Source organism: Desulfococcus sp., from assembly GCF_041737845.1.
In the GTDB taxonomy this organism is placed as follows: Bacteria; Desulfobacterota; Desulfobacteria; order Desulfobacterales; family Desulfococcaceae; genus Desulfococcus.
Genome location: NZ_JBGSQX010000174.1, coordinates 1 through 42751 on the forward strand (window position 1 = coordinate 1; position 42751 = coordinate 42751).

General features: G+C 60.4%; 38 protein-coding genes and 1 pseudogene. 23 read left to right on the top strand and 16 right to left on the bottom strand.

Features of this window, described 5'->3' with window-relative positions; translation table 11 throughout:
- Positions 1-219 (bottom strand): hypothetical protein (locus ACEW8N_RS21200; RefSeq protein ID WP_373501868.1); only part of this gene is annotated, 219 nt, incomplete at its 3' end.
- Between the two features lie 188 nt (positions 220-407).
- Between ACEW8N_RS21200 and ACEW8N_RS21205 the strand changes: the two genes are divergently transcribed.
- Positions 408-1028 carry a PEP-CTERM sorting domain-containing protein gene (locus tag ACEW8N_RS21205; RefSeq protein ID WP_373501869.1) on the top strand — a complete coding sequence of 207 codons (621 nt, stop codon included), beginning with the start codon at positions 408-410 and terminating at the stop codon, positions 1026-1028.
- Here ACEW8N_RS21205 and ACEW8N_RS21210 read toward each other — a convergent pair.
- Positions 980-1180: a hypothetical protein gene (locus ACEW8N_RS21210; protein WP_373501870.1), complete on the bottom strand. Its 201-nt coding sequence runs from the start codon at positions 1178-1180 to the stop codon at positions 980-982. The genes ACEW8N_RS21205 and ACEW8N_RS21210 overlap by 49 nt on opposite strands.
- Positions 1181-1452: 272 nt before the next feature.
- Here ACEW8N_RS21210 and ACEW8N_RS21215 point away from each other — a divergent pair, with 272 nt between their 5' ends.
- The 17 genes from ACEW8N_RS21215 to ACEW8N_RS21295 all read left to right on the top strand — a co-directional run bounded on the left by ACEW8N_RS21215 (position 1453) and on the right by ACEW8N_RS21295 (position 18973).
- Positions 1453-3207: a radical SAM protein gene (locus ACEW8N_RS21215; protein ID WP_373501871.1), complete on the top strand. Its 1755-nt coding sequence runs from the start codon at positions 1453-1455 to the stop codon at positions 3205-3207.
- A 212-nt stretch (positions 3208-3419) separates the two neighbouring features.
- Positions 3420-4478 (top strand): Hpt domain-containing protein, encoded by a 1059-nt coding sequence (locus ACEW8N_RS21220; protein WP_373501872.1) that lies wholly within the window; start codon positions 3420-3422, stop codon positions 4476-4478.
- Positions 4475-5515 carry an HD domain-containing phosphohydrolase gene (locus tag ACEW8N_RS21225; protein WP_373501873.1) on the top strand — a complete coding sequence of 347 codons (1041 nt, stop codon included), beginning with the start codon at positions 4475-4477 and terminating at the stop codon, positions 5513-5515. The genes ACEW8N_RS21220 and ACEW8N_RS21225 overlap by 4 nt, the downstream gene beginning before the upstream one ends.
- A 489-nt stretch (positions 5516-6004) precedes the next feature.
- A complete protein-coding gene (locus ACEW8N_RS21230; RefSeq protein ID WP_373501874.1) occupies positions 6005-7702 on the top strand; it encodes an FAD-dependent oxidoreductase in 1698 nt (565 codons plus the stop codon).
- 208 nt (positions 7703-7910) lie between these two features.
- Positions 7911-8390, top strand: a complete 480-nt coding sequence (locus ACEW8N_RS21235; RefSeq protein WP_373501875.1) for a hypothetical protein — start codon at positions 7911-7913, stop codon at positions 8388-8390.
- A gap of 112 nt (positions 8391-8502) precedes the next feature.
- Entirely contained in the window at positions 8503-9264 is a 762-nt protein-coding gene (locus ACEW8N_RS21240) for a hypothetical protein (RefSeq protein ID WP_373501876.1), read from the top strand.
- A complete protein-coding gene (locus tag ACEW8N_RS21245) occupies positions 9261-9722 on the top strand; it encodes a DnaJ domain-containing protein (RefSeq protein ID WP_373501877.1) in 462 nt (153 codons plus the stop codon). The genes ACEW8N_RS21240 and ACEW8N_RS21245 overlap by 4 nt, the downstream gene beginning before the upstream one ends.
- A gap of 117 nt (positions 9723-9839) precedes the next feature.
- On the top strand, positions 9840-10433 hold the full coding sequence (locus ACEW8N_RS21250; protein WP_373501878.1) for a flavodoxin family protein: 594 nt from the start codon (positions 9840-9842) through the stop codon (positions 10431-10433).
- Positions 10411-11346 carry an ABC transporter ATP-binding protein gene (locus ACEW8N_RS21255; protein ID WP_373501879.1) on the top strand — a complete coding sequence of 312 codons (936 nt, stop codon included), beginning with the start codon at positions 10411-10413 and terminating at the stop codon, positions 11344-11346. The genes ACEW8N_RS21250 and ACEW8N_RS21255 overlap by 23 nt, the downstream gene beginning before the upstream one ends.
- Positions 11347-11348: 2 nt before the next feature.
- Complete coding sequence (locus ACEW8N_RS21260) at positions 11349-12395, top strand: ABC transporter permease (RefSeq protein WP_373501880.1); 1047 nt, start codon at positions 11349-11351, stop codon at positions 12393-12395.
- A gap of 73 nt (positions 12396-12468) precedes the next feature.
- Entirely contained in the window at positions 12469-12804 is a 336-nt protein-coding gene (locus ACEW8N_RS21265) for a cupin domain-containing protein (protein ID WP_373501881.1), read from the top strand.
- 69 nt (positions 12805-12873) lie between these two features.
- Entirely contained in the window at positions 12874-13068 is a 195-nt protein-coding gene (locus tag ACEW8N_RS21270; RefSeq protein ID WP_373501882.1) for a ferredoxin, read from the top strand.
- A 137-nt stretch (positions 13069-13205) separates the two neighbouring features.
- Entirely contained in the window at positions 13206-14408 is a 1203-nt protein-coding gene (gene rocD, locus ACEW8N_RS21275) for an ornithine--oxo-acid transaminase (RefSeq protein ID WP_373501883.1), read from the top strand.
- Positions 14409-14624: 216 nt separating this feature from the next.
- Entirely contained in the window at positions 14625-15626 is a 1002-nt protein-coding gene (gene argF, locus ACEW8N_RS21280; RefSeq protein ID WP_373501884.1) for an ornithine carbamoyltransferase, read from the top strand.
- A 54-nt stretch (positions 15627-15680) separates the two neighbouring features.
- A complete protein-coding gene (pyrB, locus tag ACEW8N_RS21285) occupies positions 15681-16622 on the top strand; it encodes an aspartate carbamoyltransferase (RefSeq protein WP_373501885.1) in 942 nt (313 codons plus the stop codon).
- 44 nt (positions 16623-16666) lie between these two features.
- Positions 16667-17983, top strand: a complete 1317-nt coding sequence (locus ACEW8N_RS21290; RefSeq protein WP_373501886.1) for a cyclic 2,3-diphosphoglycerate synthase — start codon at positions 16667-16669, stop codon at positions 17981-17983.
- A 48-nt stretch (positions 17984-18031) separates the two neighbouring features.
- The gene (locus ACEW8N_RS21295; RefSeq protein WP_373501887.1) at positions 18032-18973 is read left to right on the top strand and encodes a carbamate kinase; all 942 of its coding nucleotides are present in this window, start codon (positions 18032-18034) and stop codon (positions 18971-18973) included.
- A 294-nt stretch (positions 18974-19267) separates the two neighbouring features.
- Here ACEW8N_RS21295 and ACEW8N_RS21300 read toward each other — a convergent pair whose 3' ends face one another.
- From ACEW8N_RS21300 to ACEW8N_RS21345, 10 genes and pseudogenes are all read right to left on the bottom strand, one after another.
- Entirely contained in the window at positions 19268-20416 is a 1149-nt protein-coding gene (locus tag ACEW8N_RS21300) for a YhcG family protein (protein ID WP_373501888.1), read from the bottom strand.
- Complete coding sequence (locus ACEW8N_RS21305; RefSeq protein ID WP_373501889.1) at positions 20413-21879, bottom strand: N-6 DNA methylase; 1467 nt, start codon at positions 21877-21879, stop codon at positions 20413-20415. The genes ACEW8N_RS21300 and ACEW8N_RS21305 overlap by 4 nt, the downstream gene beginning before the upstream one ends.
- 177 nt (positions 21880-22056) lie before the next feature.
- Entirely contained in the window at positions 22057-22344 is a 288-nt protein-coding gene (locus ACEW8N_RS21310; protein WP_373501890.1) for a GIY-YIG nuclease family protein, read from the bottom strand.
- 96 nt (positions 22345-22440) lie between these two features.
- Positions 22441-24824, bottom strand: a pseudogene (gene hsdR / locus ACEW8N_RS21315) (EcoAI/FtnUII family type I restriction enzme subunit R).
- Positions 24824-25033 (bottom strand): helix-turn-helix domain-containing protein, encoded by a 210-nt coding sequence (locus ACEW8N_RS21320; protein WP_373501891.1) that lies wholly within the window; start codon positions 25031-25033, stop codon positions 24824-24826. The pseudogene hsdR and the gene ACEW8N_RS21320 overlap by 1 nt, the downstream one beginning before the upstream one ends.
- 127 nt (positions 25034-25160) lie before the next feature.
- Entirely contained in the window at positions 25161-25847 is a 687-nt protein-coding gene (locus ACEW8N_RS21325) for a metal-dependent hydrolase (RefSeq protein WP_373501892.1), read from the bottom strand.
- A gap of 14 nt (positions 25848-25861) precedes the next feature.
- Positions 25862-26047, bottom strand: a complete 186-nt coding sequence (locus ACEW8N_RS21330) for a hypothetical protein (RefSeq protein WP_373501893.1) — start codon at positions 26045-26047, stop codon at positions 25862-25864.
- 11 nt (positions 26048-26058) lie between these two features.
- On the bottom strand, positions 26059-26958 hold the full coding sequence (gene map, locus ACEW8N_RS21335) for a type I methionyl aminopeptidase (RefSeq protein WP_373501894.1): 900 nt from the start codon (positions 26956-26958) through the stop codon (positions 26059-26061).
- Positions 26955-29642 carry a calcium-translocating P-type ATPase, PMCA-type gene (locus ACEW8N_RS21340; protein WP_373501895.1) on the bottom strand — a complete coding sequence of 896 codons (2688 nt, stop codon included), beginning with the start codon at positions 29640-29642 and terminating at the stop codon, positions 26955-26957. Before ACEW8N_RS21340 ends, map begins: the two co-directional genes overlap by 4 nt.
- Before the next feature lie 129 nt (positions 29643-29771).
- On the bottom strand, positions 29772-30281 hold the full coding sequence (locus ACEW8N_RS21345) for a phosphatidylglycerophosphatase A (RefSeq protein WP_373501896.1): 510 nt from the start codon (positions 30279-30281) through the stop codon (positions 29772-29774).
- Positions 30282-30752: 471 nt separating this feature from the next.
- On the opposite strand from ACEW8N_RS21345, the gene ACEW8N_RS21350 reads away from it, so the two are divergent.
- Both ACEW8N_RS21350 and clpB read left to right on the top strand, forming a co-directional pair.
- Positions 30753-31757, top strand: a complete 1005-nt coding sequence (locus ACEW8N_RS21350; RefSeq protein ID WP_373501897.1) for a sigma-54-dependent transcriptional regulator — start codon at positions 30753-30755, stop codon at positions 31755-31757.
- A gap of 132 nt (positions 31758-31889) precedes the next feature.
- Positions 31890-34496, top strand: a complete 2607-nt coding sequence (gene clpB / locus ACEW8N_RS21355) for an ATP-dependent chaperone ClpB (RefSeq protein WP_373501898.1) — start codon at positions 31890-31892, stop codon at positions 34494-34496.
- A gap of 85 nt (positions 34497-34581) precedes the next feature.
- Here clpB and ACEW8N_RS21360 read toward each other — a convergent pair whose 3' ends face one another.
- The 3 genes from ACEW8N_RS21360 to ACEW8N_RS21370 all read right to left on the bottom strand — a co-directional run bounded on the left by ACEW8N_RS21360 (position 34582) and on the right by ACEW8N_RS21370 (position 36761).
- Positions 34582-35091, bottom strand: a complete 510-nt coding sequence (locus tag ACEW8N_RS21360; RefSeq protein WP_373501899.1) for a transcriptional repressor — start codon at positions 35089-35091, stop codon at positions 34582-34584.
- A 191-nt stretch (positions 35092-35282) separates the two neighbouring features.
- Positions 35283-36467 (bottom strand): citrate/2-methylcitrate synthase, encoded by a 1185-nt coding sequence (locus ACEW8N_RS21365; protein WP_373501900.1) that lies wholly within the window; start codon positions 36465-36467, stop codon positions 35283-35285.
- 75 nt (positions 36468-36542) lie between these two features.
- Positions 36543-36761 carry a hypothetical protein gene (locus tag ACEW8N_RS21370; RefSeq protein ID WP_373501901.1) on the bottom strand — a complete coding sequence of 73 codons (219 nt, stop codon included), beginning with the start codon at positions 36759-36761 and terminating at the stop codon, positions 36543-36545.
- A gap of 375 nt (positions 36762-37136) precedes the next feature.
- Here ACEW8N_RS21370 and ACEW8N_RS21375 point away from each other — a divergent pair, with 375 nt between their 5' ends.
- The 3 genes from ACEW8N_RS21375 to ACEW8N_RS21385 are packed head-to-tail and all read left to right on the top strand — an operon-like array spanning position 37137 to position 42256.
- A complete protein-coding gene (locus ACEW8N_RS21375; protein WP_373501902.1) occupies positions 37137-38267 on the top strand; it encodes a glutamate synthase in 1131 nt (376 codons plus the stop codon).
- Entirely contained in the window at positions 38231-39865 is a 1635-nt protein-coding gene (locus ACEW8N_RS21380) for a glutamate synthase-related protein (RefSeq protein ID WP_373501903.1), read from the top strand. The genes ACEW8N_RS21375 and ACEW8N_RS21380 overlap by 37 nt, the downstream gene beginning before the upstream one ends.
- 60 nt (positions 39866-39925) lie before the next feature.
- Entirely contained in the window at positions 39926-42256 is a 2331-nt protein-coding gene (locus tag ACEW8N_RS21385) for an FAD-dependent oxidoreductase (protein ID WP_373501904.1), read from the top strand.
- A 45-nt stretch (positions 42257-42301) separates the two neighbouring features.
- Here ACEW8N_RS21385 and ACEW8N_RS21390 read toward each other — a convergent pair.
- A partial coding sequence (locus ACEW8N_RS21390) for a TrmO family methyltransferase (RefSeq protein WP_373501905.1) occupies positions 42302-42751 on the bottom strand: 450 nt, incomplete at its 5' end.

Here is a 42751-nt window from a genome sequence, read left to right on the forward strand (position 1 = left end):
GATCCCGAGGACCTTGCCCAGTTGGGCACAGGTCACGGAGGTATTTTGCGTTAAAATCCCTTGCGCCAGTCGAAGGCCGTAACGATCACCCTCCCTGCATGAAAATATCGGACCGGATGCAGTGTAGAATTGAATCTCTCCATCGTGTCGATACAACGCCACATGATCGTTGATGATCTGAGCACCCTCAGGGAAAAATGGAATGCAACTTTGAAGCATCTTCGAGCCTCCATATTGTTGCACTCTAAATTGCCATATATTTCTTCCCTGGTCAAGTAAATTCAATCGTTTATTTGCTTGGGGTCAAGAGCTCTGAAATTGGCATATCGGCTGCGGTCTTGATTCTTACCCTTTGCGGCATGGCCTACGCTTTACCCAGCGTGGAATTCACCTATCTGGAGACAAAGTTGCTCGAAACAGATCTTTGGAGATATGACTATACCCTCAAAAACACGTCAGATCCGATACTGGATGAGGGTTTTGACATTTATGAGGTTTTTTTCGAATATGATTTTAACTCATCATTCAGCGTGTTATCGCTTCCTGCTGACTGGGATCTGACTTATGGATCAGGATTCGGTACTGGCATTTCATTAGTGGCTGGACCTTCGCCTTTTGGATCGGATATCGCACCGGGACAGTCATTAAGCGGCTTCAGTTTTCTCTTCGACTATCAGGCTGGCGCGCTTCCCTTCGAGGTCACTTTCGCCAATCCAGAAGATGTCGATAACCCGGTGATAATGGCAGGCAACAGTGCTCCCGGCACAATACCCGTGCCTGAGCCATCAACGATGATATCTTTGCTATTGGGGCTTACGGGTGTTTTTGTGGTAAGACGGTATGCAAATATGACTTCCTCAAACTTTTTCTGCTCAACAGAAGGAATGGGCGGATTTATAAATTTCCGCCCATTCTGGTTTGTTGGTTTTAAGCCGCAGCAGCCTTTTTCACCCACGGCATCTGATTCGACGCCAGCCATCTATCCCCCGGCACCGCATTCCCCATCCAGGGGATGGCTGAAAAAGTAGATGGCCAGCCCCATGATGGGCAGGGCGATGAACAGGCCCAGGACCGGCAGGACGGTCACGCCCATGATGAGGAATATAAAGGCGATCAGCGCAAACACGATGCCGATGATGACATGCTGGCTTCTCTCGTAAAAACACTTCAGGTTCTTCATGATTCACCTCCAGAAATGCGGGATGGATTGGCTCCCGAATTGATCCGTTTTATTTTTTCAGAACTTTCTTGTCTTTGAATCTAACGCGAAATCCGAAAAAGTCAATTTGGGAGCACCGGGAGGCCGCCGGCCAAAACCACCCTTGAAAGACCGGGCGCAGGGGTGATATTACCTTCCTCGACTCGACTTTCGATTTTCGTGCCGCAGCCCAAAGCAAGGGGATGTCCGGCCTCTCTACAAACCTGCGAAAAGATCAAACTCAGGCACCCATATTGAAAATCCTGCTCATCTACCCCTACTGCCTCGAAAAGCGCCGCCATGAGGAGGACGCCGGCGTCGTGCCCATGGGGCTCTACTATATCGGGGCCCTGCTCCGGGAGAACGGATACGACGTGGAGATCCTCAATCTCCACGGGATGGACGACCAGCCGGATAAAATCCGGGAGATCCTGCGGGAGCGCGCCCCCCGCCTCATCGGGTTTTCCATCCTGAACGCCAACCGGTGGGGCGCCGTCGAGATCGCCCGGATCGCCAAGGCGATCGATCCGGGGGTGACGACCGTGGTGGGGGGCGTCGGGGCGACCTTTCTGTGGGAGCACCTGCTCACCCATTTCCCGGAGATGGACCTCGCGGTCGTGGGCGAGGGGGAATACCCGTTCCTGAACCTCGTCCGGGGCGTGGAAGCGGCTGAAAAAGACCTCCGGGAGGACGATCTTCCCCGGATCATCGGGGATATCCAGGGGATCGCCTTCCGCCTTGGCGGCAAACCGATCCAGACCGAGGCGCCGGCGCCCATCGCCGACCTCGATTGCCTGCCCAACCCCGCACGATATTTCACCTACCGGCACCTCTCCCTGACGCGGGGCTGCCCCGGCCGGTGCACCTTCTGCGGTTCGCCGCGGCTGTGGCACCGGAAGGTCCGGTTCCACTCGCCGGGCTACTTCGTGGACCAGATGTCCCTGCTCCACGAACGGGGCGTCACCTTCTTCTATGTCTCCGACGACACCTTCACCCTGAACAAGGAGCGGGCCATCGCCGTCTGCCGGGAGATCCTCCGGAGGGGCATGGGGATTTCATGGGCCGCCATCTCCCGGGTGGACACCGTGGACGAGGAGCTCCTCCTGTGGATGCGGAAGGCCGGGTGCGTCCAGATCAGCTACGGCGTGGAGAGCGGCTCCGAGCGGATTCGGCGTCTGCTCAACAAGAAGATCACCCGGGAGCAGATCCAGCGGGCCTGCGCCCTGACCACGGCCTGCGGCATCATGGCCCGGGCCTATTTCATCTACGGCTGCCCCGGCGAGACTTGGGAGACCCTCCGGGAAACCATGGACCTGATCGGCGAGATCCAGCCCCTGGCGGCCATCTTCTACATCCTGGACATCCTGCCGGGAACGGCCCTTTACGAGGATTTCAAACGCCGCCACAACCTGACCGACGACATCTGGCTCAAGCGCATCGAGGACATCCCCTACTACACCCGGGACCCGGCCCTGCCCGAGGAGCTGATCCTGGCCTTCGGACGGACGCTGCGGACCCATTTCCACGAAAATCTCCCGGGCTTCGTCGATGCGATCCGGCTCAAGGACGACCCCGAACTGTATCCCTTCCACGCCGATTTTCTCTCCCGGCTGGCCATGACCTTCACCCACGGGGACTACGCCGGAAACGATGCGATCCCCGATCCCCAGGGGGTCGCGGAACGGCTCTACCACCGGGCACTTACCTATCATCCGGACCACCGGGCCTTCCTGGGGCTGGGAATTCTCCGTCAGCAGCAGCGCCGATTTTCGGAATCTGCGGAGATCCTTCATCAGGGCGTCCGGCATTTTCCCGCAAGCGAGGAACTGCACCTGTGCCTGGCCGTCAATTACATGAACCTGGGCCAGTTTGACCGCGCGGCGGGGTCCCTCCTGAAATTCCCCCGGAGCCGACAGACGGCCTTCTACCTCGCCCAATGCTATCATGCCATGGGGGACGCCGAAAACGAGCGAATCTACCAGGAAAAACACCAGGCGCTTCCTGAATGATCCCGGCGCCAAAAATGCCGTTCCCCGCCCGTTCTGTGAAGAGATACCTTGAATTTTCGTCGAGGAAAAGGCCATGGGAGTGAGGACCGAATCCTGCCGGGGCGGCCTTTCTCCGGCACCTCTTCGCGATCCATGGGGGTACCAAAATCGCAGCGTCAGGGACCATGCCCGATGCAGCGTCGTTTCTTAAACAATGAGCCCAAGAGCCGTTCATGCGCCATACACACTGTTTTCCCGGCCTGACCGCAAGAAGAATCCGCCGCAGCCGGACAGAACGCCATTGCGGCAGACGGATCGAAGGCGACAGCGCCCTTCGCATCCGCCTGAGACGCCTTCGCCGGGAGATCCGGGCGTATGCCAACGAGAACCGTCGGTTGAAGGAAGTCCTCGAGCCCCCCCGCCCGGCCGCGGCCGCCGGCGGAGCCCTGCTGCAATTCCCGTCGGATGACACGGCGGTCCGGCCTTCGGGAGGCAGTGACGGGGAGGCCGAAGGCTATGGCTCCCCGGGCGGCCTCATGGCATCCCGCGCCGGCGGGCAAGACCGCGGGGGCCGCTTCCCCGACCCCCTCCCGGGGATCGACATGGAAAGCGCCCTTTCGGCGCTCTGCGTCTCCCCCGACATCTTTGCGAACATCCTCGTCCTGTTTTACAAGAACAACCGGAACCTCATGGGGAGAATCAACAGAGCTTATGATGGGAAAGACTGGCGGACCCTGAAGCAGTTGGCCCACGCCATCAAGGGGAGCGCCGCCAACATCCGGGCGATGGCCCTCTCCGAATCGGCTCAGGCGCTCGAAAACGCCGGCCGCCGAGCCGCCATCGACCCTTCTTCGCCGGAGCCGCCGGAATCCCTCCTTCAATGCCTGGCGGCGGATTTGGCGCAGGTCCTGGATGCCATCGGGTCCGCAACCGGAATCGCTTCCCCCCCGTCTCCTCCGAAAGAGCGCCCGCACGAGCGCGGCCCAGGGCTATACGCCCCCATCGACCGGTTCCTGGCAGGCCGCCTTTTCGGGGAGATCTTCCATGCCCTTGACCTTGCCGTCCCCGAGGAGATCCGGAGGCACCTGGAGAAAATCCGGCCCCTGCTCCGTCCCGTGGACATGGAAAAAATCGAGGACGGCATCTGTCGGTATGACTATGAAGAGGTTCAGGAGCATATCAAAACGATCGCCGATGAGATGAACATTTCGCTGAACGAGGCGTCCGCCCATATGAACTCTTTCGAAAGCCAGGCCTCGCGGCTGCAAGACCCAAGGAGGGGAGCATCATGATTTCGCCGCAACAGGATAAGCCCTTGGTATTGATCGTCGACGACAATCCGACCAACATCGACATCCTCGTCACCGCGCTCCAGGAGGATTACCGCCTGGGCATCTCGAAAAGCGGGGCCAGGGCCAGGGCCTACGCAGAGAAGCATCACCCCCTTCTCATCCTGCTCGATATCATGATGCCGAACATGAACGGGTACGAAGTCTGCCGCCTCCTCAAGGACTCGCCGGAAACAGCCGATATCGCGGTGATCTTTATTACGGCCCTCCACGAAACCGCCAGCAAGACCAAGGGGCTCGACATCGGGGCGGTCGACTACATCACAAAGCCCTTCAACACGGCCGAGGTCAAGGCGAGGGTGCGGACCCACGTCGAACTGAGGCGGATACAGGAGGAACTGAACGATCAGAACCGCATCCTGAAACGGAAGGTCGAGGAAAAAACGGCGCTGACCCAGAAGATCCTCCGCCTGACGATCCAGAGCATGTCGCAGATGGCGGAAAGCCGGGACCCCTATACCGCAGGCCATCAGCAGCGCGTCTCCCAACTGGCCTGCGCCATCGCCCAGAAGATGGCCATGACCGCGGAGGATATCGACACGATCCGCGTGGCGGGCCTTCTCCACGACATCGGCAAATTCCGGATCCCCAGCGACATCCTGAACCGGCCCGGGAAAATCCTCAGCGTCGAATACGAATTCCTCAAGATTCACCCGCAGGTCGCCTATGACCTGCTGAAAGACATTCCCTTCCCCGGCCCGGTGTCCGAAATCGTCTATCAGCACCATGAAAAGCTGGACGGTTCTGGATATCCCCGGGGGCTGACCCGGAGCGGAATTCTTCCCGAGGCCAGAATCCTGACCGTGGCGGACGTCATCGAGGCCATGAGTTCCCATCGCCCCTACCGCCCCGCCCTGGGCACGGATATCGCCCTTGCCGAGATCGTGAAGCACAAGGGGGACCATTTCGACCCGGACGTGGTCGAAGGCTGCCTGGCCGTCTTTCGCGAGGACCACTTCCAGTTCCACGACCGCTCCTGAAATGGTTCATCTCCCTTTCCGGTGCGGGCGCACCTGCATCCCTCTTTTTTGCGGAACCGTCAATGGTTAATGCCTGTTAAAACCAAAAGATTAACAGTATTAACACATTTTCGGTCGATCTGCCGGCGCCAATTCCGGGCAGCCGTTCCGCCCGCCTGCTGAAATCCCTTGATCCTTGGCGGTCGCGGAGGATTTCGGATGATTCCACAAGCCAAAGATCAACCCGGCATATCTTTTGCTATGAGTGTCTTCGAATTGTCCGAGTTCATCCATATAAACCGGTTCGCTTGCCCGAAGCGCCCCGCACGGAATGGGATCATAAAACGGGGTCCAGCCCGCATCATCCCGATTCTCCGGGGGGCGCATTCCCCGTTCGCCCTGCTGAAGATCAGCCCGATCCTCGGGAAAGCGGCGGCGGGCGGCATGACCATGACCGGCCGAACAATACAGCCGAAACAAAACAAGACTGCCCAAGAAAGGACGCACCAGATGACATCCCCGGTAAACATCCTTGTGATCGGCGGCGTCGCCACCGGACCCAAAACCGCCGCCCGCCTGAAACGAATCATGCCCCAAGCCCGCGTGACCATGCTCGACAAGGACAGCATCGTCTCCTACGGCGCCTGCGGACTGCCCTACTACGTCGAAGGCGTCTTCGACAACATCAACACCCTCATGGAAACCCCGGTCGGCGTAACCCGAACCCCTGTTTTCTTCGACAAGGTCAAGGGATTCTCCGTAAAAACGCGCACCGAAGCCCTCTCCATCGACCGGAAAAACAAACAGGTCCGGGTCCGGAACCTCGACTCCGGCGAGGAGAGCGACCTGCCCTACGACAAGCTGGTGATCGCCACCGGCGGGTATCCTTTCCGGCCGCCCATTCCCGGGGTGGACCTGAAAAACGTCTGGTTCATGACCCATCCCGACGACGCCCGCACCCTGGTTGAGGAGATCGAGGCCCAGGGCCTCAAGAAAGCGGTTTTGGTCGGCGCGGGCTTTATCGGCATCGAAATGGCCGAGGCGCTCAAACACCGGGGCCTCGACGTCACGGTGGTGGAGATGGTGGACCAGATCATGCCCGGCATCCTGGACAAGGATGTGGCGACCTTTGCCGCCAAGCACCTGCGCGCCAAGGGCGTCAATCTCGTGCTCAGCGAACGGGTCACGGCCATCGGGGGCGAAACCCGGGCCGTATCCGTCAAAACCGACCGCCGGGAAATCCCGGCCGATCTCGTGGTCATCGCCGTCGGCACCCGGCCCAACGACCGCCTGGCCCGGTCGGCCGATCTCGACTGCATGGCCCGGGGCGGCATCCTCATCAATGAATACTGCCAGACCAGCGACCCGAACATCTATGCGGGCGGCGACTGCGTGGTCAACCGCTATGCGGGAAAAATCGCCGGGAGCCGTCTCTTCGTCGCCCTGGGGTCCACGGCCAACAAGCACGGCCGGATCATCGCCAACCACATCGCGGGAAAGGCGACCCCGTTTGCCGGCATCACCTGCACCGGCATCGTCAGGGCCTTTGACTTCACCCTGGGGCGGACCGGCCTCAGCGAGCAGCAGGCCCGCAACCTGAACCTGGAGATCGAGACCGCCACCTGGGCCGGGCCCGACATGCCCCACTACATGCCCGGCAGCGGTCCGTTCATCATCAAAATGATCGCCTCGAAACGGGACCGCAGGCTCCTGGGGGTCCAGGTGGCCGGAATGGGCAACGGCGCCAAACGGATCGATGCCGCGGCCGCCCTCATCCTCATGGGCGGCACCCTTGACGACGTGAGCGACGTCGATTTCGGATATGCGCCGCCCTACAGCCCGCCCATCGACCCCCTGGCCACCTGCGCCCATATTCTCACCAACAAGCTGGACGGCCTGGCCAAGGGGATCTCGGCCTTCGAGGCCAAGCCCATCATGGACCGGGGCGACGCCCTGCTCCTCGACGTGCGCACGCCCCAGGAGTTCGCGGCCATGCAGTTGCCCTACGATGTGGTCCACATTCCCCTGGGCGCCCTCCGGGAAAAAGCCGCCGGGCTGCCCCGGGACAAGGAGATCCTGGCATTCTGCAAGGTCAGCATGCGGGGGTACGAGGCGCAGCTCATCCTGAACGCCGCCGGTTTCGACCGGGTCCGGTTCATTGAAGGGGGCATCGTCGGATGGCCCTTTGAGGTCAAGATGCTCTCCTGATCCCGCGTCGTCCATGGCGCCGGCATCCCTAATGGTGTCGGCGCCTTCCCCGGCCCCAACCGCCGATCTCCGGAGGCCCTGCCCTTTTTTCTCCTTGTATATTTTCCCCCGGCATGGTATCTGGAAACGATTTTTATCAGTATTGCAATATGGTGGATTCGTTATAATATCAAATTGTAAGACGACGGTTTGAAAGGAGATGGGGGAAATGGCACAGAGCAACAAGATCATACCATTGACATTGGTCATCCTGTTGGGAATCCTGGTTCAGGTGTTGTTCGTCTTCGCGGATATGCAGGAAACGCCGGCCAAGGCGGCCGTCGCGTTCACGGAAGCCTATTACGGATTCAACAAGGAGGAACTGGCGGATCGACTCTGTGAAAGCCAGAAGGTCGTGAATGATGTGAACGTCGTCGACCAGTACATCCACGAAGCCGCCCGGAATGCCGAAGCCCGAGGCTACAGTCTGGGGATCTACGTCAAGAACAGCCTCTATCATGCGGAAACCGAGACCCTTGAAGAATCCTTCGACAAGGCCAGGGTCCGCCTGACCGCCGAACGCAAATCCGGCCTCAGGACCTTCTTCTCGAAGGAGGATGTCCATGAGGTGGACGCGACCTTCGATCTCGTCAGAGAAGGCGGGAAATGGAAGGTCTGCACCGATCTTCTCTCCTTCGGCGACGCCTGATCCCGTGCCGTCATCCGATCGATGAGCCTTTAATTTCAAAGGGGGCGGTCCATCCGCCCCGCCATTTCGTGTTCAGGCCGATGTGAATTTGCGCCCGTCAGAAGACATAGGTTTGCTTTACCGACGCATTCGCGGGTGCGCCCGACAGATCGCAGCCCGATTCCCCGCCCCGGAGTTTTACACCGTCTTCCCCTTGGAGCATGCGTTTTCCCAGCGCTTCTTTGAGTTCGACCCCGTTGTCCAGGCCATGCGCCGCGTCGCCGTCCAGGAGTTGAACGATGATTTCGGGCACGGACTCCCCCACGCCGACAAGGTCAGCCTGGATGCCGGGACGCTCCTCATCATCGAATGCCGCCATGCCGGCTGCCGCCTCGACCGCATCCGAAGCTGGCTGAGGCTGGCCCACTGCGCCGGACTCCTCCACGACATCCGACGGAAAGAGCCCGATCATGCGGTTGCGGGGTTTGAATACGCCCGGAACCTGCTCGGCCCCAGCGGCCTGTTCACGCCGTCCGACGTCGATGCCGTCTGCGGGGCCATCTTGAACCATGAGGCGTTCAAGAAGGTGTCGCCCATCCGGGGCCTGAAAGGGTGCGTGATATCGAAATGTCTGTATGATGCCGACAAGTTCCGCTGGGGATGCGACAATTTTACCGACACCGTCTGGAATATGGTCTCCTACCTGCGGATGCCGTTTCGGGATTTTTTTGCCAGATACCCCGCAGGCCTTGCCAAGATCGCCAAAATCAAGGAGACCTTCCGGACGGACGCGGGGAAAAGCTACGGCCCCGGTGTCATCGATACGGGCCTTTCCATCGGCAGAATCCTCTACGAAATCCTGAAACAGGATTTCAGGCAGTGGATCGATCCATGAAACTCATCGGCATCATTATCGCATTGATCTACACCCTGTTTCCCGCCGATGTCCTGCCCGATATGATCCCGGTCCTGGGGTGGCTGGATGACGCGGCCCTGTGGGTCCTTTTCTTCTGGTACTTTTTCATGCGCCTCCGGGAAACGGAAGGGCCGCCGTCAGAAGACCCCGACAGCCGGCAGGAAGGCCCGGGACAATCGCGCGGCGGCACCGGCGGGGAGGGCGATCCGGAGGGATTCCGCAAGCAAGCCGGCGGAGGGGCTTCAAAAGATCCCTACACTGTTCTGGGGATTGAACGGGGCGCCCCGCCTGAAGCCGTCAAGAAGGCTTACCGTGAGCTGGCCGCAAAATATCATCCGGACAAATTTGCCCACCTGGGGGAAGACTTTCAGAAAACAGCCGAAAAACGGTTCAAGGAAATCCACGAGGCCTACCGCACCCTCATGCCCAGGAACTGAGACCGTGATCCGCCCTCGAATTCATGGGGCCTCCGGGACCTGAAGGCGGGGATGTCGCGCCGAACGTCCAACAGCGATAACGAGGCCCGGCCTCATTGCCGGGAAGGAATCACAACGATGCCCAAGATAGTCGCCATTTACGGAAGCCCCAGAAGAAAAGGGAACACCTCGACACTTCTGGAACAGGCTGTCAGGGGCGCCCGGGACGAAGGCGCCGATGTCCGGGAGTTCGTGCTGCGGGACCTCAAGATGTCGCCCTGCCTTGAAATCTATCAATGCAAGACAACCGGACGATGCGCCATCCAAGACGATTTTCAGATCCTTCACGATGAAATGCTTGCAGCAGACGGACTGATCCTGGCGTCCCCGATCTTTTTCTACACGGTCAGCGCCCACACCAAAATCCTCATGGACCGCTGTCAGTCCTGCTGGGTCAAAAAATACTGGATCGACAAGGTCCCCTTCGGCAAGCGACCCCTGAAGCGCAAAGGACTCTTCATTTCCGTGGGTGCGACCCGGGGAAAGAGGCTCTTTGACGGCGCCCTGTTGACCGTCCGGTATTTCTTCGACGCACTCGACATGGGCCTCTGGCGCGCCCTTCTCTATCGCAGCATCGACTTTGAAGGCGACATCCTGAAACACCCCGAATACATGGAAGAGGCCTACCGCGCCGGCCGGGAGTTTACCAGTGCATTCCCCTCCCCGGCATAATATCCTTTCGATGGCGCCGTCAGCCGCCATGACGTCCATCCTCGAGGTCAGGGAACTCGTCAAAACCTTTGGCGACCTCAAGGCCGTCGGCGGGGTCAGCTTCTCCATACGGCAGGGGATCTGCTTCGGGCTGCTGGGACCCAACGGCGCCGGGAAAACCACCACCATCGAGGTGATCGAGGACATTATCCCTCAGACGGAAGGGGAAATCCTCTACAAAGGGAAACCCCGATCGCCGGAATACAGTGCGCAGATCGGCATCCAGTTCCAGCACACGGCCCTCCTCGATTTCCTGACGGTGCGGGAGATCCTGGCCACGTTCCGGTCCTTCTACAGCGTCCGAGCCGATATCGACGCGCTCTCGAAGCTCTGCCAGTTGGGGGACATCCTCGAACAATACAACAACCGGATATCCGGCGGTCAGAAGCAGCGGATGCTCCTGGCCCTGGCCCTGATCAACGATCCGGAGCTGGTTTTCCTCGACGAACCGTCCACCGGGCTGGACCCCCAGGCACGGCGCAACCTCTGGGATATCGTCCTGGACATCAAAAAGAGCGGCAGGACCGTTATCCTGACCACCCACAACATGGAGGAGGCGCAGCACCTCTGCGATGAGGTCGCCATCATGGACCACGGCAGGATCATCGCCCAGGGCCCCCCCGACGGCCTGATCAAACACCACTGCCGGGGCACCACCGTGGTGCTGCCCCGGGGCAGCCTCAGGCGCCCTCCGGAGGGCCTCTCCCATCCGTGGCGCGCCGCGGGCGACAGCATCGTCGTCGAAACCGAGGATATCAATGACTGCCTCAAAAACCTGATGGCCCTTGAGGTCGACCTGAACGACGTCCTGATCCATTCCCCCAACCTCGAGGACGTCTTTCTCAAGCTGACCGGCCGAAAACTGAGGGATTGACGATGAGCATCCACCGCATCTGGGTCATGTTCAAGGCCAGGAACGCCGAATTTTTCAGGGACCGGGCCGCCTTCGGGTGGAATTTTCTCTTTCCCTTCCTCATGGTGGGGGGGTTCGGGCTCATCTTCGGCGACGATACCCGCGGCGAGTACAAGATCGGCATCTTTCCCTACCCGACCGAGACGGTCGTCATGGAAACCGCCCCCATACCGGAAGGGCTCAAAGCCGTCCGCATGCTGCAGTTCGTTGGCTTCCGGGATTTCTCCAGGGGCATCGGCCCCCTCAGGCACCACAAGATCGATCTCCTGGTGGAGATCGACTCACCCGCCCCCAGGTACTGGGTGACCGACAGCCCGAAAGGGGATGTGGCGGAAAAGATCTTCACCAGCGCCATGCTGCCTCCCGAATGCCGCGATCCCGGCCGGAGAGAGGAGATCCGGGGAACCCCGATCCGCTATATCGACTGGCTCTTTCCGGGCATCCTGGCCATGAACATGATGTTCAGCGCCCTCTGGGGGGTGGGCTTCGTCATTGTTCGATACCGGAAAAACGGGGTGCTCAAACGGCTCAAGGCGACGCCGCTCACCCCTTTTGAGTATCTCACGGCACAGATGCTGTCCAGGATCTTTCTTCTCACCTTCACCCTGGTGATCATGTGGGTCGGATGCGACCTCTTCTTTGACTTTAACGTGCAGGGATCTTATATTAATCTGGTAATCACGTTCTTTATCGGCGGGCTGAGCCTCTGCGCAATGGGGCTTGTCGTGGCAGCCCGGGGGACCAGCGAGGAGTTTGCCAGCGGGGTCGTCAATTTCATCGGCTGGCCCATGATGTTTCTGTCGGAGGTCTGGTTTTCCCTGGAAGGCGCCCCCCGGTGGCTGAAGTTTACGGCGGAGGCATTTCCCCTCACCCATATGCTGAGGGCGGTCCGGGGCGTCATGAACGACGGCGCAGGGCTTTCGGACGTGGGGACGGAGTTGGCCATTCTTTCGGCCATGACCCTGATCTTCCTCGTCTTGGGATCCTGGATGTTCTCGTGGAATGAATGACGTCCTCCGGCCCTGCAAAATGCGGTGCCATGACAGCCCCGAAAGCCCGAGGGATCACCCATCAGGAGACACCATGAACGACTCGACAACCATTTCCAAAGGCACGCCCTTCCATCTTGAAAGCAGCGTGGCCTATGCCATCGGTTCGGTGGTGAGCAAAACCCTGCTCAAGAAAACCGCCGGGAATATCACCCTCTTTTCCTTTGACGCGGGACAAGGCCTGAGCGAGCATACCGCCCCCTTTGACGCGGTGGTCCATATCCTCGACGGAGAAGCCGATATCACCATCGGCGGAAAAACATCCACCGTCGCCGCCGGCGAGATGCTGATCATGCCGGCCAATGTGGCCCATGCGCTTCATGCCCAAAAGCGATTCAAGATGCTGTTGATCATGATCCGCAGCGAGTAGGCCCGGCCTCGATCCACAACAAGCAGCCGTGATTTATGATCACGCTGAATCCTAAAAGGAGCAAAACCCATGGGAAGAAAAGTCATCATCGATACGGAAGAGTGCATCGGCTGCGAAAGCTGTGTTGAACTGTGCCCGGAGATTTTCGAATTTGACGAAGGGCTGGAGAAAGCCGTGGTCATCTCGGCCGACAGCTACGACCCGGCGTGCGTGGAGGAGGCCATCGAGACCTGTCCGGTGGAATGTATCCATTGGGAGGAATGACGGCCTCAGCCCCGTAAAAATACCCACGCCCCCTGGACCGCTCCGGAGGAGACGCCGTCAGGCGCATTGTTTGTGCCCGGGATTATAGCTTGCAGGCAGCGGCGCTGACGCGCTGCAGCGAACAGCAGAGGTGATTCATGGACGCAACAGAACTCATTGCACTCGAACAGAAGCTGGGCGCCCACAATTACAAGCCCCTCGACGTGGTTCTTCGGCGGGGGGAAGGGGTGTGGGTCTGGGATGTGGACGGAAGGCGATACCTGGACTGCCTTTCCGCCTACTCGGCGGTCAACCAGGGCCATTGCCACCCCGGGATCTTCAAAGCCATGGTCGAGCAGGCCGCCCGTCTGACCCTCACCTCCAGGGCATTCCGGAATGACCAGTTGGGGCTGTTCTACCAGGAGATCTGCGGGCTGACCCGCAGCCACAAGGTGCTCCCCATGAACAGCGGCGCCGAAGCCGTGGAAACCGTCATCAAGACGGTCCGGAAATGGGGATACAAAATCAAGGGGGTGCCCGAGAACCAGGCCGAAATCATCGTCTGCCGCAACAATTTTCACGGCAGGACCATCACCATCATCAGCTTCAGCACCGACGACAGCTCCCGGGAGGGATTCGGCCCCTTTACGCCGGGGTTCCGGGTGATTCCCTTCGGCGACGCCGCGGCCCTCGAGGCGGCCGTTACCCCGAACACCGTGGGGTTTCTGGTGGAGCCGATCCAGGGGGAGGCCGGCGTCATCATTCCGCCCGACGGCTATCTGAAGGCGGCAAGGGAACTCTGCCGAAACCACAACATCGTCCTGATCCTGGATGAAATCCAGACCGGCCTGGGGCGGACAGGAAAGCTGCTGGCCGAGGAGCACGAAGGCATCGAGGCCGATCTGACCCTGGTGGGGAAGGCCCTGTCCGGCGGCTTCTATCCGATCTCGGCCGTCCTCTCCAACAGCGAGGTTCTGGGGGTGCTTCAGCCCGGGGAGCACGGCAGCACCTTCGGAGGCAACCCGCTGGCCTGCGCAGTTGCAAGGGCGGCCCTCAAAGTTCTCATCGAGGAGGGCATGATTGAAAACGCCGCCGCGGTGGGCGCCTATTTTCTCGAGGGCCTGCGGCAGATTCAAAGCCCCGTCATCAAAGAGGTCCGCGGCAGGGGCCTCATGATCGGCCTCGAATTCCACCCCGAGGCCGGCGGCGCCCGCCCTTACTGCTACCGGTTGAAGGACAAAGGTATTCTGTGCAAGGAAACCCACGATCACACCATCCGGTTTGCCCCGCCGCTGGTGATCACCCGGGAGACCGTTGATTGGGCGCTCGACATCATCCAATCGGTCATTTCCGAATCCTGACGCCTCCGTCAGAGATCGATTTTTTTCAGACATCGCCACGCATAGGTGTTGAACTATATCCCGCCATCAGGTAAAAAACACCCAGGATTCGGAGGATGCCGACTTCCGGCGCCATGGGGCCCGTTCATACCCCCGCCGCGAAAACAGCCTCCCCAGGCAATCCTCAAGGCGGCAAAACACCACGACAACCACGCTTTTCAGGCAGGGAGACGCGCCATGGCATTCAACCTGAGGAACAGGCATTTCCTGACACTGCTCGATTTTACCCCGGAGGAGATCGGGTTTCTGATCACCCTCGCGGCCGACCTGAAAAAAGCCAAGTACGCCGGCATCGAAGCGCCCAGGCTTTCGGGCAAAAACATCGCTTTGATCTTCGAAAAAGCCTCCACCCGGACCCGGTGCGCGTTTGAAACCGCCGCCCACGACCAGGGCGCCCATGTGACCTATCTGGGGCCGTCCGGTTCACAGATGGGGACCAAGGAGTCGATGAAGGACACGGCCCGGGTCCTCGGCAGAATGTACGACGGCATCCAGTACCGGGGGTTCGCCCAGGAGACGATCGAGATCCTGGCCAGATTCGCGGGGGTGCCGGTCTGGAACGGCCTCACCGACGCGTTTCACCCCACCCAGGTGCTGGCCGATCTCCTGACCATGACGGAGCACTGCGACCGCCCCCTCCGGCGGATGTCCCTGGCTTACCTGGGGGACGCCCGGAACAACATGGGCAACTCCCTCCTGGTGGGGGCCGCCAAGATGGGCATGGATTTCCGGGCCGTCGCGCCCGAGTCCCTCCAGCCAAGACCGTCGCTGGTCAAAAAGGCCCTGGACATCGCACGGGAGACCGGCGGCGCCATATCGATCACCGACCAGGTCGACGCAGGGGTCAGGGGCTGCGATTTCCTTTACACGGACGTCTGGGTCTCCATGGGGGAGGCGGATGAGGTCTGGAAGGATCGGATCGCCCTTCTGAAGCCTTACCAGGTCAACGCCGCCGTCATGGCCATGACCGGAAACCCCGACACAAAATTCCTCCACTGCCTTCCTGCCTTTCACAACCGGGAAACCGCAGTCGGCGAGGAAATTTACCGGAAGTTCGGGCTTCCGGCCATGGAGGTGACCGACGACGTCTTCGAATCCGGGGCCTCCATCGTCTTTGACCAGGCGGAAAACCGGGTCCACACCATCAAGGCGGTGATGGTGGCGACCCTGGGCGCATGACGGCCGCCCGAAGCCGATATCCACCCCTTGGACAGGAATCACACAGGAGAGTGCATGGCCAGGTTTCCATTGAAGCATGTGTATGAAGCCCAGCAGTTCGATCGCGGCCTGCTGGACACGGTATTTGAGGTGGCGGACGACATGAGGCGGGACATGTCCGAGGGCGGCAGGCGCTTCGGCCGGGCTTTGGCCAACAAGATCATGGCATCCCTCTTCTACGAGCCCTCGACCCGGACGCGGTTCTCCTTCGAGGCCGCCATGCTGCGGCTGGGCGGCAGCATCATCACCACGGAAAACGCCCGGGAGTTCTCCAGCGCCGCCAAGGGGGAGAGCCTCTACGACTCGACCCGGATCATCAACGGATACGCCGACATCATCGTCATGCGTCACCATGAGGCCGGCAGCGCCGAAAAGGCGGCCCAGGTCTCGACAGCCCCGGTCATCAACGCCGGCGACGGCGCGGGCCAGCACCCGACCCAGGCCCTGCTCGACCTCTATACCATCCAGTCCCACTTCCATGAGATCAACAACCTCAAGGTCGCCATGGTGGGCGACCTGAAGTACGGCCGCACCGTCCGGTCCCTCTCCTATCTCCTGACCAAATACTCGGGCATCCAGATCATCTTCGTATCGCCGTCCGTCTGCCGGATGGAATCGGATATCAAGAATTATCTGGACAAGGCCGGGGTTTCCTGGGAGGAGGAGACCGACCTCGACACCGTGCTGCCCCTTGTCGACTGCGTCTACATGACTCGGATCCAGCGCGAGCGCTTCATTGTCCCGGAAGACTATGACGCAGCCGCCGGGAAGTATATCCTCACCATAGGCAAGGTGCTCCGGATGAAACCCGACGCGATCATCATGCACCCCCTCCCGCGGCTGAACGAGATCTCCCAGGAGGTGGACGACGATCCCCGGGCCCACTATTTCAAGCAGGCCCAAAACGGCCTCTACATCCGCATGGCCCTCCTCCATCTGCTTTTGACCGCGGATTGAAAAAGCCCTCCGGATCACGAAAAACGCCCGAAAGGATACGGAAAATGGTGGAAAAAGTCATCATCATGGGCGCCGCGGGGCGTGACTTTCACAACTTCAACGTCTACTTCAGAGACAACCACCGCTACCAGGTCGTCGGCTTCACCGCCACCCAGATTCCCAACATCGACGGCCGATGCTATCCTGCGGCGCTGTCGGGAACCCTTTACCCCGAGGGGATCCCCATCTATCCGGACCGGGAGCTTGCCGATCTGATCCGGCGGCACGGCGCAGACCTCGTGGCCTTCTCCTACAGCGACGTCCCCCACACCGAGGTCATGCACAAGGCCTCCATCGTCACCGCCGCCGGCGCGGATTTCATCATCATCGGTGCACCCTACACCATGCTCCAGTCCACCCGCCCGATCGTCTCGGTCTGCGCCGTCCGGACCGGGTGCGGCAAGTCCCAGACCAGCAGGCAGGTCCTCCGCATCCTGCGGGAGATGGGCAAGCGGGCGGTGTCGGTGCGCCACCCCATGCCCTACGGCGACCTGGCCGAGCAGGCGGTCCAGCGCTTCGCGTCCCACGCGGATTTGGACCGCCACCGCTGCACCATCGAAGAGCGGGAGGAGTACGAGCCGGTGGTCGACATGGGCGTCGTGATCTATGCGGGGATTGACTACGAAAAAATCCTGAGGCAGGCCGAGACCGAGGCCGACGTCATCGTCTGGGACGGGGGCAACAACGACACCCCGTTCTACAAACCCGACGTCCACATCGTGGTCTTCGATCCCCACCGGGCCGGCCACGAGACCCTGTACCACCCCGGCGAAACCAACATGCTCATGGCCGACATCGCCATCATCAACAAGGTGGACAGCGCCGAGCCCGAAAAGGTCGAACAGGTGCGGCGGACCATCGAGCGGCACAATCCGTCCGCTGCGATCATTTTGGCCGATTCGGCGGTCATCCCCGAAGATCCGGACGCCATCCGGGGCAAACAGGTCCTGGTGGTGGAGGACGGCCCCACCCTGACCCACGGGGAGATGAGCTTCGGCGCCGGCGTCATCGCCGCCCGGCGCTTCGGCGCGAAAGGAATGGTCGACCCCCGGCCGTTCCTCGAAGGCTCCCTCGTGAAGACCTTCGAAGACTACCCCGGGATCGGCACCCTCCTGCCGGCCATGGGGTACAGCGCGGCCCAGGTCAGGGACCTGGAAGCCACCATCAACCGCACCCCGTGCGACCTCGTTCTGTCGGCCACCCCCATCGACCTGGCACGGATCATCACGGTAAGGCATCCCATTCAGCGAATCCGCTACGAATATCAGGACAACAGCCGGCCGACCCTGGCCGAGGTGCTGCGGGCGCGGCTGCCGGCTTGACATCCCGCGGCGGGGCTTAATCAGCGGTGCCATATTAAAGGAGCCATGATGGCGGACAAGCGAAACGAAAAACCCATCCTGCTGATCGCCCTGGGGGGCAACGCCCTGATCAAAAAGGGACAGGAGGGGACCATTTCAGAGCAGTTCGATAACCTGCGGGTCCCCGTCCGCCAGATCGCGCGCCTCTCCACCCGGTACCGCATCATCATCACCCACGGCAACGGACCGCAGGTCGGCAACCTCCTCCTGCAGCAGGAGTGCTGTGAAACGGTGCCCAAACTGCCGCTGGAGATCCTGGTCGCCCAGACCGAGGGGCAGATCGGCTATATGATCGAATCAACCCTCGACACCGAGCTCATGGCCCTGGGCATCGACTGGCGCCCCCTGGTCAGCCTGCTCACCTACGTCGTGGTGGACCGGGACGACCCGGCCTTCCGAAACCCCACCAAGCCCATCGGCCCGGCATTCCCCAGGGAAAAAGCCCGCACCCTCCCCTACCCCGTCATGGAAACGGCCAAAGGATACCGCCGCGTCGTGGCCTCTCCCAACCCGGTGACCATCGTCGAGCGGCGAGAGATCCAGCGGCTCATCGACATGGACTTCATCGTCATCTGCTGCGGGGGCGGCGGCATCCCCGTCATCCGGGAGGGCCGGGCCTTCAGCGGCGTGGACGCGGTCATCGACAAGGACCTGGCCAGCGTCCGGCTGGCCTGCGAGGTGGGGGCCGACATCTTCATGATTGCCACGGACGTCGACGGCGCCATGATCCATTTCGGGACGGAAAAAGCCAGGCTCCTGAACCGCCTGACGGCGGCGGAAGCCTCGGCCCATATGGCGGCGGGCCACTTCCCGGAGGGGTCCATGGGCCCCAAGATGACCGCCGCCGTGGAATTTATCCGGGCGGGCGGGCGGCGGGCCGTCATCACCTCCGTCGAAAAGATCGAACCTGCGGTGGACGACCTCTCGGTGGGGACACAGTTTGCGGGGTGAGGTTGAGAGCCAATGGCTGCTTGGTCGGTACTTATTCGCTGAAGCCGGGGATGCTGCTGCATTTTTATGGCGTCGATGGTTTGTGCAAGCGCCGCTTGCACAAATTGAGGGAAAAACGGTGCTGTCTGGAATTGCTTGGTCAATTGTCCAACAAGCTGTTGGATAAATTTCCGTTGTGAGTCTGGATACCCTGCGCGGGTATGACGAATATTTATATCCCTTCGCGTCTTCGCGCCTTCGCGTGAGGCCATTTCTTTCCTTCGTGTCTTCGTGCCTTCGTGTGAGACCTGCCCGTTATTCATCGCCGCCCTCCGGGTTGCCGAATTCTGCTTCAAGCTCCTCTATCGACGGCAGACTCGATTTCAGATTATCCGGCAGCGCGCGGGTGAGCTGGTATTGCGAAACACCCATGGGTTTGTGAATATCGCTCAGCGCATACTCCACCACGACGCGATCCCGTGTTTTGCACAGCAAAATCCCAATCGTCGGCTCATCCCGATCCCCGCGCAACTGCTCATCCACCGCCTTCAGATAAAAATTGAGTTTACCGGCATACTCCGGCTCAAACTCGCCGGTCTTGAGTTCAATGACGACATAGCAATGAAGTTTCGTGTGATAAAACAGCAGGTCGAGGAAGAAATCCCGCTCACCCACCTGCAACTCTTTTTGGCGTCCGACATAGGCGAAACCGGCACCCAGCTCTAAAAGGAATTTGGTGATATGGTCGGTCAGTGCCTTTTCCAGATCCCGTTCGTTGTAATCCGCCGTCATTGTCAGGAAGTCGAAGTTATACGGATCTTTAATCAACTGTTGCGCCAGGTCCGACTGCGGGGCGGGGAGCGTCTCCGCAAAATTGGTGACGGCCTTTCCCTCGCGCTCATACAGACCGCTCTCAATCTGGTGGATCAAGACATTACGGCTCCAATTGTGTTCGATGGTTTTGTTCACATAGAAAAGTGCCTCGGTGACATTTTTGCATTTGGAGATAATCTCCCGGTTGTGTCCCCAAGGGATTTGAACCAATTTGGCCACAGCTTGTGGCCATTTTAATTGCAGAGATAGTTGCTCCACTTTTATCGGTTCTTCCGAAGCTGGCAATTGCGAAGCAACCTGTTGCGCAATTTGGCCACAGCTTGTGGCCAAATCAGCAACACCCTCAGCGTAAAAGAGATACCATTGGCGAATCGATCTGATATTGCGATATGAAAACCCCTTCATGTCCGGAAATTCCGCCATCAGGTCGGCGCTCAACTGCTTCAGGAACCCGCTGCCCCATTGGGCCGACTTCTGGCGCTCCACAATGTCCGCGCCCAGATCCCAATAGAAGGTCAGCAGGGCGGTATTCACCTGCACCGCCGCCTTCACCTGCGCCTGCCGCAACCGCTGCTTGATATCCTTCAGCCAGTCGCGATATTCCACCGCTGTCAAATGGGCATCGCTCATGCCTTCCCCCCCAGACAGGCCATCAGCTCGGCCTTGAGCACCCGCTGCGCCGCTTCGAGCTGGTGGACGATCTGCTGGTACTCGGCCATCAGCTCCTCGGGGTTGCGGTGGTTGACCTCCACCTCGTGCGGGTTCTTGCAGTCCAGGTTGTAGTTGCGCTCGGCCAGCTCCTTGGCCGAGACCTTCCAGGCCTGCTCGGTAATCTTGCGGCCTTTGCGCTCGGCTCCGCCCCACCACCCTTTTTCGAGGTCGAACTCGGCGATGGTCAGGGGCTTGGAGCGGGAGTAGGACTTGTAGCCGTCCGGATAGGGGTGCGCGAAGAACCAGACATCCCTGGTCGGGCCGCCCTTTTCGAAGAAGAGCATATTGGTGGCGATGCTGGTGTAGGGGGCAAAGACACCCTTGGGCAGGCGGACGATGGTGTGGAGGTTGAACTCTTCGAGCAGTTCGCGTTTGAGGTTGGTCTTGACGCCTTCGCCGAACAGGAAGCCATCGGGCAGCACCACGGCGGCCTTGCCTGTGTCGTGCTTGAGCCGGTGCATGATGAGTGCCATGAAGAGGTCGGCAGTCTCGCGGGTCTGATACTTGCGCGGAAAGTTGTTCTCGATGCCGTCCTCTTCCATGCCGCCGAAAGGCGGATTGGTGATAATCAGATCCACCCGGTCGCGGGGGCCGTAGTCCTTGAGGGGACGACTCAGGGTGTTGTCGTGCCTGATGTTGGTCGGAACGTCGATGCCGTGGAGCATCATGTTGGTCATGGCCAGCATGTAGGGCAGCGGTTTTTTTTCCACGCCGTGGATACTCTCCTGCACCAGTTTGCGGTCGTCGGCGGTCTTGACCTGCTGCTTCAGGTGCTCGATGGCGCAGGTGAGAAAGCCGCCGGTGCCGCAGGCCGGGTCGATGAGGGTCTGGCCGAGCCGGGGGTCGAGCATATCGACCATGAACCGGGTGACGGCGCGGGGGGTGTAGTATTCACCGGCGTTGCCGGCCGATTGCAGGTCGGCAAGGATCTTTTCGTAGATGTCGTTGAACAGATGGCGGTCGCCGGATTTGTTGAAGTCCACATCCGCCTCGATGGTGTTGATCACCTGACGCAACAGAGTGCCGGACTTCATGTAGTTATAGGCGTCCTCGAACACCGAGCCAACCACCTTGCCTTGCGGCGAGACACCGGCGGCCGTGGCCAGTTTCTTGAGCGCCGGGAAGAGGTCCTTGTTGACGAAGTCGATCAGCTCTTCGCCGGTCATCCCTTCGGGGTTTTTGGCCCAGTTGGACCAGCGGAAGCGGCTGGGCAGCGGCGATTTGTAGCCGGATACGGTAAGCTGCCACTCCTGTTCCTTGTCGTCGAAGATCTTCAGGAAAAGCAGCCAGACCATCTGGCTGATGCGCTGAGCGTCGCCATCGACGCCGACATCCTTGCGCATGATATCCTGGATGGCTTTGATGAGGGTGGTCAGGGACATGGTTGTTGATCTCCAGTTCTTCTATCTTGTCCTTCCCGCGTAGGCGGGAATCCAGTGGTTATATCCTGGGTCCCCGCCTACGTGGGGACGACGCAAAATTTGTTATTCCCGTTTACTACTTTCTGTCATTCCCGCATGCCTGCCCTCGTGTAGAGGGGGGGCGGGAATCCAGAAAATTCAAATCAAGGTTTCGTACAAATCGTTCCAATCAGGGTTCTGCTCTTCAATCAGTCGCAATTTCCAGGCACGGTTCCATTTCTTGATCTGCTTTTCGCGGGTAATCGCGGAATTCATGTCTTCATGCTGTTCGAAGTACAGCAGGCGGTGTATGCCATATTTTTTTGTGAAGCCTTCTATCAGATCGTTTTTGTGTTCCCACACCCGTTTGATCAGGTCACTGGTTACCCCGGTGTACAGAGTGCCATTTCTCTGGCTTGCGAGGATGTAGACGCAGGGTTGCTTCACTTCACCCTCCTGAATTCCCGCCTGCGCGGGAATGACGGTCTGGGAGGTAAAGCGCCTCCTCTACATCTCTTCGTTTCTTCACGTGAGACCACTCCATTACCCGGCATACAGCGCTTTCTCCAACTCATACACAGCCTGCTGATACTGATCCAGTCCACCAAAGCCGCGGATGATTTCCATCGGCGTCCCGAATTCGGTAAAGGGGGCAATGGTGAGGATCTGCGTCTCTTCGATATGGGCCACACCTTCATCGGCGTACTTGTCGAGCAGGGCTTCCAGCACCCGGCGGGCCTGCTCTCCGTATTGGGTGAAGTAGTTACGCTTTTTCACCTGCTCTGCCCGCTCCTTGGGGTGAGGGGCGGCACATCCCAAGCGACATGGCAGACCAGATCGAAGGGGTCGAATTCTTTACCGGATTGCCGCCCGATCTCATCGGCAAGGGCATCGAAGAACACCCTTTGTTCGGAGAGTTCGTCGATGATGGCCTGCTTCTTGTCGGTGCGGTTCCAGCTGCGGAGAAAATCGTCGAGGGAGGCGTATTCCCTGGCCAGGGCCTTGCGGGTGTAATCCTTGAGGGATTCGGTGATCAGTTTGCCGTTGGCATCGAAATACTGGACGCGCTCGGCGGCCACCTTGACCTCGACATTGGCCACTACGTAACGGCGAACGCCGCCGCCTTCCTCTTCCGGGCCGGGTTCGGCGACGCCGGTCCACTCCTGGTCTTCTCCGGGTTCCGGGTAGGTGACGCTACCGCAACTTTCGGCTTCGTCTGAGACGTCCGGCGGCACAGGTGATTCATCCCCCCTGGGTTCGTAGATCTGCACCGGATCACCGTCGAAATCAGGGTCGGCAAACAGCTCGGTGGCCTTTTTGAAATCGATGATGGTGAAGTAATACTTGCCGTAGTCTTCGTTGATGCGGGTGCCACGCCCGATGAGCTGCTTGAACTCGGTCATGGACTGAATGCGCTGGTCGAGCACGATCAGTTTGCAGGTCTGCGCATCCACGCCGGTGGTCATCAACTTGGAGGTGGTGGCAATGACCGGGTATTTACTCTCTGGAAAAATGAAGTTGTCGAGCTCGGCCTTGCCTTCCTCGTTATCGCCGGTGATGCGCATGACGTATTTGCTGTTTTGCGCCACCAGGTCGGCGTTTTCATTGACCAAGGACTGGCGCATACGCTCGGCATGGTCGATGTTTTCACAGAAGACAATTGCCTTGTCGAAGCGGTTGGTCTGCCTAAGGAACTCGGTGATCTTTTTGGCCACCAGCTGGGTGCGCTGCTCAAGGACCAGGGTCTTGTCAAAATCCTTCTGGTTGTAAATGCGATCCTCGATTTCAAAGCCGTGTTTGTCGATCATGCCCTTGTCGGGCCGCCAACCGGTCAAATCCCGGTCGAGATCGATGCGCACCACCTTGTAGGGCGCTAAAAACCCGTCGTCGATCCCCTGCCTGAGGGAGTAGGTGTAGATGGGATCGCCGAAATAGCCGATGTTGGAAACCTCTTTGGTCTCCTTGGGCGTAGCGGTCAGGCCGATCTGGGTGGCTGAAGAAAAGTATTCGAGAATCTCACGCCAGGCCGAGTCGATGGCGGCGCTGCCCCGGTGGCACTCGTCGATGACGATGAGATCGAAAAAATCGGGGCTGAACTGCTTGTAGATGTTTCTCTCTTCTTCGGTACCGGTCACCGCCTGATAGAGCGAGAGGTAGATCTCGTAGGATTTGTTGGCCTGGCGCTTCTGGATCTTGGTCATGGCCGAGCCGAACGGCTTGAAGTCGTTGGTCATGGTCTGGTCGACCAGGATGTTACGGTCGGCAAGAAACAAGATGCGCTTCTTCGCCTTGGCCTTCCAAAGCCGCCAGATGATCTGAAAGGCGGTGAAGGTCTTGCCCGTGCCGGTGGCCATGACCAGCAAGATGCGGTTCTGGCCGCGAGCGATCGCCTCGATGGTCTTGTTGATGGCCAGAAATTGGTAATAGCGCGGACTCTTATCGCTGCCGTCGCTGTAGTAATCCTGGGTAACAAGCGCATTTTGCCGGTCGTTCAGACCACGGTGTGCCGCCCACCATTGCCACAGCGTTTGTGCCGAGGGGAATTCGTTGAGTGCAAGCTCCTGCTCGATGATGCCGTCCGAGGCGACCTTGTTATGAAACAGGAAGCCGTCACCGTTGGAGCTGAACACGAACGGGACTTGCAGCATTTCGGCATAGCCCAGCGCCTGTTGCAGGCCATCGCCAACAGTGTGGTTGTTGTCCTTTGCTTTGATAATGGCGATGGGGATGTTCGGTTTGTAGAACAAAACGTAATCGGCGCGTTTGTGCCTGGCGCGGGCATGCAGCTTGCCACGCACGATGATACGTCCCTTGGTGAGTGGAAATTCCTCCATGACCTGGGTTGAGATATCCCAACCCGCCTTCTCCAGGGCGGGCGTTATGTACTTTGTGCAGATATCGCGCTCGGAAAGTTTTTTCTTGATCATCAGAGCAACTTCCCCTGCGCTTTTATCCGCTCACAGAAGGCTTCAAATTGCGCCCGGGCGAGCTTGAAGGGAACCGTCTTGGCGGTTTCCCAACCATTGATCGTGGCGAAGCTCACGCCCGGCTCATGGGCCGGTTCTTCCTGACTGAGCCCCAGTTGCAGGCGAACTTCTTTGACCATTTTTGCAAAATTTTCCGGTGCCCCTGCCATAACGGTTTGCCTCAAATCTCGGTACGCTGCCGCTTCCCTGGTAGCGAATGAACGCAATTTGCCCAATCTGCACACAGGCCCCTGATCTTATCCCGGTTCCGGTTCAACAGGTCGATTTCAAACAGCCCTACGGCAGCAGGCGGATCCCGGTATAGGTCGATTTGCTGAGGAGGATCCGGAGGAATCCGCCGGGGGGCGGGGCCAGGAACAAGAGCGCGATCATGGCCGCGTAAATGACCAGGGTGGATTTCATATCTTTGAGGGAGAGGAGCTTCAGGGCCGTGCCGAAGGAGCCCTTGAGGCCCATGCCGGAAAAACTGACGCTGTGGAGTTCATCCAGGAGCAGATGGATGAAAAACCCCATGAAGAGAAAAAAGCCGCCCATCCAGGCAGTTCCGGCGGAGATGCCCCGCACCTGGTCCAGGAGGATCACGGCCATCAGGCCGAAGGTGATCCCGGCCGGGATGGAATGAATGATGCCGCGGTGTACGGTCATCCGGATGAAGAATGAAAAGAGGAGATACTTGACGGCGAGGAAGACCGCAAGCCAGATGAGAACCAGCTCGATGACCGAATGCCCCCAGCGCTGCCCGAACATCACGACAAAGGCGATGACAAAGGAGAGGACGTCGAAGGTGATCTTGAGGGCGGTGGAGTTGTCGGCGTCGATGTCCGGAAGGACCCCTCCGACGCTCCCCAGAATGAAGTAGAGCAATACCTGGTCCGGCCGTGCGGCCCCCGCAGCCAGAAGGCAGGTCGCCGCAATGCCGGAGGCGGCGCATGCCGCGGTGATATGGGTTTTGAAATCGGCCACCGCAGGCGACGCCCCTATTCCGTTTTCTCCGGAGCATCCCCCGGTGGGTCACCCGGGCCGTGCACTGCTTCGAACACCGTTTTATAGACCGATTTGAAGGCCTCGGAAAACGAGGTCGGCGATACCCGGCCGGTCTCGATGAATTTCACGACGATTTCCTTGGCTGCTCTCAATATTTGTTCATCGACAGAGGATGCCATACCAGTTTCCTTTACAGGGTTGAATCCAGGTCATAGGGAGTCAGGCTGCGAACCCCGGTTTCGGTGACGAGAACCGTCTGCTCAAACTGGGCCGAGAGGGAGCCGTCCCGGGTCACGGCCGTCCATTGATCGGAGAGGACGCGGAGTTCCTTCCGTCCCAGGTTGATCATGGGCTCGATGGTGAAAACCATGCCCGGCACCAGGGCTACGCCTTCGCCGCGTCGGCCATAATGGGGGATCTGGGGCGCCTCGTGGAAGTCGAATCCGACGCCGTGCCCCACGAATTCCCGGACCACGGAACACCCGTGGCCTTCCGCATATTCCTGAATCGCCCAGCCGATATCCCCCAGGGTATTCCCGGGGGCCACCATGGCGATGCCCCGCAGGAGGCATTCCCGGGCCACCCGAACGATCTTCCGGGCATCCTCGCCGGGGGTGCCCACAAAATAGGTCTTGTTGGCGTCGGCGTAATACCCGTCGAGAATCGAGGTGACATCCACGTTGACGATATCGCCCTCATTGAGCACCCGCTTCCCGGGGATGCCGTGGCAGATCACCTCGTTGACGGAGACACAGACGCTCTTGGGATATCCCCGGTAATGCAGGGGGGCCGGACGGGCACCGTGCTTCAGGGTGAACTCGTGGACCAGGGTATTGATCTCTTCCGTCTCCATGCCCGGCCGGATCGCCCTTTCCGCCAGGTCAAGGGTCTCCACCACCAGCCGCCCCGCCCGCTCGATGGCCTCGATATCCCCGGGCGCCTTGAGCCGGATCTTGTACTGTTTCCAGTACGACTCCCTCAGATCGCCGGCTTCGGGTTCTTTCTTCCCGAGGCAGCACTGTTTATATTTGAGGCCGCTGCCGCACGGGCAGGGGTCGTTTCTACCGACTTTTTCCTTGTTTTTTTTCATTGGTTTAAAACCCGGCACAGATATTTCCGGAGCAGATCAAAGGGGATGATGATGATGGAAAATGCAACGATATACAGCCATTCCACCGGCAGAAGCGGCACCGTCCGGAAGATCTCCCCCCCGAAATAGGTCACGATCACCTGGATCAGAAAAATGATGCCGACAACCTTCAGAAACCCCTTGTTCTCCAAAATATGCCCAAAAAGGTTAAACTCTTCCACCCTGACATTGAATTTATTAAAATTATTCAAAAAAACAAAAACACCAAAAAATGCCGTCATGAATGCGGCCTCATTGTGAAACAGCCCCCGAACGGCGGGGATTTTCAGGAAGATGATGGAGATCAGGGTGATGAACAGGCCGTTGGCGAGAATGGAAGACCACATGCCCCCGGTGATCAGGCTTTCATCGCGCCGCTTGGGTTTTTCCGCCATATGCTTGGCCAGCGGCGGCTCGCCGGAAAAAGCCAGCGCGGCCAGGGTGTCCATGATCAGGTTGACCCAGAGGAGCTGGATCATGGTGAGCGGCAGCTTGAAGCCCAGAAAGGGTCCGAGAAAGGCGATGGCGATGGCGCTGACGTTCACGGTGAGCTGAAAGGTGATGAACTTCTGGATCGACCGGTAGATGGTCCGGCCGTAGTGGACCGAGTTGGTGATGGACTGGATGTTGTCGTCCAGGACCACGATATCCGACGCCTCCTTGGCAACCTCCGTCCCGCTGCCCAATCCGAACCCGATGTCGGCGTTGGCGAGGGCCGGGCTGTCGTTGACCCCGTCCCCCGTCATCCCCACCACCAGCCCGGCTTCCTGAGCCACCTTGACCAGGCGCATCTTATCCTGGGGCAGGCACCGCGACACCACGTTCAGGTCGGGCAGGAGCACCCTCAGCTCGTCATCCGAAAGCTCGGCCATCTCCGCGGAGCGGATGGACTTCTTTTTTTCGCCGTTCAAAAGCCCCGCCTCCCGGGCGATGGCGTTGGCCGTGCCGCTGCGGTCGCCCGTCAGCATGACCACGTGAATCCCCGCGTGCTGGAGGGTCTCGATGGCCGCCCGCGACTCGGGGCGCAGCTCGTCCCGGATCAGGGAAAACCCCAGAAGCGTCATCCCTTCCGGCAGTTCCTTCATGTTGTCGGAGGCGTCTTCGGCAGAGATGCCCTCCTGAACGGCTGCGGCGATCAGCCTGTAGCCGTCGTCGGCCTTCCGGTCGATGGCCAGGTTGACGACCGTCTTCTCTGCCTCGGAAATGGGGACCCGCGAGCCGTCGGCGGCAAAGTGGTGGGTGCAGTTGCTGAGAATCCGCTCCGGGGCGCCCTTGATCAGGGTCATCTCCTCCCCCCCGAGGGTTCTGATGCCGGCCGCCGAAAACTTGCGGGCGGAGTTGAACAGCACCTGAAAAACATTCTCCGCCGCCGGTTCGACGCATGCGCTCACATCCGCGCGGATGAACTTGAGCAGGGCCCGCTCCGTGATGTTGCCCCCGATGATCCGCTCCTCCTCCTTTATGGCCTCGCAGTTCACGATGCACGACGTGTTCTCGCGGAGCGACAGGTCAAGGAGCCGGGCCAGGACGTCCGGTATGGCCTCGAACCGGTCATATTCGACGATGCGGACATCGTCCCCGCCGCCCTCGATGGCCATGAACCCCACGGCGTCGAGCTTGCCCTGGGTGATCGTCCCCGTCTTGTCGGCAAACAGGAGGTTGAGGCTCCCCGAGGTCTCGACGCCCACCAACTGCCGGACCAGGACGTTCGACTTCAGGAGCTTCCGCATGTTCTGGGCCAGAACGATGGCGATCATCATGGGCAGCCCCTCGGGCACGGCGACCACGATGATAATGACCGCGAGGATGAGGGCCGTCACGATGTCGAGGAGCAGCACCTGCCAGTTGGATACATAGGCCAGCATGGCCGCGGCTTCCCCGCCGTTGTCGAGATAGATCGCCTTGAACATGAAGGCCGCGCCGATAAAGGAGGCGCCGATGTAGCCGAATCTGGCGATGTCGTCGGCCAGCTTGGCGAGCTTCACCCGAAGCGGCCCGATGCGGTTGTCCGTCTGAAGCCCCTCCGAAAGCCGGCCCAACTGGGTCTGGTCGCCGACCTTCAGGACGACCATGGCCGCCTCTCCGTCCTCGACGATGGTGCCGCGGTAGACCGAATGGGCATTCCCAAGATTCGAAAGGTCGGGCTCGCCGGGTTTTTTGGTGACCGGCACCGGCTCGCCGGTCAGGGCCGCCTGGTTGACCTTGACCTTTCCCTGAACGATTTTGCCGTCCGCCGGTATCTTGTCGCCGGGCTGGAGAAGCACCACGTCCCCCACGACAATGTCGTCGATGCCGATGATCCTGAGGGCTCCGCCCCGAAAAACGTTGATCAGGATCTTGGATGCCTCCTCCTGGAGCTTCTGGAAGGTCTGCTCGTTCTTGAATTCGGAGGCCGTGGCGACAAGGGTCGCCAGGACCACCGCGGCGGCGATGGCCACCCCCTCATACCATTCCGCGAACCCGAAAACGGCAAGGCCGGTGACGATGACCAGCGCCACCACGAGGATAATGATCATGGGGTCCTTGAAATTGTCTTGCAGCTTGTCCCAGAAGGTTTCCACCTCCTGGGGGCTGATCTGGTTGGAGCCGTGCTCGCGGCGGGAGGCTTCCACCTCGCTCTCGCCGAGTCCTCTGTAACTGAACATATCTTCCTCGCTGTGGTGTTGTTTTATTAAACGCAGTCTGCCGTCGCCCGGGGTTCGACCCGTGGACGGTAGGGATGCCGTCGGCCCCTGCACTGGATGCCCATACCGGCGGCGCTTTTCCGGAGAGGATCAGGCAAAGACGCCCGGCGCAAGCCAATAGACGATCGACATGATCCAAGCGGCGTATCCGGCGCTCACCAGATCATCCAGCAGCACCCCCCACGGCCCGTGAAGCTGTTTGTCGATCAGCCGCGCCGGCGGGAGGAACTTGAAGATGTCCAGGATGCGGAAGAGGGTGAACCCCCAAACGACAACGTTGAGCAGCTCCCCTTCCCGAAACAGGATCGGCACGAAAAGATACCCGGCCACCTCATCCAGGACGAAATGGGGGGGATCCTTTCGCTCCCAGTAAGCCTCGGCCCACGGGGTCAGCACATGATTTGCCGCGCACACGAGGGCAAAGGCCGTCAACAGGGCCGGCATCTTCATGGCGGCGGGAAGCGCCAGGACGACGGCCGCATGGATGACGACCCCCAGGAGCGCCCCGCAGGTTCCGGGAAGAACAGGGGATAATCCCAGCCCGCATGCGGATCCTATAAATAAAGCTATTTTCTGCTTTGGTTTTTCAGGATAGTTCATATATTTGTTCAGGAAACGACGAAACCGCCGGCAACGGTATGATTTCCAAAGAGGATCCGGGTAATGGTCGTTGGTTCTGGAAAGGATGCACCCGCATTGCATTCCAGCCGAATCACCCCCGGCCAGGCGGAAACATTCCCGGGTGCCCCGCTCTGCGAGATCTCAACCGTGCAATCTAACCAAAGTAGAGCTATATATAGGGCTTGTGCGCTTCGTGTCAAGACAAAGCGGCCCGTTTTCTTCCGGGCTGTCCGCGCCTGACGCGCAGGAGGACAGCGCCCCTCCTCCGGGTCCCGGTCCGGGGAAAAAGGCCGCCGCCGGGGGAATGGAACAGATACGTTCCGGTTGTTTTTCTTCAGGATGTGCCAACAGAGAAAAAATATAAAAAAAAGCATACCTTTTTTTGCCGGCAATGTGATATAGGATAAAAAATTTATTATTGCTTAAAATTCATTTTTCAAGGATGGGATCATGTCCAGCATTTTAAAAAACGCCTCTCCCGCGAATTTCATTATCACTCAGAACAAACAGATGCTGTCCATTCTCCAGGACGTGAAATCGGCCGTGGAAGCCCGTGTGCCGCTGTTCATCACAGGTGAAGAGGGAACCGGAAAAGAGTTGATGGCGGATTACATCCACGTGATCAGCGGGCTCCAGGGAAGTCTGGTGAAAATAAACATCCTGGATCTTAATGATGAGGATCTCTTTCCGGCGACGCTCTTCGGCTATGCCAAAGGCGCGTTTGCGGGGTCCGACGAAAGCCACTCGGGGATGATCGAAAAGGCTGCCGGAGGGGTCCTGTTCCTCGACGAGATCAGCGAACTCAACCCCGCATCCCAGGTCCGTCTCTACAAGCTGATCGAGTCCGGGGAATACATCCCCCTGGGGAAAGACAAGACGTCCCGCACCGATGCCTACGTCGTCTCCGCCAGCAGCGCCGATCTGTGGATGCTTCAACGGTCGGGCAAGTTCCGGCGGGACCTCAACCTCAAGCTCCGCGAGCATCACGCGCACCTGCCGCCCCTCCGGGACCGCCTCGACGACGTGCCCGTCCTGACAGACTACTTTTTCGAGGAATCGGCGCGGATCCTGGAAAAGAAGAAACCGACGCCGCCGAAGGAACTCTATACCCTGCTCCAGACCTATACCTTCCCCGGCAACGTCTCCGAACTCCGGCGAATGGTCTTTGAGGCGGTCCGGGAGCACGAGTCGAAGATCCTCTCCCTGGACATCTTCAAGATCCACATGGCCCGGAAAAAGGTGGAAAAGCCCTTCCGGGAGGAGCTGGATATCGACGACTCCTCGCCCTTCCGGTCCTTCCGGAAACTGCCGACCATCAAGAAGGTGACCCAGATGCTTGTCGAGGAATCCATGCGCCGGTCCGGGGGCAACCAGTCGATCGCCGCCAGGATGCTGGGTATTTCACAGCCCGCGTTGAGCAAGCGCCTCAAGAACGCCTCGAAAAAACGGAAATGATTTACCGATTGAGAGGTTGACACCAAATCGCAGATGGTTATCGTTTAATTGCATAATATTTGGCATGTTTTTTGTATGCCATTTCCCGCGACATGCCGTAAAAACGAATTTTTCGACCATCAGGAGAGACCCATGCGATTTGACAAGTTCACCATTAAATCCCAGGAGCTGATCCAGAGCGCCCAGGAACTCGCCGCCCGTCAGGGCAACCAGCAGATCGAACCGGAGCATATCCTGGCCGCCATGCTTGCGGAGCCCGAAGGCATCGCGAAATCGATGCTCCGCAAGCTTGGCGCATCTCCGGCCGCCGTTTCACAGGAGGCCACGCTTGCCATCGGCGGCCTCCCCAAGGTGAGCGGCGTGACCGACACCTATTTTTCCGCGCGCACCAAGGCCGTGTTGGAGGCCGCCTTCGCGGAGGCCTCCAAAATGAAGGACCAGTATGTCAGCGTCGAGCACATCCTGATCGCCATGGCCGACGAAAAGCGGGGGGAAGCGGCCCGAATCCTCAAGCAGTACGGCATCGGCAGGGAATCCATCCTCAAGGTCCTCAAGGACATCCGCGGGGGCCAGACCATCACCGACCCCAACCCCGAAGAGAAGTACCAGGCCCTGGACAAGTTCAGCCGGGACCTGACCCATCTGGCCCGGCTGGGCAAGCTGGACCCGGTGATCGGGCGGGACGACGAGATTCGCCGGATCGTCCAGGTCCTCTCGCGGCGGACCAAAAACAACCCGGTGCTCATCGGCGACCCCGGCGTCGGAAAGACGGCCATCGTCGAGGGGCTGGCCCAGCGCATCGTCCGGGGCGACGTTTCGGAAACCCTGAAAAACCGACGGCTGGTCTCCCTCGATATGGGGGCTTTGATCGCCGGCGCCAAATACCGCGGCGAATTTGAAGACCGCCTGAAGGCGGTGCTGAAAGAGGTGGAGCGGGCGGAAGGTGAGGTGGTCCTCTTCATCGACGAACTCCACACCCTGGTGGGCGCGGGCGCTGCCGAGGGGGCCATGGACGCCTCCAACATGCTGAAGCCGGCCCTTGCCCGGGGGACCCTGCGGTGCGTGGGGGCCACCACCATCAACGAATACCGGAAGTATATCGAAAAGGATGCGGCCCTGGAACGGCGGTTTCAGCCGGTCCTGGTCCGGGAGCCCAGCGTGGAGGATACCATCTCCATCCTCCGGGGTCTCAAGGAAAAGTACGAGGTCCATCACGGGGTCCGGATCAAGGACTCGGCCATCGTGGCGGCCGCGACCCTCTCCCACCGCTACATCACCGACCGGTTCCTTCCGGACAAGGCCATCGACCTCATCGATGAATGCGCATCCAAGCTCCGCATCGAGATCGACAGCATGCCGGTGGAGATCGACGAGATCCAGCGGAAGATCATCCAGATGGAGATCGAGCGCGAAGCCCTGAAGAAGGAGACGGATCCGGCCGCCATCGACCGCCTGGCCCGGCTCGACAAGTCCATCGCCGCCCTGAAGGACGAGATGCAGGAGATGAAGGCCCACTGGCAGAACGAAAAGGAGATGATCCAGACGATCCGGAAGGTCAAGGAGGATCTCGAACAGTTGGGCACGGAAGAGCAGCAGGCCGAACGGGAGGGCAACCTGGCCCGGGTGGCGGAGCTGCGCTACGGGAAGGCCGCGGAGCTGAAAAAACGGCTGGAAGGCGCCAACCTGAAGCTCGCCGCGCTTCAGGCTGAAAAAAAGATGCTGAAGGAAGAGGTGGACAGCGAGGACATCGCCGAGGTCATCTCCCGGTGGACGGGAATCCCCGTCAGCAGGATGCTCGAAGGGGAGCGCGAAAAGCTGCTCCAAGCCGAGGCGCGCCTGGCCCGCCGGGTCGTGGGCCAGGGCGAGGCCATCGCCGCCGTCGCCAATGCCGTCAGAAGGGCCCGCTCCGGGCTGCAGGACCCCAACCGCCCCATCGGCTCCTTCATCTTCATGGGGCCGACCGGCGTGGGAAAAACCGAGCTGGCCAAGGCCCTTGCGGAGTTCATGTTCGACGATGAACAGGCCATCGTCCGCATCGACATGTCCGAATTCATGGAAAAGCACTCGGTGGCCCGCCTGATCGGGGCCCCCCCCGGGTATGTGGGCTATGAGGAAGGGGGCTATCTGACCGAGGCGGTCCGCCGGCGGCCCTATTCCGTCGTCCTCTTCGACGAGATCGAAAAGGCCCACGCGGAGGTTTTCAACGTGCTGCTCCAGATTCTGGACGACGGCCGGATGACCGACGGCCACGGCAGGACCGTGGATTTCAAGAACACGGTCATTATCATGACCTCCAACGTGGGAAGCCAGTATATTCAGGAGATGGGGAGTTCCCGAGGCGACGAGGCCGAAGTGCGGGTCAGGGAGAGCCTCCGCAGGACCTTCAAACCCGAATTTCTGAACCGGATCGATGAGATCATCTTCTTCCACAACCTCGATCCCGGGCAGATCGGGCAGATCGTGGAAATCCAGATCGGCCGGCTCAAGAAACGCCTCCAGGACCGGCAGATCACCCTCATCCTGTCGGAGGAGGCCACGGCCCTCATCGCCGAAAAGGGATACGACCCGATCTACGGCGCCAGACCCCTCAAGCGGGCGCTTCAGAAAACCATCGAAAACCCCCTCTCCATGGAGATCCTGAAAGGGGCGGTTCCCGACGGATCGACCGTCCGGGCCGCGGTCGAGGGGGACGGCATCGTGTTTCGTCTCCAAGAGCCCAAGGCGCCGATCGCCCTATAACGCCCCCCCGGAATGCGACAAGCTCCCTGAGGGTTTCAGGGAGCTTGTTCTGCTGTCCCTGGCGGGGAAGCGCTGCAGGACGCCCTCAGCGGCTGGATGCTTCCGGGACCTTCGGGTCGTCAAGGGATTTGCTTGAATCGGAGGGTGAAACGTCAGGGTTTGGGCCGAGGGACCTGCGCTCGATCGCCTTTTCGAGGCATTCGGGGCACAGCCCCAGAAATTCCAGCCGATGCCCCATGATCTGATATCCGCTGGTGTCGTCCAGAGCGTTTTCCACATGGTCCATGAAGCCCATGGGCGCGTCGTCCACGCGATCGCAGTTGATGCAACGGATGTGGTAGTGCTTCTTGGTGTTCCAGTCGAACCGCTTGAGGGTGCCGCCCAGCTCTAGCTTCTGGATCTCCCCCAGCTCCGAGAGGATCTCCAGGTTCCGGTAGACGGTCCCCAGGCTGACGCGGGGAAGCTGTTTGCGCACCCCCTCATAGACCTCTTCCGCGCTCGGATGGTCCGCCAGGCGTCTGACCTCCTCCAGGATGACCTTCCGCTGGCGCGTCATTCGCAAATTCTGGCCTTCAGGCTGGCGGTTCGTCACCATGCCCCTTCCTTTTCTCCGATATTTCCCGGAAAAAGCCCATCGACGTCGGATGCCGCGGGCGGTCTTCCATGAAGCGGTCGTGTGGATTTGCAGCAGCAAGACGGGATGTCAGCGGGTCGACGGCGTTGCCTCCGGCGCCGGTGGGGCGGCGGGCGCCCCACCGAAACCCTTCATGACGAAGGGCGCAGGCCTCAGCGGCGTTCAATCGGCTCCCAGGCGCATTCCGCCGGTCCGCAGTAATCCCCGATATATTCCGATTCAGGCCGGTACAGCATGGGTTTGGGCGCGGCATCCGCATACTGCTCCTCGAGCACGTGGGTCGCCCATCCGGCAATCCGCGATATGGCGAATACCGGGGTAAACAGATCCATGGCGATTCCCATGGCATAATAGAGCGAGGCGCTGTAAAAATCCACGTTGACGTAGATATCCATGTTCTTGCGGCGTTTGAAGGCCGCCTTGGCCTTTTCCTCCAGGCGCCTGGAGATCTCGTACCATTTGACCTCGCCGATCCGCTCTCCCATCTTTTTGGACATGGGCGCCAGGATGAGTGCCCGGGGGTCGTCGACCTTGTAGACCGCATGCCCCAGCCCCATGATCAGGCCGCCGCCGGTCAACTGTTTTTCGATGTAGGCGTCGATGTTATCGACCGAATCGATCACCTTCAGCATCTGCATGACCCGGGTATTGGCGCCGCCGTGGAGCGCGCCCGACAGCGACCCGACGGCGGCGCCGACGGCCGCGTACATGTGGGCCCGCGTGGAGGCCACCTCCCGGGCGGCAAAGGTCGAGGCGTTGAAGGAATGTTCCGCATGGAGCACCAGGCAGGCGTCAAAAAATCCCGTAATCTCATCATCGGGGACCCGGCCGGTCATCATGTAGAGAAAATTGGCCGCATGACCCAGATCCCGGGAGGGCGGCACCGCGTCCTGCCCGGTGCAGATACGGGACCATGCCGCAAGAAGGGTGGGCATCTTCGCAATGAGCCGGATGCCCATGCGCAGGGTTGCCTCGCGCTCGCCCTCGATCCGGATATCGGGATCGTGGTTGGCCAGCATGGCGACCCCCGCCTGAAGGATGTCCATCGGGAGGGAATCCCGGGGCCGGGTTTTCAGGGCCGCGATAATCTCCCGGGGAATCGGCATCTCGCTGACCAGCGCCTTCTTGAACGATGCCAGTTCCTGCAGGTTGGGCATCCGCTCATACAGCAGAAGGAAGACCACCTCCTCGAACGAGGCGTTTTCAGCCAGATCCTTCACCAGGTAACCGCGATAGATCAGCTTTCCGGCATCGCCATCCACATCGCTCACGCGCGTGCTGGCAACGGTCACACCGCGAAGCCCGGTGTTCATGGTAATTTTACACTCTTCGGTCATCAGCCACCTTCTTGTGTTCATGTCCTCCGGATGGGCGGCGCTTCCCCGCCATCCCCGACCGGAGCGGTTATCTTATCAGAGGTCCACCCACATATCCGCTTCATTTCCACAGTGGCTGCAGGTCCCCGTACCCTTGACGCGGTGGGGGTGCTTTTCGGGATCGGCTTTCGCCCCGGCCGGGGCGGCGCCGTCTTCTTCATCCGCCAGGGAACAGGTGACCACCATTTCGGCCTCGTTTCCGCAGTTCTCGCATTTACAGACATGCTTCAGGGTCTTGGTCTCTTGTTTCGTCATATCTCTCTCTCCTTGGGCATCGGGACATCCGGTTTTGAAAGCAGCTCCTTCCCACGCCGCCGCCCGACAAAAAAAGCCGAAATCTGTTGTGAGCGGTTGGCGATTATTGGGGAACTTTACAAATATTTAGCAATAATCCTAACCATATTTTTTTTCAATAGCAAGTTGAAAATCGCCAATGCGAATGTTTCACCCAAACGAAGCGCTTGAATTTTGAAGCAATAAAATGTAAAGGACTGTCTTGCGTTTACGCGCCATGGATAGACGCCCCCGCGCGCTGAACTTCCGCACCTCAAGCCTATCCTGCAACAACCGCTTTGCCGTGAGCGTTTGCCCCGCATGCCCCGCGGCAGACAGTGAAGGAGAAATAAAACCATGTGCCGTTTGTTTGCCATCACCAGCAAGGAACCATTGTCCCCGATGGTCGCCATAGAGGCTCTGGACGTCATGCGCGAAGGCCATGACGGCTCCGGCGTCGGCCTGTTCCTGCGAGACCTCGGCGGGCCGTTCGAGGAGATGAAGGACGCGCCGATTCTCTCGGGCATCTTCACCGAGGACGGCCTCAAGCGCCTGGATTCATTCATGATGAATCTGGGATTCATGACCAAGTACAAACTGACGATCAAGGTGCCCAAGGCGCCGCCCCCGGGGGTCCCCAAGCGGGATTTTTACCTGATCCGCGCCTATGAGTATCCCGAGGAATGGGATGCCCTGGGCGAAACGGAGAAGCATCGAAAACTGGTGCACCTTCGTCTCAAGCTGCGGCACATGGGGGAGGAAAAGGAGGACATGATCATATTCTCTTTTTGGCCCGATGCCATCATGATCAAGGAGATCGGGGACCCCATGCAGGTGGCGAACCACCTGAAGCTGGACCGGAAGGAGCTCAAGGCCCGGATCATCATGGCCCAGGGGCGGCAGAACACTAACTACGCCATCAACCTGTACGCCTGCCATCCCTTTTTCCTGGAAGGCTTTTCCACCATGACCAACGGCGAGAACACGGCATTCATCCCCATCCGGGAGTACCTCACCTCCCGGGGGTTCGAGGGTTATACCGGCTATCAGTCCGACTCCGAGGTGTTCACCCACATCCTCCACTATACCCTGTCGAATCTCGGCCTGGGCCTCGAAGGCTATAAACACATCATCACCCCGCTGAGCGACCAGGACCTCAAGGTCCACCCCAACGCGGCATTGCTGAAATCGCTCAAGCACAGCTGCCGCCGGATGATCATCGACGGGCCCAACTGCGTGATCGGCTCCCTCGCCGACCACAGCCTTTTCATGGTGCAGGACCGCAAGAAACTTCGCCCGGGGGTCGTCGGCGGAAAACCCGGCGTTTTCGCCTTCTCGTCAGAAATCTGCGGCCTTGACGCAGCCATCCCCGACCGCGACAAAACCAAAGACTTCCAACCCATGTATCTCGATACCGCGATCGTCGGCCCCGACCGACAGGAGGTTCAAATATGCCGTCAAACAGACCCGTTACCCCCTCTACACTGAGCGTCAAGGACCTGCCCTGGCAGATCTCCTGGCAGAAGGACAAGTGCTCGCTCTGCGGCAGTTGCACGGCGGTATGCCCGGTCAACGCCATCGAGCTGGGCGTGTTCCGCAAAAGGCACATTCACGCCGCCATCGATCTGGCCCGATCGTCATCCACCAACTACGAGATTTTTTACGGGATCCGGCAGAAAACCGACCCCGCCTACGCCTGCATCGGCTGCGGCATGTGCAACATGGTCTGCCCCAACGACTGCGTCATCCCCCTGAAAAGCGACGAGGCCGACAAACTGAGATACCACATCGACCGCGGCGGCCAGCCCCGCCGGCGGGGTGGCCGGCGGAACGACGGAGGGAGCCTTCTCGACCGGATCAAATTCATCCGGATTTCCATGCTTACCGACCCGGCCCTGGACGCCGGCCGCCACGAGTTCGAGTTTCGGACCCTCCTGGGCCGGGTCCTTCCGCCCGAGGAAAGCCTCGCCCACTTCAAGGAGAACGGCTGGGCACCGCCGGTCCGGGAAATCTATCCCCTGATCATCGGCGCCATGTCCTTCGGCGCGCTTTCCCCCAACATGTGGGAAGGGCTCCAGATGGGCGTCGCCTACCTCAACGAGGAGCTGGGCATGCCGGTCCGGATGTGCACCGGCGAGGGAGGCTGCCCGCCCCGGCTCCTCCGGAGCCGTTTCCTGAAATACGTCATCCTCCAGATCGCCAGCGGCTACTTCGGCTGGGACGAGATCATCCACGCCATCCCCGAGATGAAGGTCGACCCCTGCGCCATCGAGATCAAGTACGGCCAGGGGGCCAAGCCCGGAGACGGCGGCCTGCTGATGTGGCACAAGGTCAACAAGCTCATCGCCGCCATCCGGGGCGTACCCGAGGGCGTGAGTCTTCCCAGCCCCCCGACCCATCAGACGAAGTACTCCATCGAGGAGGCCGTGGCCAAGATGATCCAGTCCATGTACATGGCCTGGGGATTCCGTGTCCCCGTCTACCCGAAAATCTCGGCCAGCTCCACCTCCCTGGCGGTCCTGAACAACCTGACCCGGAACCCCTACGCGGGAGGCCTGCTCATCGACGGCGAGGACGGCGGCACCGGCGCGGCCTACAACGTCTCCATGAACCATATGGGGCACCCCATCGCCAGCAACGTCCGCGACTGCTACCTCAACCTGGCCAAGCTGGGCAGGCAGAATGAAATCCCCATCTTCGCAGGGGGCGGCGTCGGCAAGAACGGCAACCTGGCCGCCAATGCCGCCGCCCTCATCATGCTGGGCGCCAGCGGCGTCGTCTCCGGAAAATATGTCATGCAGGCCGCAGCCGGGTGCCTGGGCTCGGAAGGGGACCGGTGCAACATCTGCAATATCGGCCTGTGTCCGAAGGGAATCACCTCCCAGAACCCCAGGCTCTACCGACGGCTCGACCCGGAAGCAGTCGCCCAGCGCGTCGTCGATTTCTATCTGGGCTTCGATACAGAAATCCGGAAAATTTTCGCGCCCCTGGGCCGGTCCACCTCCCTGCCCATCGGCATGTCCGACGCCCTGGGCATCGACGACCGCGACATCGCCCAGCGGCTTCAGATCGCCTATGTCGTGTAACAGGGAACAGGGCCGCGGACGAAACCATCAGACATTGCATTACAGTTTTCGGAGTATGGAATGAATAAGGATATATATCACAGGATATCAGGCAGGGAAAACGGCATCCGGATTGAATCCCGTGTCTTGGAGGAGCAGATCCAGGAAGCCGTCGCCAACGGCCACAGGCACATTGAAATCCAGGCCTTCGGACACCACGGCATCGGCGGCAGGCTCTGGAAGGCCGGAAACGAGACTGTTCACGTGCGCATCGTCGGGCCTCCGGGCCAGCGGGTCGGCGCCATGGGATTTCCCAACACCCGCGTCTCGGTCATGGGGCCGGCCTCCGACGACACCGGCTGGCTCAACGCCGGGGCGCGGATCGTGGTTCACGGCAACGCGGGCAACGGCACCTGCAACGCCATGGCCCAGGGCAAGGTCTATGTGGCCGGAAACATCGGCGCCCGGGGCATGACCATGACCAAGCAGAACCCCCGCTTTGGTCCGCCCGAGCTTTGGGTCCTGGGGTCGACGGGGGACTATTTCGGGGAGTTCATGGCCGGCGGCATCGCCGTCGTCTGCGGCTGGAACCCCCAGACGCCCGACAACGTCCTGGGCTACCGCCCCCTGGTGGGGATGGTCGGCGGCAAGCTCTTCTTCCGCGGCCCCCACAAGGGCTTCAGCCAGACCGACGCCAAGCAGGTCCCCGTATCCGACGCGGAATGGCAATGGCTCAGAAGCGGCCTCAAGCTCTACCTGGAGCGCATCGACCGCACGGAAATCCTGGAGGACCTGGCCAACCGGGACGAATGGCAGCTCATCACCAGCCGCACCCCCCAGGAGCGATTGGTGCTCAAAAGCCGCTCCATGGCATCATTCCGCGAAGAGGTCTGGGACCGGGAACTCGGCAAGGGCGGCATGATCGGCGACCTGACGGACCTGGACCGCAGCCCCATCCCCCTGATCCCCACCGGAGAGATGCGGCGGTTCGTGCCGGTATGGGAGAACCGGAAGTACGCGGCCCCCTGCGAGGCATCCTGCCCCTCGGGGATCCCGGTGCAGGAGCGGTGGCGGCTGATCCGGGAAGGCCGCATGGACGAGGCCGTCGATCTGGCCCTGGCCTACACGCCCTTTCCGGCCACCGTCTGCGGATACCTCTGTCCCAATCTCTGCATGCAGGGCTGCACCCGGACCATCCAGCTCATGCCGTCGGTGGACGTCAAGCAGCTCGGCAAGGCGAGCATCGCGGCAGGCCTCCCGGAACTCCCCCCCCTCACCGGCAAGCGCATCGCCGTCATCGGGGGCGGCCCGGCCGGCATCTCGACTGCCTGGCAGCTCCGGCAGAAAGGGTATGAAGCGATTATCTACGACACGCAGAAGATCCTGGGCGGCAAGGTCGCCACGGCCGTTCCGGAAAGCCGGCTGCCCAGCGAGGTCCTCACCCGGGAGATCGAACGCATCCGGGAGGTGATCCCTCATATCCACCTTCAGCAGGAGATGAAACAGGAAGACCTGGCCCGGCTTCGGGGGGACTTCGACTTCATCATCATCGCCACCGGCGCGCAGAAACCGCGGATGCTCCCGATCCCCGGAAAGGAGCGGCTCGTCACGGCCCTTGAATTCCTGACCCGGGCCAAGGAAAACCGGTTCAGCCCGGGAGAACGGGTCGTCATCATCGGCGCCGGGAACGTGGGGTGCGATGTGGCGACCGAGGCGCACCGGCTGGGAGCCAGGGACATTACCCTCATCGATATTCAGAAACCCCTGGCGTTCGGCAAGGAGAAGGAGGACGCCGAGGCGGTCGGCGCCAAATTCCGCTGGCCCTGCTTCACCCGGGAGATCACCGAGGAGGGCGTGGTGCTGAGCGACGGCGAGCTTCTTCCGGCCGACACCGTCTTCGTCTCCATCGGCGACGCCCCGGATGTCGCGTTCCTGCCGGACGAGGTCCGGATCGACCGCGGATACGTGGTGACGGACGAAACCCAGCAGACCACCGATCCCCAGATCTTCGCCATCGGGGACATCGTCCGGCCGGGCCTGATCACCGACGCCATCGGCGCCGGCCGGAGAGCGGCCCTGACCATCGCGGACATCCTGGAGGGCAAGCGCCCGGGGATCAGCATCCGCCCCATGATCGACCGGAGCCGGATGACCCTGGAATACTTCGACCCGCGCCTGACGGACTTCGAGAACACCGACGCCTGCGGCAGCCAGTGCGCATCGTGCGGCACCTGCCGCGACTGCAGCATGTGCGCGACCCTCTGCCCCCAGGCGGCCATCACGCGCGAGGAGAGCGGCGACGGCGTATTCGAGTACGTGGTGAATCCCGATCGGTGCATCGGCTGCGGCTTCTGCGCCAACGGCTGCCCCTGCGGCATCTGGGCCATGATGGAAAATACGCCGATGGGATAAAAACGCCCGCCTCCCTGAAACCCGGGTTTCAGGGAGGCCCTTCCCTCACCCCGCCAGCCCCGTCACCAGAATTTCGTTCCCGCGGCACTCCCATTGGACATCGACATCGAACACGCGCGTGCCGAACCGCCGGCCTTCGGATCTCCCGGCATGATAGGCCGGGCGGGGGTCCGCCTGCAGCATCCCCACGATGAACCGCCTCAGACCGGGGACCGCGGCCTCCCTGGCCAGGACGGCCTCCAGCGCATCGGCGCTGAACGCCACGGTCATGACGGCTTCGGGCCGCTCGGCCGCAAACCCGCCCCGGGCGTCCATGACGGCGTCGGCATAGGGCAGGTAGGGCTTGATGTCGAGAACGGGCGTCCCGTCCAACAGGTCGATCCCGGCAAGATGGAGAAGGCGCCCCGGACCATGGGGCGACGCCGGCGTCGACATCCCGTCGAGCCTGACGGCCGACAGGCCGATGGGGTTGGGCCTGAAACCGGACCGGGTCGC

What these genes read in the sequence shown, in the direction of transcription:
- ACEW8N_RS21210 (WP_373501870.1), bottom strand. Translation starts at nt 1,180, where the DNA reads ATGAAGAACCTGAAGTGTTTTTACGAGAGAAGCCAGCATGTCATCATC.
- ACEW8N_RS21220 (WP_373501872.1), top strand. Translation starts at nt 3,420, where the DNA reads ATGCGCCATACACACTGTTTTCCCGGCCTGACCGCAAGAAGAATCCGC.
- ACEW8N_RS21225 (WP_373501873.1), top strand. Translation starts at nt 4,475, where the DNA reads ATGATTTCGCCGCAACAGGATAAGCCCTTGGTATTGATCGTCGACGAC.
- ACEW8N_RS21230 (WP_373501874.1), top strand. Translation starts at nt 6,005, where the DNA reads ATGACATCCCCGGTAAACATCCTTGTGATCGGCGGCGTCGCCACCGGA.
- ACEW8N_RS21235 (WP_373501875.1), top strand. Translation starts at nt 7,911, where the DNA reads ATGGCACAGAGCAACAAGATCATACCATTGACATTGGTCATCCTGTTG.
- ACEW8N_RS21245 (WP_373501877.1), top strand. Translation starts at nt 9,261, where the DNA reads ATGAAACTCATCGGCATCATTATCGCATTGATCTACACCCTGTTTCCC.
- ACEW8N_RS21250 (WP_373501878.1), top strand. Translation starts at nt 9,840, where the DNA reads ATGCCCAAGATAGTCGCCATTTACGGAAGCCCCAGAAGAAAAGGGAAC.
- ACEW8N_RS21260 (WP_373501880.1), top strand. Translation starts at nt 11,349, where the DNA reads ATGAGCATCCACCGCATCTGGGTCATGTTCAAGGCCAGGAACGCCGAA.
- ACEW8N_RS21265 (WP_373501881.1), top strand. Translation starts at nt 12,469, where the DNA reads ATGAACGACTCGACAACCATTTCCAAAGGCACGCCCTTCCATCTTGAA.
- ACEW8N_RS21270 (WP_373501882.1), top strand. Translation starts at nt 12,874, where the DNA reads ATGGGAAGAAAAGTCATCATCGATACGGAAGAGTGCATCGGCTGCGAA.
- rocD (WP_373501883.1), top strand. Translation starts at nt 13,206, where the DNA reads ATGGACGCAACAGAACTCATTGCACTCGAACAGAAGCTGGGCGCCCAC.
- argF (WP_373501884.1), top strand. Translation starts at nt 14,625, where the DNA reads ATGGCATTCAACCTGAGGAACAGGCATTTCCTGACACTGCTCGATTTT.
- pyrB (WP_373501885.1), top strand. Translation starts at nt 15,681, where the DNA reads ATGGCCAGGTTTCCATTGAAGCATGTGTATGAAGCCCAGCAGTTCGAT.
- ACEW8N_RS21290 (WP_373501886.1), top strand. Translation starts at nt 16,667, where the DNA reads ATGGTGGAAAAAGTCATCATCATGGGCGCCGCGGGGCGTGACTTTCAC.
- ACEW8N_RS21295 (WP_373501887.1), top strand. Translation starts at nt 18,032, where the DNA reads ATGGCGGACAAGCGAAACGAAAAACCCATCCTGCTGATCGCCCTGGGG.
- ACEW8N_RS21300 (WP_373501888.1), bottom strand. Translation starts at nt 20,416, where the DNA reads ATGAGCGATGCCCATTTGACAGCGGTGGAATATCGCGACTGGCTGAAG.
- ACEW8N_RS21305 (WP_373501889.1), bottom strand. Translation starts at nt 21,879, where the DNA reads ATGTCCCTGACCACCCTCATCAAAGCCATCCAGGATATCATGCGCAAG.
- ACEW8N_RS21320 (WP_373501891.1), bottom strand. Translation starts at nt 25,033, where the DNA reads ATGGCAGGGGCACCGGAAAATTTTGCAAAAATGGTCAAAGAAGTTCGC.
- ACEW8N_RS21330 (WP_373501893.1), bottom strand. Translation starts at nt 26,047, where the DNA reads ATGGCATCCTCTGTCGATGAACAAATATTGAGAGCAGCCAAGGAAATC.
- map (WP_373501894.1), bottom strand. Translation starts at nt 26,958, where the DNA reads ATGAAAAAAAACAAGGAAAAAGTCGGTAGAAACGACCCCTGCCCGTGC.
- ACEW8N_RS21340 (WP_373501895.1), bottom strand. Translation starts at nt 29,642, where the DNA reads ATGTTCAGTTACAGAGGACTCGGCGAGAGCGAGGTGGAAGCCTCCCGC.
- ACEW8N_RS21345 (WP_373501896.1), bottom strand. Translation starts at nt 30,281, where the DNA reads ATGAACTATCCTGAAAAACCAAAGCAGAAAATAGCTTTATTTATAGGA.
- ACEW8N_RS21350 (WP_373501897.1), top strand. Translation starts at nt 30,753, where the DNA reads ATGTCCAGCATTTTAAAAAACGCCTCTCCCGCGAATTTCATTATCACT.
- clpB (WP_373501898.1), top strand. Translation starts at nt 31,890, where the DNA reads ATGCGATTTGACAAGTTCACCATTAAATCCCAGGAGCTGATCCAGAGC.
- ACEW8N_RS21360 (WP_373501899.1), bottom strand. Translation starts at nt 35,091, where the DNA reads ATGGTGACGAACCGCCAGCCTGAAGGCCAGAATTTGCGAATGACGCGC.
- ACEW8N_RS21365 (WP_373501900.1), bottom strand. Translation starts at nt 36,467, where the DNA reads ATGACCGAAGAGTGTAAAATTACCATGAACACCGGGCTTCGCGGTGTG.
- ACEW8N_RS21370 (WP_373501901.1), bottom strand. Translation starts at nt 36,761, where the DNA reads ATGACGAAACAAGAGACCAAGACCCTGAAGCATGTCTGTAAATGCGAG.
- ACEW8N_RS21375 (WP_373501902.1), top strand. Translation starts at nt 37,137, where the DNA reads ATGTGCCGTTTGTTTGCCATCACCAGCAAGGAACCATTGTCCCCGATG.
- ACEW8N_RS21380 (WP_373501903.1), top strand. Translation starts at nt 38,231, where the DNA reads ATGCCGTCAAACAGACCCGTTACCCCCTCTACACTGAGCGTCAAGGAC.
- ACEW8N_RS21385 (WP_373501904.1), top strand. Translation starts at nt 39,926, where the DNA reads ATGAATAAGGATATATATCACAGGATATCAGGCAGGGAAAACGGCATC.